Here is a 56863-nt window from a genome sequence, read left to right on the forward strand (position 1 = left end):
GTGCGCCCCCGCCCCAGTCGAGCGCACCGGGACAGCGCACGCGCCAGCAGGCCACATCGGAGGGCGGGGCGCGTACGAGCCCGACGGTGAACCACTTGGAACGTACGAACCGCATCATCGCCGCCTCGACGGATGCGGCCGACATGCGCCACAGGATGGGCGCAGCCGCGCTCGAGCTCGATGCCGCGTCGGGCGGCGCGTGGTCTGCGCGATGGCGTGAGATCGTCGCCCGCCGACTGCCCAGCGACCGTTGGCCGGAACGAAGGATCCTCATCACGGCGGTCGACGCTCGCACCGGCGATGGCGTCGCGTTCGACCGCGAAAGCGGCGTCGAGCTGGTGGATGCCGTCGCCGCGAGCACGTCCAGCGGCGATCCGTACCGCATCGGCAACGACCTCTACATCGACGGCGGCTACCGGCGGAACGAGAACGCCGACCTCGCGACCGGGTACGCACGTGTACTCGTTCTCTCACCGTTCGGCGGCCGGACGCGGCACCCGCTGGAATGGCGGATGCAGCTGGCCGCGCAGGTCGAGGAGCTGCGAGCGGCGGGCAGCCACGTCGAGACAATCCTCCCCGATGCCGCCTCACTCGAGGCGTTCGGCGACGACATGATGGATGTGTCGCGCCGCCCGGCATCCGCTCGTGCCGGCTACGAGCAGGGCAAAGCGCGGGCCGCCGAACTCTCCGGGTTCTGGCGCTGACCCCTCTCGCCGAGTCACCCGGAAAGCGTCGAGCCACCCGGAAAGCGTCGAACCACCCGCATATTCGCGACTATTTGCGGGTGGCTCGGCGATTTGCGGGTGGCTGGAGGAATCGGGGCGCTACGCCGTCAGCGCGTCGAGCTTCGCCTGCAGCTCGGGGTCGGTCGGCTCCACGAAGTGCGTGCCGTCGGGAAACACGACCACGGGAATGTTCGTGCGGCCGCTGATCGCATGCGCCTTGTCGGCCTGCTCCGGGTGCGCCTCGAGGTCGATGTATTCATAGTCCGCGCCGACTCGGTCGAGCAGCGCCTTCGAGCGGCGGCAGTCGCCGCACCAGGCCGCGCCGTACATCGTGACGCGGTCGACGGGAGCTTCGGTGAGGTTCTGAGGCATGCATCCAGATTAGGGCGGATGCCTGAACGCCGATTCGGCTCGCAAGTAGCGACCTCCGGCCTGTGGGTATTCGACGTCGAGGAGGATCCGAGGACGAGCGCCATTCGGGCCGCCTCAGGAACGATCGGGCCACCTCACCGCTCGGATCCAACGACCGGCATGGTGCCAATCGTGACTCTGTCCTCACCTTGGCCGGTCAATTGTCGTCCGGCTGGTTGAGGGTGGTCGAGGGGTCCACAAATCGTTCCAGGAGTTCGGTGAGTTGTACGAGTTCGGGTTCGCTGAACGGGTGGAAGAGGTCGCGTCCGACGGTTGCTGCCCGGGTGAGCGCATCCTGCGTGATGGTGTACCCGGCTTCGGTGAGGGTGAGGCGGTTCACGCGTCGGTCGGTTGGCGAAACTTCCCGGGAGACCAGTCCAGCGTCGACGAGAGCATCGATCGTTCGCGCCATACTCGCCTTGTCGCTGCCCATCAGCGTTAGCAGCTCCTTATGTGTGGATTCGCCGCGACGCGACAGATGCAGCAGCACGCCGAAGTGCTTCCCGGTCAACGACAACGGTTCGAGCGCGATATTCAGGGCGGCGGCGGCTTTGCTGTGCGCTTGCCGCAGTAGCACCCCGAGCTTCAATCGGTCAGGCGTGGACATCGTCTTCCCATCGTCGCAGCTTGCGGGGCAGCGCTAGAGGCATTAGATTCACGTGGAACTGTTTCTACTGAAACTATCACGGGGATTGAGGATTCGATGAGCAGTGACGCACTGGACGGGCGGTCGTCCTCGACCCGGGGGCCGGCTTGGCCACGGTGGGTGCTCCGGGTCACGAGCATGGTGGCGGCGATCATGCTGTTCGATCAGGCGATCTTCGCCGGTCAGTTCCTCTCCGGGGTGTATCCGATGCTCCACACTCACCGCGAGAATGCGACGTATGCCGGCATCAGTGTGCTCCTAGCGGCAGCTGCTGCGGTCCTCTTCCGGTGGCCGGGTCGGGGACCGTGGTGGCCGATCGTGGCATACCTGGGTCTATTCGGGGTGGTCGCGCTTCAGATCGTGCTCGGGTTCTCCCAGGCCCTGGCGATCCACATCCCGTTGGGCGTGACGATCATTCTCGCCGCTGTCATTCTGGCGGTGCTGATGTGGACGCGGCGATGAGCGAGCTGAATCGACGGTCCTTCCTCGCCGGTGGTGTAGGCGTCGCCGGAGGCGTCGGGGCAGCGGTCCTGCTCGGTGTGGGATTGCCCTATGCGTTAGGTCCTAGCAGCGCGTCCTCCGACGGCGCGGTCCTGGTCAGCCGGCTCCGACGACCGCGACCCTTCACGCAACCGCTGCGTGTGCCGCCGGTGTTGTCGCCGACGCATTCAACGGCCGACAGCGACTACTACGCGATCACCGCCCGGCAAGCCGCGGTGTCGATCGTCCCCGGTACGACAACGAGGATCTTCGGATTCAATGGCATCTTCCCGGGCCCTACGATCATCAGTCGTCGCGACCGCACCACAACGGTGCTGCATCGCAACGAGCTGCCGATCCCGATCGTTGTTCATCTACACGGTGGGCACACACCCGTGGAGAGCGACGGCTACCCGATCGACCTGGTCTACCCGGTCGACATGCGTTACCTGAACGCACACCGGATGGCGATGGGCGGGTCCATGAAGGGCATGCCGGGGATAGGATCCGACGACGCCGGAGATGTCAGCCACGGCCAGCGCGTCTACACATACCCGATGCATCAACGCGCCGCCACCCTGTGGTACCACGATCACCGCATGGGCTTCACCGGCCCGAGCGTGTGGCGCGGCCTTGCCGGGTTCCACCTCGTCCGCGACGAGGAGGAAGACGCCCTGCACCTTCCAAGCGGGCGGTACGAGTTGCCGCTGTTCCTCGCCGATCGCAGCTTCGAGGCCGACGGGTCCTTCCGTTACCCGAGCACCGACCCGACAATGGTCAACACGCCCGGGGTGACGACCTCGTTCATCGCGGGGGTGCTCGGCGACGTCATGCTCGTCAACGGCGTCCCCTGGCCCAACGCCGCAGTGGACCGTGCCAGTTATCGGTTACGGATCCTGAACGGGTGCAACGCCCGACGCCTCAAGTTGCGGCTCGACCCGCCCCCTGAGGGCGGCATCGTCCAGATCGGCACCGAAGGCGGGCTCCTGGCCGCCCCACTCGCCCACGACGATTTCGAACTCGCCGAAGCCCAGCGACTCGACGCGATCATCGATTTCAGCCGGTACCGGCCGGGAACAGAAGTCACGCTCTATAACGACTTCGGCGAAGGCGAGATGGGCCGCATCATGCGGTTCACCATCCGACCCGACTCAGGCCACCGTTACAACGTGCCCGACCGGCTCTCCGACCTGCAGCCAGTGGATGCATCGAGAGCGGCGATCACTCGCAGCTTCCGATTCCAGGCAGGTGGCCCGGGCTGGGTCGTCAACGCGCAACCCTTCAGCCCCGACGTCGCGCTCGCACGTCCCCAACTCGGCCAACTCGAGATCTGGGAACTCTTCGCCGACTCGTACCACCCCGTGCACGCCCACCTCGACCCATTCCAGATCATCGCCCGCGGCATCACGGGTCCTGGCCCCTACGACGCCGGCTGGAAAGACACCATCGACCTCAAACCAGCCGAACAAGCCCGCATCGCCGTGCAATTCAACGACTACGCCGGCCGATTCGTCTTCCACTGCCACAACCTCGAACACGAAGACATGGCAATGATGGCCAACTTCATCACCAGCTGAACCGCGGCCGCTGATCGGATACCGCCCAAGCCTGGATCATCGAACTCGACTGGGCCACCCAACATGACATCCGGATCGCGGCGAATGCCTGCATCTCCCGCGCGTACTCGTCTGCTGGCTGAGCCGGAACCGACCTGCTGGAACTCGCGACACGAGGATACCTTCGGCCGGCACGCGGCGAACGACGTGATCGTCGGCACGCAGGTCGTGGTGCGCGGGTCGGTCGCGCCGCCACACCCGTAAAAGCGCTCATCACCGCCGCTGCGTGTCGACGACGGGCTGGACCAACCCGGCCTTCGACAGCGCGGACTGCACCGCGGCGGCGATCACGAGCTGGCCGGCGGCGGTGGGATGCACGTCGCCGCCCTGCATGAGGTCGGGCCTGTCTTTCAGGGGGTTGCCGATATCGAGGTAGGTTCCGCCGACGGCTGACACCGCGGCCTTCAGGTCCGTTCCCATCTGGTCGAGCTGCGGCGGCGGGTCGTTCTGATTCCAGATCGCGCTGAAGCCGATGATCTCGGCCTTCGGCAGCGCCGCGTGCAACTCGTCGACGGCCTCGACCATGGCGGACCTCACCTCAGGTTCGGGCACGCCCAGGTCGTTGCTGCTCGCCGAAACGATCACGATCGACGGATGCGACGTGATCGCCTCGCGCACCTGCTGCAGGAAGGTCGTCCCGTCGTCGCCGACCGTGACGAAACCGTCTCCGTCGGCCGACAGGTTCGTGAGCGACCAGTCGTCGTCGTGCGCGATGATCACCGGCCACGCCTGATCGGGCCGCAGATTGTGGCCGTCCATGATGGAGTCCCCGATCGCGACGGCCGTTGAACGTCCCGCCGTCGCCGCAGCGGCCGGGGCCCCGACCGTGAGGTATCCGGCGACGGCCAACGCCACGGACGCCATGGCCAGCGCCGGCGCGATCGGCCGCTTGAACTTCATAACGATCAGGTTACGAACCCAGCTGTTGCCGCCGGCCAGAGCTGGCGATGAGGTTCCTATGAGGTGCCAGGCCAGCGTGGCCTCCACGCCATGGCCTGTGACGCGTCGCGCGTTCCACCGGAAAACGACGCCTGAGCCGCAAAGGCAGCGACACCGCTTCCGGCGGACCCTTCGGTTTCCGCTGCATCGTGCGAAGTCTCGTCACACGACGTGGGTTGCACGCATCCGCGCCTCGACGGCGGCGGCGATGACGAGCTGGCCGTCGGAGGTCGGATGCACGTCATCGGACTGCATGTAGCCCGGCTTTCCGAGCAGCGGCGTTCCGATGTCGAGGTAGGTACCTCCGACGTGCTTGACGGCGGCCTCCATGTCGTCGTTGATCTCGTCGAGCTGCTTCGGATGCTCGTTCTCGTTCCACACCGGGCTCACGGCGACGATGCGGGTGTGCGGAAGATCGTGCCGCAGCATGTTCATGGCGCTGATCATCGACGCCTGCACATCAGACTCGGGCACGCCGAGGTCATTGCTGCTGCCCGAGATGATCACCATCGACGGGTCGAGCTGAACGGCCTCCTTCACCTGGTCGGCGAAGATCGAGCCGTTGTTGCCCTTGGCGACGAAGCCCGCCCCGTTGGTCGCGAGGTTGACCAGGTGCCAGCCGTTGTAGCCGGCGATCACCTTCGGCCAGGCCTGATCGGGATCCAGCCCGTTCCCGTCCATGATCGAGTCGCCGATGGCGACGACGGTGGTGGCATCGGCCGGCTGGTCAGCGACGATCGGATGACTGCGCAAATTCGCCGAAAAAGTCGTAGCGACCACGAGTGCGGCGACGCCGAGCACGACTGCTGCGGCGCTCACGCCCAGCGCCACGGCAGCGACGGGCGTCCGTGTCATGACATCGACGCTACGACTCGAAGCTTTTGCACGCACTGCACGCTGTCATCACCGGTCGAGCGGCCGCCAGACGACCACCTGGTTGCTGCGCCGCACCCGGGTTCCGGCGCGCAGCGAGACGACCTCGCCCTCGGAGCCGGCGGCGAACACCCGGCGACCTGGCCGGTTCAGCATCTCGTCGGCGAGCGCGGTCTCCAGCTCGCGCACCCGTGCGCCGAGCCGGTTCACCTGGTTCTCGAGCTCGAGGATGCGCCGAATGCCCTCCAGGCTGACGCCCTCCGAACCGAGTCGTGCAACCTCCCGTAGCTGCACCACATCGCGCATCGAGTAGCGACGCGACCGCCCGGCCGTGCGGCGCGGGCTCACCAGTCCGAGCCGGTCGTATTGCCTCAGCGTCTGTGGATGCATGCCGGCCAGCTCGGCGGCCGCGGTGATCGCGAAGACGGGCGTCGTCTCATCCAACTCGACCATCACCGCTCACCTCCGCTCTCTTCAGAAGTCTTCCGCATTCGCTGGTTTCGACGCGCTCGACCGGCGGTGTCGACTCGAGGTCACCGCGCCGCTGCGCGCGCCTTCGCGAGCAGCTCCTCGCGCGGATTCTCGTCGGGCAGCGTGGCGTCGAACGCTTTCAGCGCATCCTCACCCTGCTTGCTCAGGTGCGATGGCACGACCACCTGCACCTCTGCGAGCAGGTCGCCCGTCGCCTTCTTGGAGGCGACGCCTCTGCCCTTCACGCGCAGCACCCTGCCGCTCGGCGTTCCGGGCGCCACCTTGAGCCGTACCGTTCCACCGTCGAGCGTCGGAACCTCGATCGTGGCGCCGAGCGTCGCCTCCGCGAACGTCACCGGCACCATGACGCGCAGGTTCAGACCCTCGCGTTCGAACACCGGATGCCTGCGCACCGTAACGGTGAGGTAGAGATCGCCGCGTTCGCCGCCATCCGGGGAAGGACGTCCCTTACCTGGCACACGGATGCGCTGCTTGTCGCTCACCCCTGCCGGAATGCGCACCTTCACGGTCTCGCCGTCCACGGTCAGGTGCACGGTCTCGCCGGTGACAGCGGTCTGGAAGTCGATGGTGGTGGATGCCGAGACATCCTGTCCACGGGTTGGGCCGCCGTAGCCCCGGAATCCGCCCGTCGACTGGCCGAAGCGCCCGTTGCCGAAGAGGCCGCCAAGCAGGTCGTCGTAGCCGGCGCCGCCCTGCTGGAATGTGTAGGACTGCCCACGGCCGCCCTGGCCGAACATGCCGCCGAAGACATCCTCGAATCCACCGGCGTTCGCGCCTCCGCCGGGTGCCGTGAACCGGGCACCGGAGCCCATGGCCCGAATCTGGTCGTACTCCTTGCGCTGCTCGTCGTCGGAGAGCACGGAGTACGCCTCGCTGATCTCCTTGAACTTCGCCTCGGCCTTGGCGTCGCCCGGGTTGGAGTCCGGGTGGTACTGGCGCGCGAGCTTGCGGTAGGTCTTCTTCAGCTCGGACTGCGAAACGTCTTTGGAGACGCCGAGCACCTTGTAGAAGTCCTTGTCGAACCAGTCCTGACTGGCCACCCGGCACCTCCTTTCTGTGTGTTCTGTTCTTGCGTGTTCGGTTGTGAACGGCGGCGTGTCATCGTTTCAGGTCGCAGTTTTCGTCATCATGTGGGCTCGAAAGCGACGAAAACTGCGACCTGAATGGAATGCGGACGCTACTGCGGGACCGCGACGACCACCTTGGCCGCCCGCACCAGCGTAGAGCCGAGCGTGTAACCCACCTCGACGACGTCGAGGACGGTCGGCTCGGTCACATCGGGCGACGGCTGCTGGAAGATCGCCTCGTGCACGTTGTGGTCGAACGCCTCGCCCGCGGCACCGAACGGCTGCAGCCCTAGCTTCTCGGAAGCCGCAGCGCGCAGCTTGCCCGCGATCGTCGCGAATGCCGTCTCGCCCTCGAGATCGCCGTGCTTCTCGGCACGGTCGATGTCGTCGAGCACGGGCAGGATCGCCTTCGCCGCGTCAGCGACGGCTCGTTCCCGCTCGACCTCTCGGTTGGCCTCGGTGCGCTTGCGGTAGTTCGCGTACTCGGCTGTCACCCGCTGCAGGTCGGCGAGCCGCTCGGCGGCCAGTTGCTCGGCGCTGGACTGGCCCGACAAGAAGTCGAGATCCGCGTCGGAGAGGGATGTCTCGACATCCGGACCCTCATAGCCCTCGCCGGTGTCGACCACCTGCTCGTGCTCGAGATCGGGATCGGAGTCACCAGATCCGGGCCGCGCGGCGGAGTCCTTCGACTCCGCCGCGTCGCCGTCCGGCCGACGAACCTCGCCCGTCTCGGGGTCGATGCGTCGCTTGTCGCGGACGACCGGCTCCTCGTGCTCGTTTGATTCGTCGTTCTTCGCCATGACTACTTCTTCTCGTCCTCGTCGTCCACGACCTCGGCGTCGACCACGTCCTCCTCGGGGTTCGGCACTTCGCCGTTGCCCGGGTCGGCCACGTTCGGGTCGCCCTGCTCGCCCTGCGCCTGAGCGGACTGGTAGATCGCCTCGCCCAGCTTCTGCTGGCTCGCGATGAGCTTGTCGTGCGCGGCCTTCACCGCGTCGTCGTCGTCACCTGCGAGAGCGGACTTGAGGGCATCCACGTCGCCCTGCACGTCGGTCTTCACGTCCGCCGGCAGCTTGTCGTCGTTGTCCTTGATGAGCTTCTCGATGGAGTAGACCATCTGCTCGGCGCTGTTGCGCACCTCGGCGGACTCGCGACGCTTCTTGTCTTCTGCGGCGTGCTCCTCGGCCTCGCGCACCATGCGCTCGATGTCGTCCTTCGGCAGCGAGGAGCCACCGGTGATCGTCATCGACTGCTCCTTGCCGGTGCCCTTGTCCTTCGCGGACACGTGAACGATTCCGTTCGCGTCGATGTCGAAGGTGACCTCGACCTGCGGGATGCCCCGCGGCGCCGGCGCGATGCCGGTCAGCTCGAACGTGCCCAGCGGCTTGTTGTCGCGGGTGAACTCGCGCTCGCCCTGGAACACCTGGATCGCGACCGAGGGCTGGTTGTCGTCGGCGGTCGTGAACGTCTCGCTGCGCTTGGTCGGAATGGCCGTGTTGCGCTCGATCAGCTTCGTCATGATGCCGCCCTTGGTCTCAATGCCGAGGCTCAGCGGGGTGACGTCGATGAGCAGAACGTCCTTGCGCTCGCCCTTCAGCACGCCGGCCTGCAATGCGGCACCGACGGCGACAACCTCATCGGGGTTGACGCCCTTGTTGGGCTCCTTGCCGCCGGTCTCCTGCTTCACGAGATCCGACACGGCGGGCATGCGGGTCGATCCGCCGACCAGCACCACGTGCGCGATGTCGGAGACCTTGATGCCGGCCTCCTTGATGACATCCTGGAACGGCTTCTTAGTGCGGTCCAGAAGGTCGGAGGTCATCTGCTCGAACTGGGCCCGGGTGAGGGTCTCGTCGAGGTTCGCCGGTCCGTTCTCCGTCAGCGACAGGTAGGGGAGCTGGATGCTCGTCGACATCGAGCTGGAGAGCTCCTTCTTCGCCTGCTCCGCGGCCTCCTTGAGGCGCTGCAGCGCGATCTTGTCGCCGGAGACATCCACGCCGGTGGTGTCCTTGAACTTCTTGATCAGCCAGTCGACGACGCGCTGGTCCCAGTCGTCACCACCGAGGCGGTTGTCACCCGCCGTGGAACGAACCTGGATCGTGGAGAAGTCGTCGTCCTTGCCCACCTCGAGCAGCGACACGTCGAATGTTCCGCCACCGAGGTCGAAGACGAGGATGAGCTCGTCTTCCTTGCCCTTGTCGAGGCCGTACGCCAGCGCGGCAGCGGTCGGCTCGTTGATGATGCGCAGCACGTTGAGGCCCGCGATCTCACCGGCCTCCTTCGTGGCCTGGCGCTCGGCGTCGTTGAAGTACGCGGGAACGGTGATGACGGCATCCGAGACCGAGTCGCCGAGGTACTGCTCGGCGTCGCGCTTCAGCTTCTGCAGAATGCGCGCGGAGATCTCCTGCGGCGTGTAGTTCTTGCCGTCGATCTCCTTCTTCCAGTCGGTGCCCATGTGACGCTTGACCGACGTGATCGTGCGGTCGACGTTGGTGACGGCCTGGCGCTTGGCGGTCTCGCCGACCAGCACCTCGCCGTCTTTGGTGAATGCCACCACCGACGGGGTGGTGCGGAATCCCTCCGCGTTGGCGATGACGACGGGCTCGCCGCCCTCGAGCACGGAGACGACGGAGTTCGTCGTTCCGAGGTCGATACCTACTGCACGTGACATGTGTTGTGTTTCCCTTCCTCGGGCGCACACGACGTGCACCCTTGTGGTCTAAGCGCCTTCTGCGCTCGCGACCGAAGCCAGTGGAGCGATCCTCGTTCGCGCCGGTACCGTCCTGTCGTTCGGCGTTGCCGAGCCGATCATGGCGAACCGATACACGAGAGTTGAGTCTCGCAGGCTCAACTTATGTCAGAGCTGGATGTCGTGTCAAGCTGAGTTCCGAAAAGTTGAGCGCACTTGTATCAACTTCCGCCGACTGCCGTCTATTCCGATTTCGGCTCATCCGCTGCATGACAACTGCAGCGACGACGGCCAGGGGTGCCAGTGACAGGAGCTTGCGCCGTGCGGACATCCCTCCAGTCCACTCGGCCACGGCGGCGCGTGAACCGGCTGACAAGGATCCCGCTGCTCGGCGACCGCTCATCGTCTGACGCGTGCGACCGCCGGACGGCGTGCCAGCCGCTCGTCGCAGGCGCCTGAGACAATGGGGGGCGTGACCCACGACGATCTCCTCGACCGCCTCACCGCGCTCGAAGCGTCGGATGCGCGAGAGGCATACCTGCGATTCGTGGGGGTGAACGGCGACGCGGCACTCCGACGCGAGGGCGGCCCTGAGCACGTGACCGCGTCGTGCTTCGTGTTCTCGCCAGATCTCGAGCGCACGCTGCTGTGCTTTCACCGTAAGGGCGGCTTCTGGGTGCAGTTCGGCGGCCACGTCGAGCCGCAGGACGACTCGATCGCAGACGTGGCAGTGCGGGAGGCACGGGAGGAGTCGGGCATCCAGGAGCTCGAGCTGCTGACCGAGGCGATCGTCGACCTGCACCGGCATGAGCTCGGCAGCGGTTTCGCGTGCTCCGCGCACTGGGACATCGGGTTCGTGGCCGTCGTCGATCCGGCAGCTCCTGTCGTGGTCAGCGACGAGAGCTGAGGACGTGCGCTGGTTCCCGGTCGACGACCTGCCGGCGCTCTCTGCCGACGGTCTCGGCGAGCGCATGAGGCAGGCGCTGGATGCGGCTGGGTCCGCCCTCGGGAGTCGCGCGCCCGGGAATTGGTGACGCTTTTCGCGCATCCAGCTGCATGACGGGTGCACAATTCGCGGCCCACCCGTCAGGGCAGGCGCGGCCGCGCTAGAGCAGCCCGCGAGAGGGATACCGCGTCGTCGCGGTCGCGGCGTTCGCGAGCGACTCGGTGCCGGCATCCAGGTATCCGAACGTGGTCACGTGCTCGCTGTACTTCTTGGCCAGCTCGTTCATGTTGGTCAGGTTGGCGTAGGCGGCCGAGGTGGGGTCGTTGTTCCAGTTCGAGTGCTTGATCGGTTCGTGGGCGGTGACCGGCAGTTTGCCGCTGGATCCCTCCACGTGCAGAATCGTCGCCCCGAAGGACGGCGCCCGTGGATCCCTCCGCGTCAACCGTCCCCACTGGGCCTGGGTGTCGCCGGTCGCCTCGCCGGCGTACACGTACTCGCAGTGCAGGGCACGGGCATCCCTGATGTTCTCCTCGATGCCCGCGGAGCCGAGCATCACGAACGCGAAGACGCCGAGCCGGGCGGATGCCAGAGCGTTCGCCGCCGTCGTCGTGCCGTAGGAATGCGCGATGACGCTGAGGTCGACGCCCACCGCACCGTCGCGGCTGACCTTGAAGCCGCGCAGCGCGGCCACCAGATGCGGCGCCCCACGTGCGGCATACGCGCCGAGTGCCGCGTCGATGCCCGGTGGCGGGGTCACGTAGCCGATCCACGCGATCACGGAACGATTCGCCGGTGCACCGGCCTTGCCCTGCTCGTCGTAGACGTTCTGCGCGGCCTGCGTCCAGAGCTGCATGTCGTCGGCGTACGTGCCCATGCCCGGCACGTCGAACGTGACCTGCATCGCGGTGTCGGGGTTGCCGACCGCCACCGCCGCGAGCGGGCGTGCCGCTGGAGTCAGTTCGACGAGGTAACGGCGAGGGTTCCGCGCACCGCTGAGTGTCGCCTTCACGGCCTTCAGGGCGCGCAGCCGGAACTGCGCCGTCTCATCCTGCGGAGCGGATGCCACCCGCTTCGTCGTCGACTTCAGTGACTTGGCGAGGTAGATGCGGTTCGCCTTGTCGCGGTCCGTGTAGTCGACGCCCTCGAGGTTGCCGATCAGTTGCGGCGCGTTCCTGAGCGCAGCCTTGCGCTCCTTCGCTGACGCCTTGTTCCACAGGTCGTCGACGTATCGCCCGTCGGCGTTGGCAAGGTCGACCCCGATCGCCGGGTTCTTCAGCAGATACGCCTGCGCCTGCTTCGGCGACATGCTCCACAGCGCCTGCAGACCGTCGTCGACCAGCTGCTTGCCGGCCGGCGGCGCCATCAGGATGCCCGCGACCGCCACCGCTGCCATGGCCAGAACGCCGGTCGCCCGCGCCCAGCCGATCATGAGCCGAGTCTAGGTCTGTATGCACGTGCGCCGATGCCCCGAAATGGGGTACGTCCCATGAAGCATTACAGCCCGCGCTCTCGCGGCGAGAACAGCGGCAAAGTTGCTGTTCTCGCCGCGTTCTGCTGTTCTGCAAGAACCGCCAACCACCACAAAGGAGCCCTTCATGTCCAACCCCTCCGTTCAGCTGTACTCGGTGCGCGACGCCATCGACGCCGATCTCGACGCCGCCGTCGCTCGCGTTGCCGAGATCGGCTTCCGCCAGGTCGAGCCGTACGCGTTCCACCTGCGCACGGCCGACTACAAGCGTGCTTTCGCGGCATCCGGGGTGACGGCGCCGTCCGGTCACGCGCCCGTCATCGATTCGGATGCTCCCGGCTCGATCTTCGACGCCGCCGCCGAGCTCGGCATGAACACGGTTATCGACCCGTTCATCCCGACCGACCGGTGGCAGACATCCGATGACGTGCACCGCCTCGCGGACCGGGTCAACGAGCTGACCGCCGAGGCCACGTCGCGGGGGCTCGAGTTCGGCTACCACAACCACCAGTGGGAGTTCACGAACAAGGTCGATGCGCGTCCCGTCTACGACCTGTTCGTCGAGTTGCTCGGTCCGGACACGGTGCTCGAGGTCGACACGTTCTGGGCGACGGTCGGCGGTGCGGACGCCCCCGCGGTGCTGCGTTCGCTCGGCGACCGGGTGCGGGCGCTGCACATCAAGGACGGCAAGATCGACGACGACATCAAGAACGTGCTGCCCAGCAGTGAGAGCGCGCTGATCGTGCCCGAGGCGCTGAAGGCCGCGTTCGAGAACCAGACGCCGGCCGGCCAGGGAGATGTCGACGTGCGAGCCATCCTGCAGGCCGCACCGAACGCGCTGCGTGTCGTGGAGTTCGACGCCTACCGCGGCGACGTCTTCGAGGGGATCGCGCAGTCGCTGGCCTGGCTGAAGGAGAACGACGCCTGAGGTAGCGTGAGCCGGATGCCGTGTGGCCGCCGTCGGCGGCCACACGCGTTCCTCTCTCGCCCCTCCCCCCGAAAACAGGCAGGAAACCGCATTCCTCCCGAGAACAGGACAATTTGGCCTGTTCTCGGGAGGAATGCCTGTTTTCGGGCACGGTTCCGCACCGTCGCACCGGAGCTGGCAGAGCCTTCCCGAACGGGCGCATCCGCGGACCCGTGAACCGTTGCCGCGCGGTAAAGCGATCAAAGGCGTCCACGATTCCCGGGGCGTCGACGCTCCGCGCCCACCCAGTCGCTCGCCGGCCTCTGCCATGCCATGATCGCGCCTGACGCCGCTCAACTGACTCCATCGGCTCGGCAATGCGAGCAAGCTCGCATTGCTCTCGCCTCAGTCGCCAGTAGGGTGTGCGCATGAGCGACGTGGCCGGCGCCGGCAGAGATGCGGCATCCCCTGTCATCCCACCCGACGGCGCGCCGATCCTCCCCACGCGCACCGGCTTCGGCCGGGTACTCGCCTGGGGTGCATGGGACTGGGGATCCTCCGCCTTCAACGCCGTCGCCACGACGTTCGTGTTCACGGTCTACCTGACGAGCAAGTCGTTCGGCGACAACACCCAGCTCTCGCAGCTGCTCAGCTGGACCATCACGGCGGCCGGCATCATCGTGCTGCTGCTCGCCCCAGTGCTCGGGCAGCGCACCGACACTTCCGGCCGGCGCAAGCTCTGGCTCGGGGTGAACACCGGCGTCGTCGTGGTCTGCCTCGCGCTGATGTTCTTCGTGCAGGCCGCACCCGCGTATGTGTGGCTCGGCCTCGCGCTGCTCGCGATCGGCACCGTGTTCTTCGAGATCGCCGGCGTCAACTACAACGGGATGCTCCGCCAGATCTCCACACCGAAGACCATCGGCAAGGTGAGCGGCCTGGGCTGGGGCATGGGGTACGTGGGCGGCATCGCGCTGCTCTTGATCGTCTATTTCGGCTTCATCCACCCGAGTGTCGGCCTGTTCGGGGTGACCAGCGCGAACGGTCTGTCGGTTCGTGTCTCGATGCTCATCGCGGCGCTCTGGTTCGCGGTATTCGCGCTTCCCGTGCTGTTCGCCGTTCCGGAGAACCGCGCGCTCGCCGACTTCGGACGACCGCGCGTCGGCTTCTTCCGCTCCTACGCGGTGCTCGGCCGAGACATCGCCCGCCTCTGGAAGACCAGCCGCCACACCGTCTACTTCCTGCTCGCCAGCGCGATCTTCCGCGACGGCCTCACCGGCGTCTTCACGTTCGGCGGCGTGCTCGCAGCCGGATCGTTCGGCTTCTCCTCCGGCGAGGTCATCATCTTCGCGATCGCCGCGAACGTCGTCGCCGGCATCGCCACCATCGCGGTCGGCACGCTCGACGACCTGCTCGGACCGAAGCCGGTCATCCTGACATCCCTCATCGGACTCGTCGTCTGCGGCTCGCTCGTCTTCGTGCTGCACGGCGGCGGCCAGATCGTGTTCTGGACGCTCGGCCTCGCCCTGTGCCTCTTCGTCGGGCCGGCGCAGTCGGCCAGCCGCACGTTCCTCGGCCGCCTCATCCCGCCTGGCCGCGAGGGCGAGGTCTACGGCCTGTATGCCACGACCGGCCGGGCCGCTACCTTCATCGCACCGCTGGCGTTCGGCCTCTTCGTCACCATGGGCGGCAAGCAGTACTGGGGCATCCTCGGCATCGTGCTCGTGCTCGCCATCGGACTGGCCGTGATGATCCCGGTGAAGGCGAAGCAGGACCAGCTCAGCTGACCGGCATCCAAGCACCGCCGGCGCGCAAGGAGTCGCGGGCGGCGAGCGCGGTGCGGAGTGCGACGATGGCGTCCTCGACCGGCGCGATGGTCGACGGGGTTCCGGATGCCACGCACTCCAGAAAGTGCGCCGCCTGCCTCGCGTAGGGGTTGAGCGGTCGGACCGGCTCGATATGTTCCGCATCGACCGACCCCCGCACGGTGAACTCCTCCGTGGGTCGCTCTCCGCCGATGAAACGAGTCGTGATGACACCGGCGTCCCCGGTTACTTGCAGGGCGGTCGCGAACGAGGTGGCCGCGGGCATCCGTGCGTGGCTCATCACCTGGGCGAGCGCGCCGTCGTCGTATCGCACCGTCGTCTCCACGGGGCCGAGCGGGTGCGTCGCAGCCGCCCTGACGCCGATCGGCTGCCCGAGCAACAGGTTGGCCTGGTCGAGGTCGTGTATGCCGAGGTCGACCGCGACACCTCCGGACTGCTCCTCGTCGAACCACCACGGGGTGTTCGGCGGAGCGATCATCCGCTCCGCCCGCACATGGAACGGATGCCCCACCGCACCCGCTTCGACGAGCTCACGTACGCGCACGTAGGCGTCGAAGAACCGCACGACGTGTCCGACCATGAGCACGCCAGCGGAGTCTCGTGCCGCCTTGACGATCGCGTCCGCGTCGTCCACGGCGAGCGCCATCGGCTTCTCCAGCAGCACGTTCCTGCCGGCTCGCAGGGATGCCACGGCGAACTCCCGGTGCGTGGGGGTCGGCGTGCAGATGGTCACGATGTCGACGGACGGATCGCCGAGCACGACCTCGAGGTCGGTCACGGTGCGGGCGTCCGGGGCGTCCTGCAGCGAGGCATCCGCCCGGCGCGAGACGAGGTACGACACCTCGGCACCCACCTCGCGCCAGGCGGCCGCGTGGGCGGCGCCGATGGTTCCGGGCCCGATGATGGCGACGGTCATGGGGTCATCCTCCCAGGAGCCGATCGTCCGACGGGCAGTTCAGGCAATCGCTACAGGTATCGGCATGTGCTACAGATCATTTGTGTGGCGGATGCCGATAGGTGTAGCGCGGCGGCAGCGCGTCCAGGCGCACCGTTGCACTTCTCCTTCTCGCACGATCAGCCGGTGATCGAACGATGCGCCGGAACGGATGCCGCTGCCCTTCCGGCCGATCGTGCTATTGCCGGTGGGTCGTGCGACGCCTCGCCGGCCCAGGAGCTGGGCATCACCCCAGCGTCATGGTCTCCATCTTCAGGTACGTGCGCGCCGCCCACGACACGGGATCCGCCGCGAAGTGTGCCCGCATCGCGCCGTCGTTCAACGCGTTGTCCAGAGCGATCATGATCATCGACTGGTCGAGCACGAGCCAGCGGTGCCCCACCGCGCCCGTCGTCGGGTTCACCGCGTCGTAGAACCCGCCGTCCGAGCTGTAGACATCCGGATACGTGGAGCGCAGCTTCTGGATGTTCGCGTAGGCATCCTGCGGAAGCACGTTCAGCGCGATGAACGACGCGTGCGGCGTGACGACGTCTTCGGTGCCGCACGTGGTGCACTGCGACAGCCGTTCGCCGACCGGGAACTGCAGCCCCTCGACCCCGTACGTCGCGTAGCCGCCGGAGTCGTCAGCCGTGCTCGACGGCGAGAGACCCCACACCGGGTAGTGGAGCGCCTCGGTGGCGTACTTCTCCTGCACCTGGGCGGTGCGAACATCCGCGAGGCCGAATCCGCTCGTTCCCCACGTGGTCTCCGGCACCATCTGGTCGACCATCTCGGCCTCGAACATGCCGCCGCCCCAGGTCGGGAGGAAGCTCAGCGACGTGCCCGGGTAGGTGTAGTGACCCTCCCAGACGTCGAACGCCTTGCCGGACTGCGGATCCGTGTATTGCTGCCAATCGCCGCCCGGCTCCTGGCCTTGCCACGAGAAGTCGGGATCGGTCGAGCACCGCTGCGGAGGGAGCGTGCGCCACGAGCGCCACCAGACATCCCCCGGCATCTGGTGCAGACCCATTCCGATGTACATCGCGATGCGCGGATCACTGTAGATGGCGCCGTTGTGGTATCCGGCAGGGCCCTGGCCGACGTAGTAGCCGCCGTACATCTGCCCGGTGGGCTGGTTGCCGGGGATGGCCGGATTGGTGTTGCAGTCGGTCTGGGCGCGGTCGTCGTAGAAGATCGAGAAGTCCATGTCACCGATCAGCGCATTGGCCTGCTTGCGCAGCGACGGCACGGCCGATCGCACCGTGACCAACCCGGTCGCGAAGATGCCGTTGTCGACCGCCGAGAGGAACGAGCAGTTGTCCTGCGCCGGCGTCGTCTCGGTGCTGCACGCCGGCCCGCCTGGGTTCAGGATCGGCTGCGCCGTCGTGGTGTCGTACCACTGGTACAGGAAGCCATGCGAGCGCTGCATGCCGCTGACGGTGTGCAATGTCGCGGCGAGCAGGTTCCGCTCACGGCCTGGCGTGATCAGCCCGAGATCCTTCGCAGCGATCACTGCCTGCAGATAGATGCCGATGTTGGCCGCGGAGGTATAGCGACCCTGAGTCGTGCCGGGGCCGAGGTTGTCCATGGGGAGGTGCGTGCTGGCATCGACGTCGTTCTCGAAGAACCGCCACGTGTCCCGGCCGATGCCGAGCAGCGTCGCACGCTGCGCATCCGTGAGCGGCGTCTGCCCGGGGGCGGTGATGCCGCCCATGCCTTGGTTATCGATCGTCTCTTGAGCGCTGGCGGCGGGCGCGAGCCCGATGGATGCCGCGAGCGCGGCCGCGAGAACGCCCGCGGCCAGTCCCGCCCGGCTCGTGCGGGCCCTTCGGTGTTTCGTGATCATCGTCATCGACTCCTCGGTTTCACCTTCTTGCCGTGCCCCGGCTCGACGAGCCAGGGACGTCTAATGCGCAGGGCGCCCTTCGTCGGAGAGCCCGTTGCGCCGCGCCACGGCGCCGAGCCATGCCAGCGACGGCTTCGGCGTGCGTCGGAACGTCTGCCGGTCCACCGCAATCAGCCCGAACGTCGGGCGGAATCCGCTTGCCCACTCGTAGTTGTCCAGGGCGCTCCAGTGCAGGTACCCGCGCACGTCGATGCCGTCCGCGATGGCGGCGTGCAGGTGCCGCAGCGAGGCATCCGTGTAGTCGATGCGGCGGGTGTCATCGCCGGTCGCGATACCGTTCTCCGTCACCATCACCGGCGTGTGACCGCTCTTCTCCCACGCCGAACGCACCCCGTCTGCCGCTGCCTGCGGAAAGTACTCCCACCCGGTCAGCGTCGTCTCGACACCCTCGGCGACCGGCAGCGGCCCCTGCGGCCCCACGAACGTTCGCGTGTACGCCTGCACTCCGACGAAGTCGTCGCCCGTAGACTGCTCGAGGTACCAGTCGTCGCGCGGGTATCCGTACTCGCGCAGCTTCTCCTCCGAGCCCGGCTCGCCCGTCGGCATGAAGTCCTGTGTTGCGACGGTCCATCCCGAGCGGATGCCGCGGGCGCCTGCCAGCACCTCCCGCGACGCCCGGTGCGCTGCCAGGAGCGTGTCGGCAACGCCGAGATCCGGATCGGGCAATCCGTTCGCCACCAGGTTCTCCGCCTTCTCGCCTCCGGCGAGCATGGCGGCGATGTTCGGCTCATTGATCGTGCACACGTAGCGCACTCCGTCGAGGATGGGCAGCACCGTCTCGGTGTAGCGCGCGAACAGCTGCGGGGCATCCGGGTTGCGCCAGAAGCCGGCGTCGTGCATCCAGCGCGGCACCGTGAAGTGCATGAGCGTGACCACCGGCTCCAGGCCGAGCTCGAGGCCGGTGACGATCATTCGCCGGTAGTGGTCGAGGGATGCCCGCGACACGAACCCGCGCTCCGGCTCGATGCGCGCCCACTCGACCGAGAACCGGTAGCTGTTCAAACCCGCCTCGGCCAGAAGTCGCATGTCTTCGCGATACCGGTGGTAACTGTCGGCGGCGTCGCCGCTCGGTTCCACGATCGGCGTTCCGGCCGTGTGCTCCTTGACCCACCAGTCGCTGTTCACGTTGTTGCCCTCGACCTGGTGGGCGGCCGTCGCGGCGCCCCAGAGAAAACCGTCGGGGAATGCGAGCACGTGGTTCTCCTTCGTTTTGGCGGACATGCGACAGGTAGCCGGTCAGCCCCGCGACGGGTTCGGGACGGCGTCGAGCAGCCGAACGGTGTAGTCGTCGCTCGGGTGCCGAAGCACGTCGGCGGTGTCGCCGCGCTCCACCACGACGCCCTTGTTGAGCACCATGATGCGGTCGGTCACGAGGCGTGCACTGAGCAAGTCGTGCGTGATGTAGAGCATGCTGACGCCCCACTGCTCGCGCAGGTCCTCCAGCAGGGCGAGGACGCCGGCTCGCAGCGAGACGTCGAGCATCGAGACCGGCTCGTCGGCGATGATGACCTGTGGATCGCTGGCCAGTGCACGGGCGATCACCACGCGCTGGCGCTGACCGCCGGAGAGCTGGTGCGGGAGCTTCGCCGCGAACTGCTCGACCGGCGTTAGCCCGACCGTCTCCAGCAGCTCCAGCACTCTGCGTCTGGCATCTGACCCGCGCAGGCCGGTGTAGTTCACCACGGGCCGGATGAGTGTGTACTCCACCGTGTGCAGCGGATTGAGCGCGGCATACGGGTCTTGGAAGACCATCTGCACGTCCCGGTGCAGGCGGCGCAGGTCGCCGCGCCGGCGAATCGTGTCGACCCTGGTCTCGCCGAACCTGATCGTGCCGGAGGTCGGGCGCTCCACACCGGTGATCATCTTCGCGATGGTCGACTTTCCGCTTCCGCTCGCGCCGACCAGGGCCAGGGACATGCCGGGCTCGAGCGTGAACGAGACGTCGTCCACCGCACGCACCGCGGTCTCGCCGCGACGCCGCTGTTTGTACACCTTCGTCACGCCCTCGACGACGATGGCGTCGCGGGCGGATCGTTCCTTGCGCGTGTGCACGGAAGGCGCCCCCGCTTCGGCGGCAGGCTCGGCGGTGGCGGGCTCGGCGTCGGACATCGCAGCGCCCGTTCCCGCGACCGCGGTCCCCACCACCGCACTGTCCACGTCCCTGCTCGCGCCACGCACCTGCAGCCCGGGCACGTTGACGGTCTCCGCCCGCGGATCGCCGTAGTGGCTTAGGAGCATACGGGTGTAATCGTGCTGCGGCGCGTTCAGGATCCGCTCGCTCGGGGCATCCTCCACGATCACGCCGTCGTGCATGACGAGCACCCGTTCGGTGGCTTCGAGCACGATGCCGAGATCGTGACTGATCAGCACGGCGGTGAAGTTCTCGGATGCCTGCAGCTGCCTGATCGTGCCCATCACCGCGTGCTGCACGAGAACGTCGAGCGCGGTGGTCGGCTCGTCGAACACCATCATGCGCGGCTCGAGCGACAGGGCGATCGCGATCGACACCCGCTGCCGCATGCCGCCGGAGAGCTCGCCCGGATATCGCGACAGCGTCTCCTGCGGCAGCTCGACCTTCTCGATCAGTTCCCGCGCTCGTGCCTCGCGACGCGCCTGCGGCACGTGCCCGTGTGCGGCGAACACATCCATGAAGTGGTTCCGCACGGTGCGCACCGGGTTCAGGGCGTTCATGCCGGACTGCAGCACCATGGCGAATCCGCCCTGCCGCTGCGCCCGCACCTGCTCGGTGGACAGGTGCGCGATGTCGGTGCCGTCGAAAAGGATGCGCCCGCCCGCGATACGCGCAGGCGGCTTCGACAGCCGGGTGAGCGCGAACCCGAGCGTGGACTTGCCCGACCCGGACTCGCCGACCAGGCCCACGAACTCACCCTGGGCCAGCTCGAAGCTGACGTGCTTGACCGCCTCGAACGGATGCCCGTCGCCGGTGTCGTACACGACCGTCAGGTCTTCGACCTTCAGCAGGCTCATCGCGTGGCCCCTCCCTCGCGCAGTCGCGGATTGCTCAGGCCGTCCACGCCGAAGTTGATGAACGACATCGACACGGCGAACAGCGCGATCATGAGGCCTGGTGCGAAAAGCAGGATCCACTGGCCCGTCAGCAGCACGTTGCTGTTCTGGGCCCAGAAGAGCATGGTGCCCCAGCTGACCGTGCTGGAGTCGCCGAGCCCGAGGAATTCCAGGCCTGCCTCGGCGAGGATGGCCGCGGTCGCCGCACCGAAGAAGCTCGCGATGATGAGCGAGGTCATGTTCGGCAGGATCTCGCGGAACACGATGCGCGTCGCGCTCTCGCCGCTGAACGTCGCCGCGGTCACGAAATCGCGGGAGCGCAGCGACTGCGTCTGCGAGCGCAGCACGCGAGCTCCCCACGCCCATCCGGTCACGACGACCACCAGGATGATCACGCCGAGGCCGCCGTTCTGCAGGTAGGCGGCGATCACGATCATCAACGGAAGCGCCGGAATGACGAGGAACAGGTTCACGATGAACCCGACCCCCTCACCCCAGAACGTGCGAACGTAGCCCCAGCTCAGCCCGACGGCCACCGCGATGATCGTGGAGAGCAGGCCGGCGATGAGCGCGACCGACACCGAGACCTGCGCTCCGCAGATGAGCTGCGAGAAGACATCCTGACCGGCGGCCGTCGTGCCGAGCCAGTGCGCGGCGCTGGCGTCCTGGCTCCTGCCGAATGAGGTGTCGTGCGGGTCGTACGGGGCGATCAGCGGCGCGAAGATTGCCAGTAGCACGAAGAACGCGAACAGCACGAGGCCGAAGCGCGCCTTCGGAACCGCCCATACCGTGCGGATGCCTCGCCCGAGTACACGCAGCGGGTTCGGCCGGTCGAGTCGCTCCCTCGTGCCGTCGGCGGGACTGGCATCCATCGTCGTCCTTCTGCTGGTCGTCGTCATCGCCTCGTCCTCGGGTCGAGAACGCCGTACAGCACATCGACGATGAAGTTGGCGATGAGCACGCTCACCGTGATCATCAGGAAGAGCGCCTGCATGAGTGGGTAGTCCTGGTTGGTCACCGCGTGGAACAGCAGCAGGCCCACGCCGGGGTAGTTGAACACGGTCTCCACCAGCAGCGAACCGCCGACGACGCCGCCGAGCACGAGGCCGAACGACGTGAGGTTCGGCAGGATCGCGTTGCGAGCCGCGTACCGCAGTGCGACCGTGCGCGGGCGAAGGCCGTTCGCCTCGGCGAACGTGACGTAGTCCTCGCCGAGCGTGTTCACCATGGTGTTGCGCATGCCGAGGATCCAGCCGCCCAGCGACGTGAGCAGGATCGTGACACCGGGCAGGATGGCGTGGTCCAGCGCGTCGCCGAAGAACGCGAAACTCCAGTTCGGTGTCGCCGCCTGCGAGTAGGAGCCGGATGTCGGGAACAGCCCCGCAACGTAACCCAGGAAGAAGACCAGCAGCAACGCCGTCCAGAAGTACGGGAATGCGGAGAGGAACTGGCCGCCGACTGTCGGGACGGTGTCGAGCGGGGTGCCGCGCTTCCACGCCGCCAGCACCCCCAGCAACGTGCCGCATACGAACGCGATGATCGTTACCGTGCCGACGAGCACGAGCGTCCAGGGCAGCGCATCCCCGATCAGGCTCGACACGGGCTGCGGAAAGTAGCTGTACGAGACTCCGAAGTCGAAGTGCACGACCTGGTTCAGGTACTCCACGTACTGGTTCCACAGACTGCCGTTCGGCACGCCGAGCTGCGCCTCGACCGCTGCACGCATGGCCGGAGTGACCGGCCCGTTCTGCCCGAGCTTCGCGATCGCGGCATCGGCCGGCGATCCCGGCATCAGCCTGGGCAGAATGAAGTTCACCGTGACGGCGGCCCACAGCGTGAGCACGAAGAGGCCGATCCGGCCGAGCAGGTAGCGCACGCGCCCTCCTTCCGGGTTGTCGTGGCGGATGCTTCGCCGGTCGTGGTCCCCTCACCGCGACCGGCGAAGATCAGGACGCCTTCTTGAGGTGCGTGAACACCAGCAGCGGGGTCTCGGTCCACGTGCTCGGCGGTGCGTACGGGTCGCTGGCGCTCGGCCATCCGGTGAAGTGCTTCGTGCTGAACAGGCCCCAGAGACCGCCGTAGAAGAGACCGATCGCCGGCACCTGGTTGTAGACGACCTCCTGCAGCTGGTCGACGATCTTCTTCTGGTCCGACTCCTGGGTCGCGGCCTGCAGCTGCGTCAGCAACGCGTCGGTCTTCGGGTCCTTGAATCGCTCGAAGTTCGCCGTCGTCGCCTGGCCTACCGGAGTCGCGAACTGGCTGTTCAGCAGGTTGTTGTAGTCCTGGAACACGCTGCCGGTTCCGCCGAACGATCCCATCGCCAGGTCGAAGTCGCCGTTGTTCAGCGCCTGTGTGTACGCGGCGGGCTGTGGCTGGTTGATCTTCACGGCGATCCCGAGCTTGCCCAACTGCGACTGCACGGTCTGCACGCCGCGCAGCCAGTCGGTGTAGCCGTTCGCGGTGGTTATCGTGACCTGCAGTTGGGTACCGTTCTTGTCCACGAGCTTGCCGCCGGACTGCGTGTAACCGGCCTTCGCGAAGTAGCTCAGCGCCTTCGAGGTGTCCTGCGTGATCAGCCCGTTGTCGGGGATGGAGCCGTTCAGCCAGTCCTGCTGGTTCGGCAGCAGAAGACCGGTCTGCCCGGCAGGCTTCACATAGCCCTGCTCCGCGTCGTTCGCCACCGTCGTGCGGTCCAGCGCGTAGCTGAGTCCGAGGCGGAAGTTCACGTCGTTGAACGGCGCTTTGGTGAGGTTGGGGAACAGCGACACCGTCCCGCCGGGCGGGAACCAGTAGGTGTTGTGCTGCTTGTCGGCTCCCACCCACGTCTTCTTGACATCCGTGATGAAGGCGTATGCCCAGTCGTAGCCGTTCTTCACGATGTCGAGTTGCTTGTTGGATGCCGGCAGCACGATCTTCTGCGCCGCCACCTTGTCGGCCTGCCAGTACTTCGTGTTCTTGTCGAGCACGTACTGGTTACCGGCGAACTTGCCGAGCACGTACGGGCCCGTCGCTACCGGGTTCGGGTTCGTCCAGCTGACCGGGTTCTTCACGCTCTGCCAGATGTGCTTCGGAACGATGACCTGCTGGTCGATGATGTACGCGGCCGGCACGTCCGGAGTCTTCAGGTGGAACGTCACCGTGTTGCCGGATGTGCTGATCGTATCGATGTGCTGCCATTCGCCCAGCGTGTCGAGCTCGGGGTGCTTCTTGATCAGATCGAACGTGAACACCACGTCGTCGATCGAGAACGGCTTGCCGTCCGACCACTTCACCCCCTGCCGGATCGGGTACTGGATGGTCTTCGGGTCGACGATCTTGTCGCCGGTCGCCAGGAACGGAGTGGCCTTGCCGTCGATCGAGTTGACGACCTGCAGCGGCTCGTACATGTAGTGCGCGCCGATGCGAGTGTTGGCGGCGAACGGGTTGAAGTTGCGCGCGAACGTCGGTGAGCCGCTGTCGGCGGCGAGCAGCAGGGAGCCGTCTCCGGCGCCTCCCGAACTGCTGGATGAGGTGTGAACACTGCAGGCGCTGGTCGCCAGCACGGTGGCTGCGGCGACGACGGCGACGAGCGCACGAAGCGATCGCGGCCCTGGCTTTCGCGCTCGGGTCTTGGACATGTCGAGGAACCTTTCTGTCATCGATGACGAGGCTCTGGCGGGGACACCAGCGGGGATCGTCCGCCCGGTATCCGAGATTGTAAGCGCATACAAGCGACGACGGCAACCCACTTGACTTTCCCGTGTAGAACGTTGATCCCGTGCCAGAATGGTGGTCGGATCCACGGCGCCGGCCGAGGGGACGGAGGATGTCGATGGCCAAGAACCCCACGGTCTACGACGTGGCCGACCTCGCCGGTGTCTCCATTGCGACCGTCTCGCGAGTGCTGCGCAGGCCCGACGATGTACGCGCATCCACTCGTGAAGTCGTGATGGATGCCGTCCGCGAGCTCGGCTACGTGCCGAGCGGGAACGCGCGAGGCCTCGCGGCACGCAAGACCGGCGTGCTCGGCCTGTTCCTGCCGGGGTTCGACGCGGTCGAGGAGCTCGACGATGCGGACTTCACAGCGCCGCACCGCGTCGAGGTGCGGGTGGACCCGCCGGGAGCCGCAGAGCATCCGTCGGCGCCCCTCTATTTCGACGAAGTACTACGCGGGTGCGAGCTCGAGGCGTGGCGGCAGGGCTTCTCGCTCATGGTCGGTGTCGGCCGGGGCAGGTCGCCCGAGGAGGTCGAGGCGGTCATCAGCGACATGGCCGGCCGGGTCGACGGAATGGCCGTTCTCGCGCAGAGCGCACACGACGATGCGCTCAAGCGAGTGAGCAATCGGGTCCCAGTGGTGCTCCTCGCGGGGCCGCGACGCGACGACGACTTCGACCACGTGTCGGTCAGCAACCGGGAAGGGATGCGCGCCCTCACCGAGCACCTCGTCGACGCGCACGGCGTGCGCGATCCGGTGTACCTCGCCGGCCCGTTCGACTCGCCGGACGACGCCGAGCGCTACAACGGGTTCGCCGAAGCTCTCGAGGGGCGCGGTATCAACCCGACGGCGCTGCCGGTGCTGCACGGCGAATTCTCCCGTCAGCGAGCCCGCGCTGTCGCCGCCGATCTCGCGCTGCGCGACGCCGTGCCCCGCGCGATCGTGTGCGCGAACGACCAGATGGCCCTCGGCATCCTGGATGTCTTCGCCGAGCGAGGCATCCGCGTTCCCGACGACGTCATCGTCTCCGGCTTCGACGGGTTGGATGCGGCCGCCGAGTCGGCACCGCGGCTCACCACGGTCAATCAACCGATGGAGCACCTGGGGCGCGCGGCGGTGCAGGCGATGGTCAGCCGTCTGGCGCGTCCCGACCAGGAGCCGATCGCGATGCGCCTGCCGGTCAAGGTTCTGCTCCGCGAGAGCTGCGAGGGCCCGCTCAGTCCAGCCGCTCGCCGTCGAGGTGCTCGACGAGCTTCCACGTGACGCCGCCGTCGTCACTCACCCAGCCGTCGAACGCATAGCTCTGGGCCGAGACCGCGCTGAAGTTCCAGCGGATGGGCCGCTCGTCGTTCTGCGTGCCGTCCTGCCGGATGCCGTCGCGCCAGCCCTGCGCCACGAGGTTCGCGTACTGGTTGAGCGCGGGTGAGAAGTAGCTCACGCGCACGATGCCCGCCGTGGGGTCGTAGACCCGCACGGCGACCGCGATGGTCTGCCGGCGGCCATCCTTCTCGACGACCTCGAGGTCTTCGATCGCGCGACCGTCCATCACCCACGAGACCAGCCAGGTGAAGTCGCGATCGCGCCACTCACCGGTCGGCTCGTCGAGCCGTCGACCGCGCACGTGCCACGAACCGACGAGCTGGCCGAACCGGGTCATCCGCTTCGGATGCTCGGGCGACGGCCCCGCGCTGACCAGGGCATCCGTGAACATGCCGCGCGCCTCAGCGCTCATCGGATCCGCGCTGCGTTCGTCGTCCATCGGCTCGCCCTCCTGCGTGTTTCGAGTGGTCAGCTCCCGGTCGGTGCGGTGTGGCGTTCCGGAGCATCGGAGTCCGTGCCGATCTCGGTGCCGCTCACATCCGTGCGGTGGAAGCCCAGGAACGAGCGGGATGCCGTCGGCCCGCGCTGGCCCTGGTACCGGGAGCTGTACGCGGCGGAGCCGTAGGGCTGCTCGGCCGGCGACGACAGCTGGAAGAAGCACATCTGCCCGATCTTCATGCCCGGCCAGAGCTTGATCGGAAGGGTGGCCACGTTGCTGAGCTCGAGCGTCACGTGCCCGGTGAAGCCGGGGTCGATGAAGCCGGCCGTCGAGTGCGTCAGCAGGCCGAGGCGACCGAGCGAGCTCTTGCCCTCCAGGCGCGCCGCCACGTTGTCGGGCAGGGTCACGCGCTCGAACGTCGACCCGAGCGCGAACTCGCCGGGGTGCAGGATGAACGGCTGGTCGCCATCCACCTCCACGAGGTGAGTCAGCTCGGGCTGATCCTCGGACGGATCGATGAACGCGTACTTGTGGTTGTCGAACAGCCGGAAGAAGCGGTCGAGGCGCACATCGATGCTCGACGGCTGGATCATCGCCGGATCGTAGGGCTCCAGAGCGATGCGTCCCGCGTCGAGCTCGGCCGTGATGTCGCGATCGGAGAGCAGCACGTGTCCAGGCTAGCGGCGATTGGGCTGAGAGCCGAGGGCGCGACCTCCGGATGCCGTCGGCTACGATGATGGATGCCGCCGCCGCGCGGCACGCGGATGTAGTTCAATGGCAGAACCTCAGCTTCCCAAGCTGATAGCGCGGGTTCGATTCCCGTCATCCGCTCTCATGCGTTATGCCGGTCGCCGCAAGGTGGCCGGCATAACGCATTCGTGTGTGCAGTGAATCGGACCCTTGGGTGGGCCCACGCCGCCGGAGGCTCCGAGCGCCGCGGAGCGGCGGTTGGAGGGGCGGTGGGGACGATTCCCGTCATCCGCTCTCATGCGTTATGCCGGTCGCCGCAAGGTGGCCGGCATAACGCATTTGTGTGTGCAGTGAATCGAACCCTTGGGTGGGCCCACGCCGCCAGAGGCTCCGAGCGCCGCGGAGCGGCGGTTGGAGGGGCGGTGGGGACGATTCCCGTCATCCGCTCTCATGCGTTATGCCGGTCGCCCGGCCCGGCGATTCGATGCTCCGTCATCCTGCGGACGACATCGAGGAAGCTCGGGGCGTATCGCCCCCAGGAATCGGCGATGTTCGCCACATCCAGCTTGCCGGTGTGCACCTGTTCGCACAGTCGCAGCCATCCCTCGCCGGTGGCGACCGTGACCGCGAAGGCGACCCCCGCGTTGATGACGCTCCCCGCACCGGGGATCAACTTGAGAAAGCTGCGCGCCAGCGCCTGACCGGTGAACTGCACGCCCAGCTGGGCGAGGGCTCCTGCGGACAGCATCGTCTTGAGCTCGAGGTCGTAGATGGCCGCGATCCGGCCCATCATCGTCAACTGGATCGGTGCCAGAATCGCCGCGTCAGCGATCGGAACAGGGACAGCGGCAGCTGCTGCGGCCGCCCCCGCAGCAGCTCTGATGACCGGGCGAGCCAGCTCGCGCTTCCAAGGGAGGTTGAGTCGTTGAGCAATGCGAAACGCATCCTTCTCGCTCTCCGGTGAAAGTGCGAGGGTTTCCGTGACGAGTTCACCGAGGCCGTGCCCCTTGCCCTTTCCGTGCTTGTCCCGCACTGACGTCAGGATCACTCGCTGAATCGGGATGTCGATCGGATGCCCGTTCTCGTCGACGGGATCCTCCAGCCACTGCTGAAACTCGTTGGCGTCCGACGAAGCGGAGCGCTTGCCGGTGATGGCGCTCTTCGTCCAGTCGACCTTGGTCAGAACGACGATGACCGGGAGACCGGCGGCATCGAGTTCGCGGATCATGCCGATGTCAGAAGAAGTCAGGCGGTCGGCGTGAGAGAGCACGCAGTACCAGACGACGGAGATCTGCTCGATGGCCGGCCGCTCCGAGATCGTCTTGAGGTGCTCTCGGAGAATGTCGCTCGGGGCATCCTGCGATCCGATCTCGAAGCCTTCGAGATCCCAGATCCCGAGCGAATCGTCGTGGTAGTAATGCACGCCTCTGGTCACCGGCAGTCCCTTGCCGACCTTCGCCAGGTCGCGCCCGAACACCGCGTTGACGAGCGAGGACTTGCCAACGCCCGTGGCCCCGACGATGGCAAGGTTGAAGCGGCCGTACCGCGATTTCGCTTGAGAGTTCGCCTCGATGAACGGCTGTTCGTCGAACTCGGGCGTCCCCTCGCCGGAGCCTTCTGGTTCTGTCGTCATACCTCGGCCGCCCTTCTCGTGGCTGCCGCTTGATGCCGATCCCCATGGCGCGCCGGCAGCGGATGCCACCACTTCAGCATCGCGGATCGGCACGCTCGATCGACAGGCGTTGCGGAAGGCGCCGTTCGTGTGGTGTGGCGCGGGAGGGACCGTGCCCGGTCGTGGGCCCGGCCCCGACCGTGGGCTCAGGCCCGGTCGTGAAGCGTGACGCGGTAGCCATCCGGATCGGCAAAGGTGAACGTGCGACCGAAGGGCCCGTCGATCGGGGCCGCGACGATCGTGTGACCGTCGGCGACGAGAGCGTCGTGGATGCTCTGCACGTCGGTCGCGTGGAGCCAGATCGCCGCGCCGATGCCCGGCTGGGACACGGAGCCGAGGTCTGTGCCGGGCACGACGTCTCGCAGCGCGAACGCGATCGGCTTCGTCTCGAAGACGACGGCGTGCGGAGGGCCGGCCTGCGAGCGGACCAGACCGAGGTACTGCTCGTAGAACGCCCGCGACGCGTCGAGGTCGCGAACCTGGAGGGAGATGAAGTCGGGACCGGTAACAGGCATGGTGATTCTCCTCGCTTCGCCTGATCGAGTTGTGTCAGTTTTCTGACACGTCCAACTCTATGTCAGAATACTGACATGAGTCAAGACGGTGTCGATCTGGAGACGTCGTTGGGCTACCTGCTGAAGGAAGCCTCCAGCGCGCTCCGCGTTGCGATGGAGGCCGTGCTGAGGCCACTCGGGATGACCGTGACGCACTACTCGTGCCTCGAACTGCTCGCCCAGCGTCCCGGGCTGTCGAACTCCGAACTCGCACGAGGGGCGTTTGTGACACGGCAATCGATGAACGTGCTGCTGCAGACCCTCGAGCGTGACGGCTACGTGACCAGACCGGCGGAGGCTCCCGTCGGGAAGGCTCTGCCCACTCGATTGACACCGCGTGGCAGGCGGAGCCTCGAGAAGGCATCCGCCGCCGTCCGATCGGTCGAGCTCAGAATGGTCAGCGACCTGACTCAGGACGAACAGGCCGTGGCGCTACGGATCCTGCGGAGCATGATCCAGGGCCTGCGCGACGACTCATAGCAGCAGGAACCAGTTCTCGCCGACCCATGTAGCCGCGCCCAGGATCGTCGACGCTGACGTCAGCCGTCGATGCCATGGGCGAATGGGGGACTGCTCCACGCAAAGTGCTCCATTATGCTCGCATCGGGCGGCGCTGATGCCGCTGAGCGTGCCTCGATCCGCCAGAGTGTCGAGGGGGGAGACGATGACCGACACGGCCGACGCGACGCTCGGCCTGACGTCGGCCGAGGTCGCCGAACGGGTGGCAGCCGGGCGTACGAACGCGTACACGGATGCCACCAGCCGCTCCGCGTGGAGCATCGTGCGCGCCAACGTGTTCACCCTGTTCAACGGCATCATCGTGGCCTGCTTCGCCGTGCTGCTCATCCTCGGGCGATGGCAGGATGCCCTGTTCGGCCTGAGTGCGATCGCCAACACGATCATCGGTTCCGTTCAGGAGTTCCGCGCCAAGGCCGCCCTCGACAAGCTCGCGTTGCTGCACGCTCCGACCGCCCGGGTGATACGCGACGGGGAGCTGCGCGAGGTGACGCTGGCCGAGGTGGTGCTGGACGACATCCTCGTGCTCCGGGCAGGCGACCAGATCGCCGCGGACGGCGCGGTCGTCGACTCGTCGCGGCTGCAGGCCGACGAGTCGATGCTGACCGGGGAGTCGGATGCGGTCGACAAGCAGCCAGGCGGAGAAGACGGAACAGGCGAGGTGCTGAGCGGGTCGATCGTGGTCGGCGGCGAGGGCACCGTGCGCGTGACCCGGGTGGGCGCCGACTCGTTCGCCAACAAGCTCGCCAGCGAGGCGAAGCGGTTCTCGCTGGTCGCGAGCGAGCTGCGGCGGTCGGTGGACAAGGTGCTCAAGTTCCAAGCCTGGATCATCGGCCCGGTCGCCCTGCTCGTGCTCAACGCACAGATCTTCGTGTTCGGCGGTTGGCCAGAGGCGATCCGCAGCGGCGACTGGCGGCAGGCCGCGGTGAACGCGATCGCCTCGGTGATCGCGATGATCCCGCTCGGCCTCGTGCTCATGACGAGCATCGCGTTCGCGGTCGGGGCGGTGAAACTCGCCGCGCGGCAGGTGCTCGTGCAGGAGCTTCCGGCGGTGGAGGGCCTGGCCCGCGTCGACGTGATCTGCCTCGACAAGACCGGCACGCTCACCGAGGGCGAGATCGTGTTCGACCAGGCGCACCCGGTGTCCCGGTCCGTTTCAGGACCGCTCTCCGCCGTGGAAGCACAGGCCGTTCCGGACGCGGGGTTCATGCCGCGCGGATGGGAGCAGGTGCTGGCCTGGTACGGCGCCGAACCCGATGCGAACGCCACCGCGCGATGCCTCGCCGCCGTCTACCCGACGGAGGGCGACCTGGAACCGGATGCGCGCATCCCGTTCTCCTCCGCCCGCAAGTGGAGCGCGGTGTCGTTCACCGGCTCCGCCGAAGGCACCTGGGTGCTCGGCGGGCCCGAGATGGTGTTCCAGGGTGCCGCACACGAGGAGCTGCGAGGCAGGTCGGCCGAGCTGGCGGCATCCGGACGACGCACGCTCGTGCTCGGGCACTGCGCCGCGACGCTCACGCCCGAGCACGTCGACGCCGAAACGCTTCCCGCCGGGCTGAAGCCGGTCACGCTGCTGACGTTCCGCGAGAGCGTCCGCTCGGACGCCCTCGAGACCCTCGGCTACTTCGCATCGCAGGGCGTGGCCGTGAAGATCATCTCCGGCGACAACCCGCAGACCGTCGCTGCGATCGCCCGGGAGGTGGGGCTGGATGCCCCGAGCGGCTTCGACGCCCGCGAACTGCCCGACGACCAGGATGCCCTCGCCGCCGAGCTCGAACGCCACACGGTTTTCGGCAGGGTCACCCCGACCCAGAAGAAGGGCATCGTGCAGGCGCTGCAGGCTGCCGGGCACACCGTCGCGATGACCGGGGACGGGGTGAACGACGCGCTGGCCATCAAGGAGGCCGACATCGGCATCGCGATGGAGTCCGGCTCGGCCGCGACCAAGGCGGTCGCGCGCATCGTGCTGCTGGACGGCAAGTTCGAGCACCTGCCCGGCGTCGTCGCCGAAGGACGTCAGGTGATCGCGAACATCGAGCGCGTCTCGATGCTGTTCCTCACCAAGACGGCGTGGGCCACGGTGCTGGCCATCGTGTTCGGAATCAGCATCATGCAGTTCCCCTTCCTGCCGCGCCAGCTCTCCGTGGTCGACGGCCTGACGATCGGGATCCCCGCGTTCTTCCTGGCGCTCATGCCGAACACGCGGCGCTACATTCCCGGGTTCCTGCGCCGCTCGCTCAGCTTCGCGGTGCCCGCCGGACTGGTCGTCGGCCTGGTCGTGTGGTGGTACGCGTGGGCGGCCGGCGGTGCGGGCATCCAGCAAGACGAACTGCGCACCGGGTCAACGCTCATCCTCACGATCATCGGGTTGTGGATTCTCGTGGTGCTCTCCCGACCCATCGACGGATGGAAGATCGTCATCATCGGCGCCATGATGATCGGCCTCATCGTCGTGTACGCGGTGCCGCTGGCACGCACGTTCCTCGGGTTCGCGGACCCCTCGCTCATCACGACGCTGCTCGTGATCGGGCTGTCCATCGTCGCGATCGCGGGCGTCGAGGTGGTGCGCTTCATCCACCGCCGCTACGTGCGACGTCATGGCGGGTCGGGCGATTACTGACGCCACCGCCGGTCGAGCTCTTCGGAACCTACAGCCCGGTCTGCCGGCGCGCGGCATCCTGCGCGCTGATATGCGCGAAGTAGCGCCCGCCGCGCCCCACCCAGAGCACGACCGTGGTGAGCACCGCGACGGCCATGAGCGCGATCTCGAACCAGTACGACGTCGCGTCGACGACGAGTGCGACGATCGCCAGCGCGAACTCCGCCGCCATCGCGATCGTGGTCAGCACCCGCGCGTAGTGCTTGCCCCTGGTCAGGGCCGACGCCATCGCGATGATGAAGAGCCCGAGAAGGATGACCACGGCTCCGATCAGCGTGACACCGAACGACCCGCCGAACATGCCGTTGTCGACCACGTAGCGCAGCAGGATGAACAGGATGCCCACCCCGATCGCGAGGAACCCCGCGATGTAGGTGAGCACGACGACGGCGATCAGCTCTGCAGGCGGGCGGTGCCGCACCGGCGGGTGCGGCGAGCGCCCCGGCTCCTGGGCCGGCTGGTCGGGCTGGGCGGGCGGATCCGGCGAGAGACGCGACGGATCGTTCGCGGGCGTTCCCGTGGTCATGCTCTCACCCTATGTTTCGCCCTCCAAGGGATCACCCATCGATCGGCGCCTCACGGCTCGCCGTGCGCCCCAGTTCGAGTGACCCGACGGGCCGGATAACGCTCGCGTCTCGATTCGCCGGGCGTCTTATCAGGCTCATGGCGATCTGTCATCCGGCACGCCTACCGTGTATCTCCTCGGTGCGGCCGGATCGGATCCGTCCGCGACGAAGAGGAGGTCTTCCGTGTCGGATGCCCGTGCACTGCGCGTCCCGCGCACGCCTCGCGCTCCATTGCGTGTCGGCGTGCTCACGCGCACCCATCTGAGGCGACTGGCGAAACGGGATGCCCGTGCCGGCGTCCCGCGAGCCGCCTACGAAGCCGAGCCGGTCGGCGATCCCACTCCGACTATCGCCGCTCTGCAGGCGCACGCCGCCACGTACGCTCAGCGTGAGGGGCAGCGGTTCTTCACGGATGTTCGGTCCCAGTGGATGGAGCACGAGGCCCTTGCTGACACGATCGTGCGCGAGCAGCGCGAGTATGCCGAACGATCCAGCGCACTCGAACGGACGGCGACCGAAGCGCTGCACGATGCGATCGCCAGTGCCACGGCGCACCCCGACCTGACGAGTCCCGCCCACGAGGATCTGCGGAGACTCGAGCGGCGCATCCAGCGCGATCACCGCAGGTCGGCGCACCTCAAGGCGATCATCCACACGAGGTTCACGGTGGCGCGACTGCGCGCCCGCCGGTACTTCGACTACTCGGACGAGAAGACGGCCATCTACTGGGGCACGCTGCGGCGCGTGCATCCTGCCGCCGAGAACATCAGCGACCGGCCGCCGACACTGGCACGCCCCGCGTGGCTCACGGTCGATGACAGCCATCGAGCGCTGGATCTGTGGCACGGCACCGACCTGTTCGGTGGTGCGATCGCGGCCGCGCACACAGGCAACGGCAGGGCGGACGCCGCAGGCTGAGCCTGGACCGCACGACACAGGAGCGCCCGGCCGCGCAGTCGAGGAGGGGAACGATGTCGAAACGGAACCGATTGGGGGCCGTCGTCGCCGTGGTGGACACGCACGACGCGTTCGGGCTCGAGACGGTCGAATACCGCCTGCCCAAGACGAAGCGGTTGTCGCGAAGGCTGCGCTGGCGCCTGTGGCGCATGAGACGCTCGCTCGACGTGGAGACACTGGATGTCTTCGAGCACGAGATCTCCGCGTTCGAGAACGCCGGTCTCGCCGACCTGGCCAGGCAGCGTACACGCCACGAGTCCACGTGCGAGGCGCTGCAGACCATCGCACGCAGCCGCATCGAGCTCGTCGACGGCGCGCTGCGCTCCGTGCACGCGGACCTCGGCAAGGCCGAGGCGGAGGCGGGCATGCTCGAGCGCAAACTGGCCGCCCGCGATCCGCAGTTCCACAGCTACGCCTGAGTTCACGGCTTCAAGGGGGATGACATGGCTCGCGACATCGTGATGAAACCGCCGCGGAGTGGTCCTCGGCTCGGACGCCTCTCGCCGCTTGCCCACGTGATGGTCTACGTGCTGTTGCTGGGCATGATGGCGGTGGACTACTACCTGCTGTCGCAGACGCTCACGCTGCTGTTGCGCAACGACAGCCAGTATGGATCGATCGGCGCGCTGATGTACATCATCACCGCCGGAATCTCGGCCGCGATCGTCACCATCCCGCACCTGATCGCCGTGCTCATCCGACGCATTGAGAGCGGCATCAGCACCCGCGGCTGGGTGGCCGTTGTGCTCGGACTCGGAGTGCTGTGGGCGGCCATCCTCATCGTCGTCACGCTCGCCAGGATCAAGGCGGGTATCGACGCGCAGGCGGCGGGCGGGCTCTCCGGCCTCGTCGGCACGGGACAGACCACGCCCGCGGCAGGCTTCTCGTGGACGGCGCCCGACACGATCATGGCGTTCTTGATGCTGGGCGTTCTCACGACCTCCGGCGCGCTGAGCTTCGTCACCGCGTGGCTCACGACGCGGCCGCTGGTCACCGCCGTCGAACGCGGATGGCGTCGGGTCGCCCGCTTGCGCCAGTATCACGATCGCCTGCTAGCCGAGCAGTTGAAGGCCGCCGAGGCGGTCGCCCAGCAGGCCGCGCAGGATGCCGCCGATCGCCGGCGCTACGAGCTCGCTCAGGACACACTGCGCTCGCAGCTCGAACAGGTGCGCGCCCAGCTCGCGACGCGGCTCGCGCAGCGGCAGCGGGACCCGCAGGGAACGAGCCAGATCATCCACGAGCTGCAGCTGAGAAGGGAGCCGCAGTGAGACATCCGCTCCGCCTCATCGCCCCTGCCGTCGCGGCCTGCCTCGTCGCCGTCGCGCTCACGGCCTGCTCGTCGGCCGCTGCATCGACGGGACCCTGCAGTCAGGCGAACAAACGGAACCTCGGTGTCGTCGCGGGAAGCACCGCGAACGAACCGGCGATGCAGCTGCCGGCATCCGCGACCCAGCAGCTGAAGGCCACAGGGCAGAGCAACGGCAGCGTCACCATCGTGGTGCCGTCGGGCAAGCCGGAGGCGCGCGGAACGACGCTGCTCGGTTCGAGTGCCAACGACGACATCGTCTGCAAGAGCGACCAGCGCAACAAGCTCGCGCAGGTGACGAGCTACATCCAATCGCTGAAGGCATCCAGCCCGGAGGTCGACTTTCTCGACGCCATCGACCAGGCGGCGCGCAACCTCGGCACGAACTCGATGGGCGTGCTCGTGATCGGGAACGGGCTGCAGACGGTCGACCCGCTGAACTTCGCCGTGCAGGGCCTGCTCACGGCGGACGCCACGCAGGTGGTCGACGACCTGAAGTCGAAGGGCGAGCTGCCGACGGATCTGAAGGGCGTCACCGTCTACTGGTCCGGCCTCGGCGACGTGGCCGGCACGCAGCAGCCGCTCACCATTACGGCGCGCAGCAACCTGCAGGCGATCTGGGCGGCGATCGTCAAGGCATCCGGCGGCACGCTCTCGGTGCTGCCAGAGCCGGCGTCCGGGGCGGCGGCATCCGGGCTGCCCGCTGTCACCGCGGTGCCGGTTCCATCGACGGCCACGAAGACGGACTGGTCGCAGCCGATCGTCGTGCGCGACAGCGATCTGCTCTTCGTGAAGAACACCGCCAGGTTCTCCGACCCGTCAGCGGCCCAGAAGGTGCTCGCCGACCTGGTTCCGTCCATCGAGCAGAACGGTCAGGTGGTCACCATCACCGGCACGGCTTCGAAGGACCAGGCGACCAGCAACACGGCCGATCTCGCGTTGTCGAAACAGCGAGCGGATGCCGTCAAGCAGGCACTCGTGACCCTCGGTGTGCCGTCATCCCTGCTGGCGACGGCCGGAGTGGGTCACTCCTGGTGCGGGTTCAAACCCGAGACGGATGCCACGGGCACGTACTCCGACGCCCTCGCCGAGCAGAACCGCACGGTCATCCTCACGTCGCCCGGGGTCCCGCTCTGCGCGTGACCTGCTAGCTCGGGCGCACATCCCACAGGTGGTGCACCGGGTCGTGGATGAAATACCTGGCCAGCGACTCGACGGTGAAGACGCTCCCGTCGCTGCGGCGGCCGCTCCGGGCCAGAGCGGAGTCGGGAACCGCCTCCCAGGCATCCGCGATCGCTTCCGCAGCCTCACGGAGTTCGCCGCTGACGACGGCAGGATCCTGTTCCCCGTAGCGTTCGGCGACCGCGGTGGCGTCCTGATCCCAGTTCTCGAACTCGGGGTCGTCCTGCGTCAGCAGCAGCTGCAGCCGGCGACCCATCACCCGGTAGACGTCGCGCACGTGCGCCGCGTACTCCAGTGGCGACCACGTGCTCTCGTCGGGACGCACGCGTACGTCGTCCCGCTCGAGCACGGGCATCCACCCCGCGGCGTTCTCCCTCGTCAGACGCGGGATGTCGCGGAACCCGACCGTGCTGGCGTCGAATCCGCATTCCGGGCACGCGCGCTCGAGCACCCAGGTCCAGTTCTTCGTGTCGGGGACGATAGCCATGCCTCGAGGCTATCGGCGATTGAGGGGAGAGCCGTGGGAGCTTGCTTCCATGGCCGACCCGATTGAGCCGGTGAGTGGCGCAGCCACGATATCGGCGATTGAGGGGAGAGCCGTGGGAGCTTGCTTCCATGGCCGACCCGATTGAGCCGGTGAGTGGCGCAGCCACGATATCGGCGATTGAGGGGAGAGCCGTGGGAGCTTGCTCCTACGGCCGACCCGACCCCGGCGGTGAGCGGAGCAGCCGCGATATCGGCGATTGAGCGTCAGTTGGGGGGCAGCGGCTGATACGCCGCTGTCGTCGCCGCCGCCGGTGTCGGAGCCGGGGGTGAGCCGGCCGGCCGGCAGACCGCGAGCTGGTCGAGGGTCGCCTTGGCGTCATCCGCCTTCCACGGCAGCGAGATCGTGGGAGCCTTGCGTCCGTCCGCCGGCTTGAATCCGGCCGCGATGGCGCTCAACTCCATCGCGAGCGACTGCGCATAGGCGGCGCCTGACGTCGAGTTGTTCAGCATGACCACGACCGTGAGCCCGGACTGCGGGTCGCTCAGCATCGCCGTGATGAACCCCGGTACCGCCCCGTCGTGCCCGCGCATCGGGCCCAACTGGATGCCGCCCATTCCGTAGCGCTGCCAGGCCGCGACCTTCGCACCGAGCGGCACGGACTTCCACGCGGCCTTCTTCGCGTCCCCCTGCAGAAGGGACGCCGTTGCGAACGACTGTGCGAACGTCTTCAGGTCGCCGAGAGTGGAGACCACACCCTTCGCCGTCCAGGTGGCACTCGGAGCGAGGTCGGTGTCGTCCATCACGGTGCCGCACTGCGGGGCGCCGCTGACGGGATCCAGCGACGTGGCGTAGCCGTGAAGACCGGATCCCTGGAGGTTCGCCGAACTCGGCAGGCTCGACGACGACATGCCGAGCGGGTTGAACACCTCGTCCCGGTAGAGGGTCGACCAGTCCTTGCCGGTGGCAGCCTGGAGGGCCATGCCGAGCAGGATGTAACCGGCGTTGGAGTACGACCACTGCTGCCCCGGTGTGCCGGTGCGCGGCTCGCCCAAGCCGCTCGAGACGAGCTCGAGTGGCACGTAGGTGCGTAGCGGGTTGTCCACGAACTGGGGGGCGAGCGCTGCGGAGTAGTCGCCGAGGCCCGACGTGTTCTGACACAGCTGCCCCAGCTTCAGATCGTCGATGCCGACCAGCCGTGGCAAATACTTCGACACCGGATCGTCGAGCGACACCTCACCCTTCTGCACGAGCGACAGCAGCACCGTGCAGGTCATGGGTTTGGTCACCGAGCCGATGCGCCACGCCATGTCGGGCGTCACCGGGTTCTTGCCCTTCGTGGTCGTCGTGCCCAGCCCCGCGGTGTAGCTTCCCGCCCACGGCGCCCACACGCCCACGATCGCGCCGGATGCTCCCGCCAGCTTCATGGCATCCGTCACGGCGGTTTTCACGGCGTTCGCCTCATCGGACGGCAGCGTGACGGATGCCTGCGACGGCACCGGTGCGGCCGTCCCGTTCCCGGTGCATCCGGCCAGCGCGAGCGAGGCGGCCATGACCGCGGCTACTCCGGTTGCGAGCAGCGCGTAACGCCGGTTGCGCCCCTCACGCCTTGGCATAGCTCTCCCTCAGGTTCCCCCCGGCCACTAGACGTGTGTCTGGGCCGACCTGTCTTCCAGCCTAAGCCGACAGCCGTCGGAGAGGAGACAGCGAGGGGTAACGAGACGACAACGGACGGACGGAAATCATCCCTTCGGATGAGGCACTTCCGAGTGTGGTCGGACCACAGAGCCGGCAGCCGGGGTCGCGGCTCCGCCGCTCATGAAGCGGTCGACGTCGCGGTCGACCATGATGTCGCCCGGGCGCAGGGGACGGGTGAGGTAGAGCCCTTCCAGCGAGGTGAGGCGGCTCAGCGCCACGTATGTCTGGCCTGGACTGAACGCCCTCGCACCGAGGTCGACGATGGCGCTGTCGTACGTCTTGCCCTGCGACTTGTGGATCGTGACGGCCCACGCGAGTCGCAGCGGGAACTGCGTGAACTCGGCGGCGACATCCTTCGTCAGCTTCTTCGTGAGCGGGTTGTATGTGTACTTGTACCGTTCCCAGACCGCGGGCTCCACCTCGTGCACGTCGCCGTCGACATCCACCCACACGTTGGTGTCGATGCGCACCACGGTGCCGATGGTGCCGTTGACCCAGCGGGGAGGGTCACCGCCCTGGCCGGTGTCGTTGCGCAGGAACATCACCTGCGCGCCGACCTTCAGCTCGAGCGTCTCGTCGGCCGGGAAGTTGCGCTGCCCGAAGTCGCCGGAGATCTCCGCCTTGGCCGTCAGCACGCGGCCGGGCAGCTTCCGCAGGGCAGTCGCGTTGATGCGGTTGACCGTGTCGTTGCGGGTGGCGAGCGTGATCGTGCCGTCCTCCGGCTGCGGCCGCGCGCCCATGGCATTGAGCCGATCCGCGATCTCTTTCGTGACGCGTCCGTGGCGCACGGCGTTGAGCATGAGCTTGAAGTCGAGCTCGTGCTGCCGGTGGATCTCGCTCAGCTCGAACCGGCGAAGGGACGCCTCCTCCCACACCTTCGCGTCGAAGAACCACATCGACCGGTAGTGGTCGGCGAAATACGCGCGCTCCTCGGCGTCGCCGGGAACCGGCGCGAGCTGGTACGGGTCGCCGAACAGCACGATCTGCACACCACCGAACGGCTCGAGCTTGCGCTGGCGAGCCTGACGGAGCGCTCGGTCGACGGCATCCATCAGGTCCGCGTTGACCATCGAGATCTCGTCGATGACGAGGGTGTCGATGCTGTTCAGCAGCCTGATGAGCTCGCTCGGCTGGTCGAGGTCGTTGTCGGCGATGACACCGATCGGCAGCCGCATCAGGGAGTGGATCGTCTGACCCCCCACATTCAGCGCCGCGACCCCGGTCGGCGCGCTGATGACGAGTTGCTTCTCGGTGTTCCCGGCCAGGTGGTTCAGCAGAGTGGACTTGCCGGTTCCGGCGCGTCCCGTGACGAAGACGTGGTCGCGGGTGTGCTCGATCGCGTCGAACACCGCAGCCTGTTCGCTCGTCAGAGTGACGGCATCCGCTGTCACCGTGCTCAACGCTGGGGCTCCTTCGCTGCACGCGTCTGTGCTGCCTCGTCGTGCCGCACCGCGGCGCCCGCCCCTGGATCGGGATCGTCGGACGCCATGCGCTGCAGCATCGCATTGTAGGCGACGAGATCGGCGTCGCCGCTTCGATCCGCCTGCCGGTCGCGGCGTTTCGTCTCCTTGGCGTCGCTGCGGCTCCACTGGATCGCGACGGTGATCGCGAGCGCGACGGTCGGGATCTCGCCGATGCTCCACGCGATGCCGCCGGCCAGTTGCTGATCGGCCAGTGGCGTCACGCCCCAGGTGCGGCCCATGGCGCCGTACCAGTCGGCGAGGAACAATCCGTCAGTGGTCATGATCGACAGGCCGAAGAACGCATGGAACGCCATCGTGGCCAGCAGCAGCACCAGCCGCATGGGGTACGGGAACCGGTACGGGACCGGGTCGATGCCGATCAGCGACTGCACGAACAGGTAGCCGGTGATGAGGAAGTGGATGATCATCCACTCGTGTCCGATGTGGTCGGTCGTCGCCCAGCTGAACAGAGGTGAGTAGTAGAACACCCAGAGCGAACCGGCGAACAGTACGGCGGCGGTGATCGGATGCGTGAGGAACGCCGCGATCTTCGAGTGCACGACCAGCAGGATCCACTCGCGCCCGCCACGCGACCCGTCGGTGCGTTTCCTGATGGCTCGCACCGCGAGCGTCACGGGGGCGCCGGGCACGAGGAGCACCGGCACGGCCATCGTGAGCAGCATGTGCGCGAGCATGTGGCTGGAGAAGAGGTACTTCTCGTAGACGTTGATGCCGCCGTTGGTCACCCAGAGCAGCGCCAGAACGCCCGCAATCCAGGCGATCGTGCGTCCGATGGGCCAGCTGTCGCCACGACGACGCAGCCGGATGACGGCCGCGAGGTAGAAGAAGATCGCGAAGCAGCATCCGATCAGCCAGAGCGGATCGATGTTCACGCCGAACAGGTAGCGGGCGAGTGTGACCGGTGGCGGTAGCGGCTCGCCCGTGAGCACCTCGGCCGGGGTGGGCTGCGAGACCGGCACTTGCGCGACGGGTGTGGCCGTGCGGGCGAGCGCGGCGGCGACACCGGAGGCGACGCCCATGAACGCGAGCTCTGCGGTGACGATCCACCAGAACGGTCCCCGGCTGCCGACCCGCTTCAACCGGTCGATCATGTAGCGGCGCCAGAACAAGCCGAACAAGCCGAGCACGGCGAGCGCGAACACCTTGACCAGCACGAGCACGCCGTAGGCGGTGAGCAGGTTCTCCAACGTGCCGACGCGCAGATCGGCGTTGATGATGCCCGAGAAGGCGACGACGACGAAGCAGATGATCGCGAGCGTGGAGAACCGCTCGAGCACCGTGACGAGGCGGTCCTTGTCCAGTGTCTTGCGGATCAGCACGATCGTGACCAGGCCGCCGATCCAGATGGCGGCGAACACGAGGTGCAGTCCGAGCGACGTGATGGCCTGGTCGTGGCCGGCCGTTCCAGCCGCGTGGCCGCTCAGCGCCATCGGGATGAGCGTGCACAGCGACACGATGGTCACGAACGCGATGGCCGTGTGGTTGCGCACCGCGAAGCAGAGCACCGTGGTGGTCGCGGCGATCAGCGTGATGGCCAGCCACACTTGCCCGATGGCGATCTGGGTGGCGAACTGGCTGATTCCGTCGCTGAACGACTGGTCGAATGCGAGCGCCGAACCGGTCACGTCGAGGTAGGTGAGCACACCGGTGATGGCGCTGACGACGGTCATGATGGCAGCAGAGCCGGCCGCGACATCCAGAGCTTTGTCGTACTCCGGTTTGCCGGGGCTGAGCGCGAAGCACGCCATGAACAACGAGCCGATCATGGCGGCAGCGCTCAGGTTCACGAAGAGGTTCGCGATGGGCAGCCCCCAGCGCACGACCGGCCCTGGGTCGAGCAGCGCCGGTGCCGACGCCGCGCCCCCGTACGCGAGCGCCACGAGAATGGCCGCCAGTGCCGCCACGACGAGTGCGACGGGGCCCGCGACGCGCTGCACTCTTCTCACCCGACAAGCGTAGGCGTTGCAACCTTGACGCCGGGCGAGACCGGATGCTCGTGTGCACTCGCGCACGTCAGCGCGAGCCTGTGGAGGGAAGGCTTCGCACCCGCCCCCTGGCGCCGACCACCCTCATATTGCCGAACCACCCGCAGATGCGCGGAAAAGCGAGGGTGGGCCGGCGACATGCGGGCGGGTCGGCGACATGCGGGCGGGTCGGCGACATGCGGGTGGCTCGGCATGCGGGTGGCTCGCGCAGCGTGTCAGGGAGTTGCGACGGGCATGCGAAAGGGGATGCCGGCGAACCGACATCCCCTTGTCGAGTACGGCTACTTGACGGAAGCCTTGAGCTTGCTGCCCGCGGTCAGCTTGACGCGGTGGCCGGCCGGGATCTTGATCTCGGCGCCGGTCTGCGGGTTGCGGCCCGTACGCGCGGCCGTCGACGTGCGCTCTGCGGCGAGCCAGCCCGGGATGGTGACCTTGCCCCCGCCTGCGACGGTCTCGGCGATGGTCGCGAAGAAAGCGTCGACCACAGCCCCCACGGCGGCCTGGCTCTGACCGGTCGACGCGGCGACCGCCGCCACGAGCTCGGTCTTGTTCAGCGACTTGTCAGCCATTGAGTGTCCTCCTCGGACGTTCTGCTGCTGGGCAGCGTTTTGTTGATGAAGTTCACGGCGATGAGCCGCATGGTGTGGTTCTCGCGAACCGCCCTCAAGGTACCAACAAACCGCGTAATTCCGCGGATTTCCGGGGATTCTGAGGCCAGAACCGGGTGTTTCGGGGCATCCTGCCGCCTCCAGCAAGGGTTATGCACAGAATTCGCCGAGTTATGCACAGGCGACTGAGGCGAGAGCCGGGCGAGCTTGCTCGCTTGGCCGAGCCGATGGAGCCTGTTGAGCGGCGCCAGCCGCGAGCACAGGCGACTGAGGCGAGGCAAGCGAGCTTGCTCGCTTGGCCGAGCCGACTGAGCCTGTTGAGCGGCGCCAGCCGCGAGCACAGGCGATGCGACGGTCCCCCGAAAACAGGCATGATCGCGCTCTCCTCGTGAAGACAGGCAAATTTTGCCTGTTTCCGGGAGATCTGCCTGTTTTCGCAAGGCGGGACTGTTCTCCGGCTCGGTTTGCACATGCAAAAGGGGCGCCGTCCCGAAGGACGACGCCCCTGAGCGCTGCTGGTGCCTACCAGCTGGACTTCGTGATACCGGGCAGCTCGCCACGGTGGGCCATGTCGCGGAAGCGCACGCGCGAGATGCCGAACTTGGTCAGCACGCCACGCGGACGTCCGTCGACGGCGTCGCGGCTGCGCAGACGCACCGGCGACGCGTTGCGCGGAAGCTTCTGCAGGCCGACGCGGGCGGCCTCGCGCTCCTCGTCGCTGGAGTTCGGGTTGATGAGGGCCTTCTTCAGCTCCGCACGCTTCGCGGCGTAACGGTCGACGACCTCCTGGCGCTGCTTGTTGCGCGCGATCTTGCTCTTCTTAGCCATGCTCTACCGCTCCTCGCGGAATTCGACGTGCTTGCGCACGATGGGGTCGTACTTCTTGAGCACGAGACGGTCGGGGTCGTTGCGGCGGTTCTTCTTGGTCACATAGGTGTAACCGGTACCGGCCGTCGAACGAAGCTTGATGATCGGGCGGATGTCCTGCTGCTTGGCCATCAGATCTTCTCCCCACGGGCCAGGATGTCTTTGACGACAGCCTCGATTCCACGAGCGTCGATCACCTTGATGCCCTTAGCGCTGACGTTCAGCGTGACGTTACGGCGCAGGGACGGCACGTAGTACGTCTTCTTCTGCACGTTCGGGTCGAAGCGACGCTTCGTGCGTCGGTGCGAGTGCGAGATGTTGTGTCCGAAACCGGGCACAGCTCCCGTCACCTGGCAGACAGCTGCCATGATTTCCTCCATCAGTACCGAAGGGCCGATGCCCTTCCCAAGATCTCTTGTCGGCGCACACAACGACTCATCGCTTTCGCGAAGAGGGGATTGTGTGTGCGAACTGCGCAGAGGAGCCCGCGCAGACGAAGGACTAGTCTACGCGACACGCCGCATCCACCCAAATCGCGTGCCCCGGGACCAGGCCCCGGTGGATCGACATGACACTCGCGGCGCGAGAGCGCAATCTGTCATGTTGACGGTTCGGATGGCCGCCTGGATGCCTGCGAGCACGTAGCGCAGAGACCGAAGACGTCGACGACGTGGCGGGCATCCGTGAAGCCGTGTTCGGAGGCTACGGACTGCGCCCACTGCTCGACGTCGTCCGCGGCGATCTCGACGGTCAGGCCGCAACGGCGGCAGATCAGGTGGTGGTGGTGACCTGTCGTGGAGCACGCGCGGTAGAGCGCCTCGCCCTCCGGAGACTGCAGCGAGTCCGCATCGCCCTCTGTCGCCAGGTCGGCCAGCGCACGGTAGACGGTCGCCAGGCCGATCGACGATCCGTGGTCGCGCAGCTCGTTGTGCAGGTTCTGCGCGCTGACGAATCCCTCGTTGGAGGCCAGCGCTTCACGCACGGCCTCGCGCTGCCAGGTATTGCGCTTCATGGTCGAACCTCCTCACGCAACCGGATCATCCAGCCGCCTCCGCGGGAACGGGCGCGCGATTCGCCACGCCGGCCGACGGCATCCGTCTGCCGCTGACGCCCCGGCGCTTGCGCGACCACGGGACCCGGCACACCAGGTAGATGAGGAACGAGATCGTGGTGACGTAGGGGCTGATCGGCACGGATCCACCGAGCGCGAGCATGATCCCGCCCACCATCGACACAACGCCGAACGCCACGCTGAGCAGCGGGACCACCAGTGGCGACGACGACACCTTGAGCGCGGCCGCGGCGGGCGTCACCAGGATCGACAGCACCAGCAGGGCGCCGACTATCTGCACCGAGACCGCCACTGCGAGCCCGAGCAGCAGCATGAAGACGATGGAGAGCGTACGGGTCGGCACTCCGCGGGCTGCCGCCACGTCGGCATCCAGGCTGGCGAACGTGAGCGGACGCCACACCACGAGAAGCCCGGCGAGCACGACGATCGAGATCACCAGCAGAGCGCCGATCTGCGGGTTGTCGATCGCGACGATCTGCCCGGTGAGCAGCCCGAACTTGTTGGCCGAGCGTCCCGGATAGAGAGCCAGGCACAGGATGCCCAACCCCAGCCCGAACGGCATCAGCACGGCCGTGATGGAGTTGCGTTCGCGGGCTCGGGACCCGAGCACCCCGATCAGGAGCGCGGCGATCAGCGATCCGACCAGGGATCCTTGCACCACACCGACGCCGAGCAGCAGACCGGCGGATGCCCCGGCGAATGAGAGCTCGCTGATTCCGTGCACCGCGAACGCCATGTCGCGCGACATCACGAACACGCCGATCAGCCCGCCGACGAGGCCCAGCACGGCGCCCGCCAGGATCGAGTTGTGCAGCAGCACGACCAGTTGCCCGTAGTCGGTGAAGTTGAAGATCTGGCTCCACCAACCGGCGGCATCCGCGTGGATCATCGCCCCGCCTCCTCGTACACGTCGTGGTCGTGATCGTCGTGGTGCGGATCGTGATGCTCGTCGTGGTGGGCGTGCGATCCGTCGGGGTGCGCGCCGGGAGCATCCGATGTGCCGACCACGACGATGCGGCCGCGGGTGCGGATGACGTCTACCGGGGAGTCGTACAGCTCGCTGAGCACCTCGCTGCGCAGCACCTGGTCGGGCGTGCCGATGCGGAACTTGCCGCCAGCGAGGTACAGCACGCGATCGACGAGGTCGAGCACCGGGTTCACGTCGTGCGTCACGAAGAGCACGCCGAGCTGGCGCTCCCGCCTGTGCCGGTCGATCAACTCGCTCACCGCGCGCTGATGCGCGATGTCGAGCGAGAGCAGCGGCTCGTCGCAGAGGAGCATCCGCGGGTCGCCTGCGAGGGCCTGCCCCACGCGCAACCTCTGCTGCTCGCCGCCGGAGAGCGTTGCGATCGGCACCTTCGCGTACGCGGCCGCGCCGACGGCATGCAGCAACCCGTCGATGCGTTCGCGCCTGTGTCTCGACGGCCAGGGGACGCCCCATCGGTGGCCGTCCACGCCGAGCCCGATCAGGTCGCGGGCGCGCAGCGGGGTGCCCTCGTCTGCCATCCGCTGCTGCGGAATGTAGCCGATGCGCCGGTTACCGCGGGTCACGGGTTCGCCGAGGAACTCGATCGATCCTGACACGAGCCTCTGCTGCCCGAGGATGACCTTGAGCAGGCTGGTCTTGCCCGATCCGTTCGCGCCGAGCACGGCGATGAACTCGCCGGCGTGCACGTCGAGGTCGAGGCCTGACCACAGCGTGCGCTCGCCGAATCCGAGTGTCGCGTCGCGCAGGCTGAGGACCGTCTCGAGAGATGCGGATGGCGCGGGTTCGTTATCTGCCCGCGCCTCGGCGGCCAGTTCAGAGATGCTCACGATGATGCCTTTCCGAGTGCGGTGCCGATCGCGTCGAGGTTGGCGCGCATCCAGGTGAGATAGGTCTTACCCGCCGGCAGCGTCTCGGCGACGGGCACGAGCGGCACGTCGTTCGCCTTCGCCGCGTCCACCACCTTCTGGGTCTGCGCACCGGCCGTCTGATCGTTGTACGCCAGGAGTGCGACGGAGCGCGAGGAGAAGAGGTCGAGCGTCTGCTGCAGAACGGACGGCGCGACATCCGTGTCGTTCTCGATCGCCTCGCTGAACTTCTCCGGCGTCTTGTTCACGAGCCCGATCGCGTTCAGCATGTACAGCGGCACCGGCTCGGTGATGGCGGCGCCCCTGCCCGCGTACTGGCGCTTCAGCTGCGCCTCCGTGCCTTTCAGCGCCGAGACAGATGCCTCGAATCTCTTCTCGTTCGCCTCGAACGTCGACCGGTCGGCGGGGCGCGCCTTCGCGTAGGCGGTCGCAAGTCGCTGCGCCACCTTGTCGACGGTGGGGAAGTCGTACCAGAGGTGCTCGTTGAACTCGCCGTCGGAGGGATGCTGGTCGTAGCCGGAGAGATCGGCCGCGTTCAGCACGACGGGCTTCGTGCGCAGCGAGGCGAGCATCTCGTCGACGAAGTCGTCGTATCCGCCACCGTTCACGACCACGATCTCGGCTTTCGACAGGGCGAGCTGGTTCTGGCCGCTGGCTTGGTACTCGTGCGGATCCTTGTCGGGGTCGTCGATGATCGACGTCACCTCGACCTTGTCGCCGCCGATCTGCTTCGCGACATCTCCCCACACGTCGGTGGAGGCGACGACGTCGATGCGACCGGATGTGGAACCAGACGCGGGGTCGCCGGATGCCGCTTGCGAGCATCCGGTCAGGGTGCCGGTCGTCAGCGCGGCCACGGCGAGTGTGGCCGCGGCCAGCGTGGTGGATCGGGCAGAGATGAAGGCAAGGCGCTTCATGGAGGTGGGATACCTGTCTAAGTCGCTGTTCCGGTGACGCGCGGAAGGATGTTCACCCACGCTGAGCGATCGATGTCGCGACTGCCGTCGACCGCTTATTGATAATGATACTCAAAAGCAGCAAGACTCGCACGCGATGGATGAACAGCAGAGTGCGCGTGCTCCGCGACGGCATGTGGTGACAGGATCGACACCATGACCGGCCGCCTCATGCTGCTCGACACCGCCTCGCTGTACTTCCGCGCGTTCTACGGAGTGCCGGAGAGCGTGAAGTCGCCCGACGGAATGCCGGTCAACGGCATCCGCGGACTGCTCGACATCATCGCCAAGCTCGTCACCGACTTCGAGCCGACCGCGCTGGTGGCGTGCTGGGACGACGACTGGCGCCCGCGCTGGCGTGTCGACCTCATCCCGTCGTACAAGGCGCACCGTGTCGCCCAGCTCGTGCCGGGCGGCGTCGACGTGGAGGAGACCCCCGCGGGACTCGCGCCGCAGATCCCGGTCATCCGCGACCTGCTCGGCGAACTGGGCATCGCCGTGGTCGGCGCTGCCCAGGCCGAAGCCGACGACGTCATCGGATGCCTCGCCCGCCGTGCGCAGCAACCCGTCGACGTGGTCACGGGCGACCGCGACCTGTTCCAGCTCGTGGACGACGCGAACGGCGTGCGCATCATCTACACGGCGCGCGGCATGAGCAAGCTCGAGCTGGTGACGGATGCCGTCGTCGAGGCGAAGTACGGCATCTCGCCCGGGCAGTACGCGGCGTTCGCTGCCATGCGCGGCGACCCATCCGACGGGCTGCCGGGCGTCGCCGGGATCGGCGAGAAGTCCGCGGCAGGGCTCCTGCGCGAGTTCGGGGATCTCGAGGGCATCCTCGCTGCGGCGAACGACCCGGCTACGCCGATGGGTGCCGGCGTGCGTGCGAAGCTGACGGCATCCACCGAGTATCTCGAGAGGGCCGTCCCCGCCATCGCGGTGGGCGAGCGGGTGGACCTGCCCGTGGTGGACGGCACGCTACGGGCATTGGATGCCGCGCAGCTGGCATCCGTGCACTCCATCGGCGAGCGCTACGGGCTGGGCAGCGCGCTCGACCGCGCGCTGAAGGCGCTGGGCGCCGCGGCCGAGGCCAGCGGGCGCTAGTCGCGAGACCTGCCCCCTGCCTCGTCGCGAAACTAGCTGAACAGGACGAGACCGGGCGCAGTGCGCCTAGTACAAGAGCAAACAGCTAGTCTCACTGACCGGGCCGTTCACGCCCCGGACGCGCCGCCCGCCCTCGCTGAGCCCGTCGTGCGCACCTCGCCGAGCACGGATGTCGGCATGGCGGTCGCCGTGCCGGGCAGCAGCGGGAAGTGGCACGCCACCATGTGCGGCACCGCACCCGGCGGGGCAGGTGTCGGCTCCTGCGAGCTGCCACCGCCGACGCCCAGCAACGGTTCCACCTGGGCGCAGATCTCCTGCGCCATCGGGCAGCGAGTGCGGAACCGGCATCCACTCGGCGGATCGATGGCCGATGGGATCTCGCCACGCACGCCGAGCTCCGCCTTCGCCTTCTCGACGACCGGGTCCGCGATCGGGATGGTGTCGATGAGCCCGCGCGTGTAGTGATGCTGCGGCGACGAGTAGACCGACGCCGCGGGGCCGATCTCGACCAGCTTGCCGAGGTACATCACGGCGATCACGTCGGAGAGGTAGCGCACGACGGAGAGATCGTGGCTGATGAAGAGGTAGGTGAGGCTGCGCTCTTCCTGCAACTCCTTCATGAGGTTCAGCACCTGCGCCTGGATCGAGACGTCGAGTGCCGACACCGGCTCGTCGGCGACGATCAGCCCCGGCTCCAGCGCGAGAGCCCGCGCGAGCCCGATGCGCTGGCGCTGCCCGCCGGAGAACTCGTGCGGGTAGCGCTCGCCGGCGCGGGCAGGCAGACCGACGTCGGCGAGCAGTTCATCCACGCGGCGGTCGCGATCGCGCGACGTGCCGACGTGCTGGATCTCCAGGGGCTCGCGCAGGATCGAGCGAACGCGCATCCGTGGATCCAGAGACGCGTACGAGTCCTGGAACATGAACTGCACGTTGCGCCGCGCCTCTTGCCGGTCGCGGCCGCGCCGCCGGTCGAGTCGCCGCCCGCGGAACAGGATCTCGCCACCGGACGGCGTCTCCAGCCCGACGACAAGGCGACCCAGCGTGGTCTTGCCGCACCCGGACTCCCCGACCAGCCCGACTGTGTGGCCCCGCGGGATCGTGAAGCTGACGTTCGCCACGGCGCTGACCGCACCCACCTTCCTGCGTAGCACGGCGCCCGCTGTGACCGGAAAGTCCTTCACGAGGCCCTTCGCCTGCAACAGAGGCACCCCGTCTTCGGGTATGAAGCGTGTCGGCGCGACCCAGGTGCGGGCATCCGTGTCGGCGGGCTGCAGCGCCGCCGCATGCCTCGCCATGAGCTCGTCGGGCGACGGCAGCGGCTCGGTGCGCGGCACGAAGCATGCGTACTGCTGGATGCCGTCGTCGTGCCTGATGCGGTCGAAGTGCGGCACCTCTGTGCGGCACCGGTCGACGGCGAAACGGCAGCGCGGCGCGAACCGGCACGCGGGCGGCGGGTCGACGAGGTCCGGCGGCAGTCCGGGGATCGAGTAGAGGCGGGCATCCGCTCCCGCGGCGCGCTCTGGCAGCGACTCGAACAGCGCCTCGGTGTAGCGGTGCCGCGGCTCGCGGAACAGCGTGCGAGTACCAGCCGCCTCCGCCACCTTGCCCGCGTACATCACGACGACGCGGTCGGCGCGACCCGCGATCACGCCGAGGTCGTGCGTGACCAGGATGACCGCCATGCCGAAGTCCCGCCGCAACCCGTCGATCAATTCGAGGATCTGCTTCTGCACCGTGACATCGAGCGCCGTCGTCGGCTCGTCCGCGATCAGCAGCTTCGGCCGGCAGATCAGCGCCATCGCTATCATCACGCGCTGCCGCTGTCCTCCGGAGAGCTGGTGCGGGTAGCTCTTCATGCGCCGTTCCGCGTTCGGGATGCCCACCATGCGCAGCATCTCCAGCACCGGTTCGCGCGCCTCGGCTCGCGACATCCCACGGTGCAGCAGCAGCGGTTCGGCCACCTGGTCGCCAATGGTCTGCACCGGGTTGAGGCTCGTCATCGGGTCTTGGAAGATCATGCCGATGTCACCGCCGCGAATCTCCCGCATCGTCGACTCCGGCGCCTTGACGAGCTCGAGCCCGTCGAACAGGATGCTGCCGCCCACGATGTGACCGCCCGGCGGCAACAGTCGCTCGATAGACATCGCGGTCATGGTCTTGCCGCATCCGGACTCGCCGACGAGCCCGACGGTCTGCCCGGCGCCCACGCTGAACGTGACGTCGTCGAGCGCGTGCACGACCGACTTGCTGAGCCGGATGTCCGTGCTCAGCCCGTTGATCTCCAGCAGCGCCATCGGCGCCTCCCCTCTACTCGGCGCGGGTCAACGCCGCTGCAACCGCACCTCGACCGAGTCCCGCAGCCCGTCGCCGACCAGGTTGACCGCCACAACCACGAGGATGATCGCGATGCCGGGCGGGTAGATCAGCCACCAGTAGTTCAGGAAGACGAACTGCGTGCCCTTGCTGAGCATCCCGCCCCAGTCGGTCGCCGGCGGCGAGATGCCGAGGCCGAGGAAGCCGAGGTAGGCGACGAGCAGGATGGCGTCGGCCACCTGGAACGTCGCGTTCACGATGACCGTGCCCACCACGTTCGGCATGATGTGCCTGGTCACGGAGCGCCAGCTCGAGCCGCCCATCACACGCACCGCCTGCACGTACTCCCTCACGCGCAGGGTCAGCGACTCGCCGCGTACGAGTCGCGCGGGAACCAGCCAGGCGGTGAGCCCGATTACCACGATCATCACCGGCAGCGACGGCGTCACGATGGTGACGAGGAACAGCAGCAGGAACAGGATCGGGATGGCGAGGATCGCGTCGACGATGCGCATCATGACGGCATCCACGATTCCGCCGAAGAATCCGGCGATCGCGCCCCAGATGGTGCCGACGATGGTGGCGACGGCTGCGGCAGCGAAGCCCACGATCAGCGAGACCTGGCCGCCGACCATGAGCCGGCCGAGCACGTCGTAGCCCGAGCTGTCGGTGCCGAGCGGATGCCCGGGCCCCGGCGGCAGGTTCGCGTTCAGCAGGTGCACGGTCACCTGGTCTGTCGGGTAGACCAGTGGCCCGACGAAGCAGAACAGTACGGCGAGTGCCACGACGACGATTCCGGCGACGGCGAGGCGGTTCTGCACGAACACCTCGAGGCCGAGGCGGAACATGCTCTTCGGCTTTGTCGAGGTGATCGCGCCGAGCGTCGGCTCCCCGGGAGGCGTAGGGCCGACGTCGGTCTCCAAAGCGAGCGGTCGGGTCATAGTTTCACTCTCGGGTCAACGGCCAGCAGCAGCAGGTCGGCGATGAGGTTGCCGATCACCGTCGCGAAGGCTGTGACGATGACGACGCCGAGCTCCACCGGGTAGTCGGACTGCTGCGCGGCGTTCCAGAACAGCAGCCCCATGCCGGGGAAGTTGAAGATGGACTCCGTGATCAGCGCGCCGGCGAACAACGCGGGCAGTGACAGCCCGAGCAGCGTGATGATCGGGATGAGCGCGTTGCGCAGCACGTGTCCCCACAGCACCCTGGTGCCCGAAGCCCCCTTGGCACGCGCCGTGCGCACGTAGTCCTGATTGATGTTGTCGAGCACGGATGACCGCATGTAGCGGGAGAAGCCCGCGATTCCCAGGAGCGCGAGCGTGACGATGGGCAGGATCATCGCGTCGAACTGCTGGAAGATGGGCCCGACCCCGTCGGACTGCGGCGCCTCGGGCGGGAACCACCCGAGTGTCGATGAGAACACCTCGATCATGATCAGCCCGAGGAAGAACGTCGGCGCCGCATAGAACACGAACGACGCTCCGGTGAGCACGTAGTCGAGGAACCTGTTGCGCCGAACGGCCTGGTAGATGCCGATCGGCACGGCGACGAGCACCGTGAGCGCCAGGGCGAACGCGGCGAGGATGATCGTCTTCGGCAACCGCTCGGCCAGGAGCGACCCCACCGATTGGTTCAGCTTGTACGAGAAGCCGAAATTGCCGGTCAGCCATCCGCCCAGGGTCGTGAAATACTGCACGACGAGCGGCTGGTCCAGACCGTTCTGCTTGTTGAACAGAGCGATCTGGGCCGCCGTCGCGCGTGGCCCCAGGATCGCGCGCGCTGCGCCGCCCGGCAGCGAGTGCAGCAGGATGAACACGATGACGGTCACCACGAACACCACGAGGACGGCCTGGGCTAGACGCCTGAGGGTGTATCCGATCATGATCGTTCACCGCGTCCCGCTAGACCGCCCCCTCCTTCGTGGTGCGGATCAGTAGTGCCATGTCTCCGGCTTGATCGACCCGTACGGGTTGTTCTGGAATCCCTTCAGCCCGCCGGCCACCTCGACGAGCGAGTAGGTGTAGTTGGGCTGGTAGATCACCGGAACGTTCTTCGCCATGAAGTCCTCGTACGCGTGCAGCACGGCATCCCCGCTCTGCACGTTCGTGGCCTCGATCAGCTTGTCCAGCGTGGAGTTGGAGTAGCTGCCCGAGTTCGACCCGGCGCCGGTGGCGAACAGCAGTTCGCCGGTCGGGTAGTAGTCGGGCGCGTACACCCAGCCGCCGCCCCAGTTGCCCATCTGCCAGGTGCAGGTCGGTCCGGAGCACGGCACCGCGGTGGAGGTCACCGAGTTGAACGGCTCCGACTTGAGGTTGAGCGTGATGCCCACCTGGGCTGCGTTGGATTTCAGCGACGCCATGGCCGTGTCGATGGTCGCGTTGCCGCTGGCGTACGGCAGGTTGAACGTGAGTGCCGCGCCGGCGGGGATGCCCGCGCCGCAGTCACCCTTCGCGGTGCCCGGCTTTGTGCAGGTGGTCTTGCCGTTCTTCACGACGTTCCAGCCGTTGTCGGTGAGGTATTTCTTCGCGCTGGGGATGCTGAACGGGTACGGGTTGGACTTCTCCGTGGAGGAGACCAGCGAACTCGACGGGAACAACGGCACCGGACCGTAGGTCGGAAGGCCGTAGCCCTTGGCCGTGGACTTGATGATGCCTTCCTGGTCGACCAGGGACTGGAACGCCTGACGGAAGTAGAGCTGCTTGAAGATCGGGCCCACCGTCGGGTTGTTGTAGTTGATCGGGAAGTAGTTGAACCCGTAGAGGAACCACGGCACAAGGTTGTAGTTCTTGCTCAGCGGGTTCGGGCCGCCCACGTTGGGTGCGGTGTTCGCCGGCTTCACCTGACTGATGTCCTGCGTCGGGATGTAGCCGACGTCGAGGGTGCTTCCGGACCGCAGCACGCTGAACTCGGACGAGTCAGTGGTGAACGGCACCATCTTGAACTGCTTCACCTGCGCCTTGACCGGGCCGGAGTACTTCGGGTTCGGCACGAACGTGACGTGACCGTCCGAGTTGAAGCTGGAAAGCTTCCACGGGCCGTCCACGACAGACCAGATCGGACTACTGGCGTACGTCGGCAGATCCTTGCTCTGCGCGGTCAGGTAGGCGAAGACCGCCGCGCATCCGCTCTCGTTCGTCGAGCAGTCGCCCTTCGCCGTGGCACTCGTCATGTCCCATGCCTCGGGCATGGGCGTGATCTGGCTGAGCTGGTTCAGCAGGAACCACTGCTGGCTGTACGCCTTGTCGGTCGTGAGCACGACCGTCGAGCTGTCCGGCGTGGTCGCCGACACGATGTTGTCGGGGAACTGGCCAGGAGCGTAACCGGCGTAGTTCGCCTTCTCCGCCTTGGCCATGTTGATCCAGAACATCACGTCCTGAGCCGTCACGCTCTCGCCGTTGGACCACTTGTACGGGTTCAGCTTGATGGTGATCGTCTTGCCGCCGTTGCTGTAGACCGGCTTCTTGGCCAGGCTCAGCGAGTAGTCGACACCCGTCTTTCCGTTGTCTCCGTACCAGTACAGCGTTCGGTACATCATCAACTGCATCTCGGAGTTCGTCACGGAGAAGTCCGCGATCGGTGAGAACGGCCAGATCCAGTTCGGAACGGTCGCGGGAGGCAGCGCCCACGAGATCGTGTCCGATGACTTGCCCGGCGCGTTCCCGCTCGCCGACTTCGGCGACGACGAGCCGGACGAGCATCCGACCAGGATCATGGAGACGGCTGACATCAGAACTCCTGCGAATAGAAGTCGGCGCCGCGCGCCCGATTGTCGAAGATTCATTGCTATGGCCTCCCGCCAATGCGTGCGCGATCCGCGTCTTTGCTCTTATTCGCGCAACTTCTCTTCTCAGAGTGCGAACCGGAACGTGGGAATCGGCTGGAAGGCAGATTTCATTTCAGGGCATGTGTCTGCACGCGTGCTCAGGCGCGCGGCCGGGCCGCCGCTGACCCGCCGCTGACTCGCCGTCGGCCCGCCGCCGGCCCGCGACACTAGCTGTTTGCGACGACACTAGGTGCATGGCGGCCAGTGTCAGCGCAAACACCTAGTGTCGGTGCCCGGGCTGGGCGTGGGCCGGCTCCGTCAATCCGGGCCGAGGCTCAATCGAGAAGGAGCGCCGGCTCCTCGATGATCGCGGCGACATCCGCGAGGAAGCGGCTGGCGACATCCCCGTCGACGACCCGGTGATCGAAGGATGCTCCCAGTGTGGTGACGAAGCGCGGGCGCACCTCGCCGTCGACCACCCACGGCTTCTGCTTGATCGTTCCGAGCGCCACGATCGCCACCTCGCCCGGGTTGAGGATGGGCGTTCCGGTGTCCATGCCGAAGACCCCGATGTTCGTGACGGTGATGGTGCCGCCGGCCATCTCGGCGGGCTGCGTCTTGCCGTCGCGGGCCGTGATGGTGAGCTGCTCAAGCGCGCCGGCCAGCTCGAGAAGGCTCATCGACTGCACCTCTTTCACGTTCGGCACAATGAGGCCGCGCGGGGTCGCCGCGGCCACGCCGAGGTTGACGAAGTGGTGCACGATGATCTCTTCATCGGTCCACGTCGAGTTCACGGTCGGGTTGCGGCGCACCGCCCAGATGATCGCCTTCGCCATGATCAAGAGCGGTGACACCTTCACACCGGCGAAGTCGGGCGACTTCTTCAGCCGCTGCACGAACTCCATGGTGCGCGTGGCATCCACGTCGACGAAGAGGCTCACGTGCGGAGCCGTGAACGCGCTGGCGACCATCGCTCCGGCGATCGCCTTGCGCACGCCCTTGACCGGAATGCGGTCCTCGCGGGCATCCGGCCACTCCGGGGTCTGGATGTTGCGGAACACGCTCGCCTGGCTGGCCTGCCTGATGACGTCGTCGCGCGTGATCTCGCCGGCGATTCCGGTGCCGGCGACCTGGGCGAGGTCGACGCCGAGGTCTTTGGCGAGCTTGCGGATCGGCGGCTTCGCGACGACGGGGACAGCGCGGGCTGCCGGTACGAGATCTTCCGCGGCAGGAACGTGGCGACCCTCGGGCACCGGACGCTGGCTGCGTCGCCGGCTCGCACCGTGGCCCGCCGACCCGTATCCGACGAGCACGGCGCCGGGCTTCGGTTCGTCGCCGTCGCGCTCGATGAGTGCCGACGCATCGGCGCCGGCAGCGGCATCCTGCTCCAGCTCGCTCTCGTCCACCTCGATGACGTTGTCGAGGCCTTCGGCGCTCTCCACCACGCCAGAGACGGTGCCGCCCGTCATGCCCGCGCCGACGATGATGATCGGCGCGCCGACCTCGACGGTGTCGCCCTCGTTGACGAGCAGGCGGTCGACGACGCCCTCGAACGGCGAGGGCAGTTCGACGAGCGACTTCGCGGTCTCGATCTCGCACAGCACGTCGTTGACGTGCACGGTGTCACCCGCGGCGACCTTCCACGACACGATCTCGGCCTCGGTCAGGCCCTCACCGACGTCCGGCAGCAGGAACTCGGACTCACTCATGGATTCTCCTTGTGCGGATGTTTCGAGGCGTCGGCTTCGCGTGAGCGCAGCGGATGCCGGTCAGTACGCGAGTGCGCGGTCGACGGCCTCGAGCACACGGTCGGCGTCGGGCAGGTAGGAGTCTTCAAGCTTGGCGGGCGGGAACGGCGTGTCGAAGCCGGAGACGCGGAGCACCGGAGCCTCGAGCGAGTAGAACGCCTTCTCGGCCACGGTCGCGGCGATCTCGCTGCCGAGGCTGGCGAAACCGGGGGCCTCCTGCGCCACGACGAGACGGCCGGTCTTGCGCACGGAGCCGAGCAGCGGACCGAAGTCGATCGGGGAGAGCGAGCGAAGGTCGACGACCTCCACGCTCGTTCCCTCGTCTGCGGCGATCTCGGCCGCACGGAGCAGCACGCTGACCATCGCGCCGTGGCCCACGAGCGTGACATCCGTTCCGGTGCGAACCACGCGGCTGGCGTGCAGCGG

At 67.3% G+C, this 56863-nt stretch carries 53 protein-coding genes and 1 tRNA gene (2 of these 54 running past the window's edge); 15 read left to right on the forward strand and 39 right to left on the reverse strand.

The features are described 5' to 3' along the window. Positions 1 to 704: the 3' portion of a patatin-like phospholipase family protein gene (locus ACYVI5_RS17570; RefSeq protein WP_460581383.1), read on the forward strand. It extends 265 nt beyond the left edge of the window; only the last 704 of its 969 coding nucleotides appear in the window; its start codon lies beyond the left edge, outside the window; its stop codon occupies positions 702 to 704. 120 nt (positions 705 to 824) lie between these two features. Here the strand turns inward: ACYVI5_RS17570 and ACYVI5_RS17575 are convergent, their stop codons facing one another. Further along, positions 825 to 1097: a glutaredoxin family protein gene (locus ACYVI5_RS17575; protein WP_460535564.1), complete on the reverse strand. Its 273-nt coding sequence runs from the start codon at positions 1095 to 1097 to the stop codon at positions 825 to 827. Positions 1098 to 1293: 196 nt separating this feature from the next. Then, a complete protein-coding gene (locus tag ACYVI5_RS17580) occupies positions 1294 to 1743 on the reverse strand; it encodes a MarR family winged helix-turn-helix transcriptional regulator (RefSeq protein WP_460581384.1) in 450 nt (149 codons plus the stop codon). A 96-nt stretch (positions 1744 to 1839) separates the two neighbouring features. Here ACYVI5_RS17580 and ACYVI5_RS17585 point away from each other — a divergent pair, with 96 nt between their 5' ends. Both ACYVI5_RS17585 and ACYVI5_RS17590 read left to right on the forward strand, forming a co-directional pair. Further along, positions 1840 to 2244: a hypothetical protein gene (locus ACYVI5_RS17585; RefSeq protein WP_460581385.1), complete on the forward strand. Its 405-nt coding sequence runs from the start codon at positions 1840 to 1842 to the stop codon at positions 2242 to 2244. After that, positions 2241 to 3839, forward strand: a complete 1599-nt coding sequence (locus ACYVI5_RS17590) for a multicopper oxidase family protein (protein WP_460581386.1) — start codon at positions 2241 to 2243, stop codon at positions 3837 to 3839. The genes ACYVI5_RS17585 and ACYVI5_RS17590 overlap by 4 nt, the downstream gene beginning before the upstream one ends. Positions 3840 to 4091: 252 nt before the next feature. Here the strand turns inward: ACYVI5_RS17590 and ACYVI5_RS17595 are convergent, their stop codons facing one another. The 6 genes from ACYVI5_RS17595 to dnaK form a co-directional block, all read right to left on the reverse strand. After that, positions 4092 to 4778: an SGNH/GDSL hydrolase family protein gene (locus ACYVI5_RS17595; RefSeq protein ID WP_460581387.1), complete on the reverse strand. Its 687-nt coding sequence runs from the start codon at positions 4776 to 4778 to the stop codon at positions 4092 to 4094. A 201-nt stretch (positions 4779 to 4979) separates the two neighbouring features. Next, positions 4980 to 5672 carry an SGNH/GDSL hydrolase family protein gene (locus ACYVI5_RS17600; RefSeq protein WP_460581388.1) on the reverse strand — a complete coding sequence of 231 codons (693 nt, stop codon included), beginning with the start codon at positions 5670 to 5672 and terminating at the stop codon, positions 4980 to 4982. A 48-nt stretch (positions 5673 to 5720) separates the two neighbouring features. After that, positions 5721 to 6143 carry a heat shock protein transcriptional repressor HspR gene (locus tag ACYVI5_RS17605; RefSeq protein WP_460535591.1) on the reverse strand — a complete coding sequence of 141 codons (423 nt, stop codon included), beginning with the start codon at positions 6141 to 6143 and terminating at the stop codon, positions 5721 to 5723. An 80-nt stretch (positions 6144 to 6223) separates the two neighbouring features. Continuing rightward, positions 6224 to 7222: a molecular chaperone DnaJ gene (locus ACYVI5_RS17610; protein WP_460581389.1), complete on the reverse strand. Its 999-nt coding sequence runs from the start codon at positions 7220 to 7222 to the stop codon at positions 6224 to 6226. A gap of 137 nt (positions 7223 to 7359) precedes the next feature. Then, on the reverse strand, positions 7360 to 8049 hold the full coding sequence (locus ACYVI5_RS17615; protein ID WP_460581390.1) for a nucleotide exchange factor GrpE: 690 nt from the start codon (positions 8047 to 8049) through the stop codon (positions 7360 to 7362). Between the two features lie 2 nt (positions 8050 to 8051). Next, complete coding sequence (dnaK, locus tag ACYVI5_RS17620) at positions 8052 to 9920, reverse strand: molecular chaperone DnaK (RefSeq protein WP_460535598.1); 1869 nt, start codon at positions 9918 to 9920, stop codon at positions 8052 to 8054. A gap of 490 nt (positions 9921 to 10410) precedes the next feature. On the opposite strand from dnaK, the gene ACYVI5_RS17625 reads away from it, so the two are divergent. Continuing rightward, positions 10411 to 10845 carry an NUDIX hydrolase gene (locus tag ACYVI5_RS17625; RefSeq protein WP_460581391.1) on the forward strand — a complete coding sequence of 145 codons (435 nt, stop codon included), beginning with the start codon at positions 10411 to 10413 and terminating at the stop codon, positions 10843 to 10845. Positions 10846 to 11044: 199 nt separating this feature from the next. Here ACYVI5_RS17625 and ACYVI5_RS17630 read toward each other — a convergent pair whose 3' ends face one another. After that, positions 11045 to 12313: an alpha/beta hydrolase family protein gene (locus tag ACYVI5_RS17630; RefSeq protein WP_460581392.1), complete on the reverse strand. Its 1269-nt coding sequence runs from the start codon at positions 12311 to 12313 to the stop codon at positions 11045 to 11047. A 166-nt stretch (positions 12314 to 12479) separates the two neighbouring features. Between ACYVI5_RS17630 and ACYVI5_RS17635 the strand changes: the two genes are divergently transcribed. Further along, the gene (locus ACYVI5_RS17635) at positions 12480 to 13280 is read left to right on the forward strand and encodes a sugar phosphate isomerase/epimerase family protein (protein WP_460581393.1); all 801 of its coding nucleotides are present in this window, start codon (positions 12480 to 12482) and stop codon (positions 13278 to 13280) included. A 407-nt stretch (positions 13281 to 13687) separates the two neighbouring features. Next, positions 13688 to 15043 carry an MFS transporter gene (locus tag ACYVI5_RS17640; protein ID WP_460535606.1) on the forward strand — a complete coding sequence of 452 codons (1356 nt, stop codon included), beginning with the start codon at positions 13688 to 13690 and terminating at the stop codon, positions 15041 to 15043. Here ACYVI5_RS17640 and ACYVI5_RS17645 read toward each other — a convergent pair. The 7 genes from ACYVI5_RS17645 to ACYVI5_RS17675 form a co-directional block, all read right to left on the reverse strand. Beyond that, positions 15036 to 15998 (reverse strand): Gfo/Idh/MocA family protein, encoded by a 963-nt coding sequence (locus ACYVI5_RS17645; RefSeq protein ID WP_460581394.1) that lies wholly within the window; start codon positions 15996 to 15998, stop codon positions 15036 to 15038. The two genes, ACYVI5_RS17640 and ACYVI5_RS17645, sit on opposite strands and share 8 nt — an antisense overlap. A 265-nt stretch (positions 15999 to 16263) precedes the next feature. Next, a complete protein-coding gene (locus tag ACYVI5_RS17650; RefSeq protein WP_460581395.1) occupies positions 16264 to 17862 on the reverse strand; it encodes a glucoamylase family protein in 1599 nt (532 codons plus the stop codon). A gap of 60 nt (positions 17863 to 17922) precedes the next feature. After that, positions 17923 to 19116 (reverse strand): glycoside hydrolase family 1 protein, encoded by a 1194-nt coding sequence (locus ACYVI5_RS17655; RefSeq protein ID WP_460581396.1) that lies wholly within the window; start codon positions 19114 to 19116, stop codon positions 17923 to 17925. Positions 19117 to 19158: 42 nt separating this feature from the next. Then, a complete protein-coding gene (locus ACYVI5_RS17660) occupies positions 19159 to 20910 on the reverse strand; it encodes an ABC transporter ATP-binding protein (protein WP_460581397.1) in 1752 nt (583 codons plus the stop codon). Then, a complete protein-coding gene (locus ACYVI5_RS17665) occupies positions 20907 to 21848 on the reverse strand; it encodes an ABC transporter permease (RefSeq protein WP_460581398.1) in 942 nt (313 codons plus the stop codon). Before ACYVI5_RS17665 ends, ACYVI5_RS17660 begins: the two co-directional genes overlap by 4 nt. Beyond that, the gene (locus tag ACYVI5_RS17670) at positions 21845 to 22825 is read right to left on the reverse strand and encodes an ABC transporter permease (protein WP_460581399.1); all 981 of its coding nucleotides are present in this window, start codon (positions 22823 to 22825) and stop codon (positions 21845 to 21847) included. Before ACYVI5_RS17670 ends, ACYVI5_RS17665 begins: the two co-directional genes overlap by 4 nt. A gap of 70 nt (positions 22826 to 22895) precedes the next feature. Beyond that, positions 22896 to 24566, reverse strand: a complete 1671-nt coding sequence (locus tag ACYVI5_RS17675; protein ID WP_460581400.1) for an ABC transporter substrate-binding protein — start codon at positions 24564 to 24566, stop codon at positions 22896 to 22898. Between the two features lie 194 nt (positions 24567 to 24760). On the opposite strand from ACYVI5_RS17675, the gene ACYVI5_RS17680 reads away from it, so the two are divergent. After that, positions 24761 to 25906: a LacI family DNA-binding transcriptional regulator gene (locus ACYVI5_RS17680; RefSeq protein WP_460581401.1), complete on the forward strand. Its 1146-nt coding sequence runs from the start codon at positions 24761 to 24763 to the stop codon at positions 25904 to 25906. Here the strand turns inward: ACYVI5_RS17680 and ACYVI5_RS17685 are convergent. Then, on the reverse strand, positions 25860 to 26402 hold the full coding sequence (locus ACYVI5_RS17685) for a hypothetical protein (protein ID WP_460581402.1): 543 nt from the start codon (positions 26400 to 26402) through the stop codon (positions 25860 to 25862). The genes ACYVI5_RS17680 and ACYVI5_RS17685 overlap by 47 nt on opposite strands. 29 nt (positions 26403 to 26431) lie before the next feature. Beyond that, positions 26432 to 27070: a dCTP deaminase gene (gene dcd, locus ACYVI5_RS17690; RefSeq protein WP_460581403.1), complete on the reverse strand. Its 639-nt coding sequence runs from the start codon at positions 27068 to 27070 to the stop codon at positions 26432 to 26434. 92 nt (positions 27071 to 27162) lie between these two features. Between dcd and ACYVI5_RS17695 the strand changes: the two genes are divergently transcribed. Beyond that, positions 27163 to 27233, forward strand: a tRNA-Gly gene (locus ACYVI5_RS17695). Between the two features lie 307 nt (positions 27234 to 27540). Here ACYVI5_RS17695 and ACYVI5_RS17700 read toward each other — a convergent pair. Together ACYVI5_RS17700 and ACYVI5_RS17705 are read right to left on the reverse strand one after the other, a co-directional pair. After that, positions 27541 to 28818 carry a GTPase gene (locus tag ACYVI5_RS17700; RefSeq protein WP_460581404.1) on the reverse strand — a complete coding sequence of 426 codons (1278 nt, stop codon included), beginning with the start codon at positions 28816 to 28818 and terminating at the stop codon, positions 27541 to 27543. Between the two features lie 92 nt (positions 28819 to 28910). Then, positions 28911 to 29279, reverse strand: a complete 369-nt coding sequence (locus ACYVI5_RS17705; RefSeq protein ID WP_460581405.1) for a VOC family protein — start codon at positions 29277 to 29279, stop codon at positions 28911 to 28913. A 75-nt stretch (positions 29280 to 29354) separates the two neighbouring features. On the opposite strand from ACYVI5_RS17705, the gene ACYVI5_RS17710 reads away from it, so the two are divergent. Both ACYVI5_RS17710 and ACYVI5_RS17715 read left to right on the forward strand, forming a co-directional pair. After that, positions 29355 to 29798, forward strand: a complete 444-nt coding sequence (locus ACYVI5_RS17710) for a MarR family winged helix-turn-helix transcriptional regulator (RefSeq protein WP_460535620.1) — start codon at positions 29355 to 29357, stop codon at positions 29796 to 29798. 184 nt (positions 29799 to 29982) lie between these two features. Further along, positions 29983 to 32454 (forward strand): HAD family hydrolase, encoded by a 2472-nt coding sequence (locus ACYVI5_RS17715; protein WP_460581406.1) that lies wholly within the window; start codon positions 29983 to 29985, stop codon positions 32452 to 32454. A gap of 28 nt (positions 32455 to 32482) precedes the next feature. Here the strand turns inward: ACYVI5_RS17715 and ACYVI5_RS17720 are convergent, their stop codons facing one another. Beyond that, positions 32483 to 33019 (reverse strand): hypothetical protein, encoded by a 537-nt coding sequence (locus ACYVI5_RS17720; RefSeq protein ID WP_460581407.1) that lies wholly within the window; start codon positions 33017 to 33019, stop codon positions 32483 to 32485. A gap of 223 nt (positions 33020 to 33242) precedes the next feature. On the opposite strand from ACYVI5_RS17720, the gene ACYVI5_RS17725 reads away from it, so the two are divergent. The 4 genes from ACYVI5_RS17725 to ACYVI5_RS17740 are packed head-to-tail and all read left to right on the forward strand — an operon-like array spanning position 33243 to position 36465. Beyond that, entirely contained in the window at positions 33243 to 33977 is a 735-nt protein-coding gene (locus ACYVI5_RS17725) for a hypothetical protein (RefSeq protein ID WP_460581408.1), read from the forward strand. Positions 33978 to 34030: 53 nt separating this feature from the next. Continuing rightward, the gene (locus tag ACYVI5_RS17730) at positions 34031 to 34435 is read left to right on the forward strand and encodes a hypothetical protein (protein ID WP_460581409.1); all 405 of its coding nucleotides are present in this window, start codon (positions 34031 to 34033) and stop codon (positions 34433 to 34435) included. A 24-nt stretch (positions 34436 to 34459) separates the two neighbouring features. Further along, the gene (locus tag ACYVI5_RS17735; RefSeq protein ID WP_460581410.1) at positions 34460 to 35284 is read left to right on the forward strand and encodes a hypothetical protein; all 825 of its coding nucleotides are present in this window, start codon (positions 34460 to 34462) and stop codon (positions 35282 to 35284) included. After that, the gene (locus tag ACYVI5_RS17740; protein WP_460581411.1) at positions 35281 to 36465 is read left to right on the forward strand and encodes an OmpA family protein; all 1185 of its coding nucleotides are present in this window, start codon (positions 35281 to 35283) and stop codon (positions 36463 to 36465) included. Before ACYVI5_RS17735 ends, ACYVI5_RS17740 begins: the two co-directional genes overlap by 4 nt. A 4-nt stretch (positions 36466 to 36469) precedes the next feature. Here ACYVI5_RS17740 and ACYVI5_RS17745 read toward each other — a convergent pair whose 3' ends face one another. From ACYVI5_RS17745 to ACYVI5_RS17800, 12 genes are all read right to left on the reverse strand, one after another. Beyond that, positions 36470 to 36991: a DinB family protein gene (locus ACYVI5_RS17745; protein ID WP_460581412.1), complete on the reverse strand. Its 522-nt coding sequence runs from the start codon at positions 36989 to 36991 to the stop codon at positions 36470 to 36472. 263 nt (positions 36992 to 37254) lie between these two features. Beyond that, positions 37255 to 38604: a serine hydrolase domain-containing protein gene (locus ACYVI5_RS17750; protein ID WP_460581413.1), complete on the reverse strand. Its 1350-nt coding sequence runs from the start codon at positions 38602 to 38604 to the stop codon at positions 37255 to 37257. A 126-nt stretch (positions 38605 to 38730) separates the two neighbouring features. Then, entirely contained in the window at positions 38731 to 40086 is a 1356-nt protein-coding gene (locus ACYVI5_RS17755) for an ATP-dependent DNA helicase (RefSeq protein WP_460581414.1), read from the reverse strand. Continuing rightward, positions 40083 to 42116: a cytochrome c oxidase assembly protein gene (locus ACYVI5_RS17760; RefSeq protein ID WP_460535644.1), complete on the reverse strand. Its 2034-nt coding sequence runs from the start codon at positions 42114 to 42116 to the stop codon at positions 40083 to 40085. Before ACYVI5_RS17760 ends, ACYVI5_RS17755 begins: the two co-directional genes overlap by 4 nt. Before the next feature lie 320 nt (positions 42117 to 42436). After that, complete coding sequence (locus ACYVI5_RS17765) at positions 42437 to 42724, reverse strand: HU family DNA-binding protein (protein WP_146321257.1); 288 nt, start codon at positions 42722 to 42724, stop codon at positions 42437 to 42439. A gap of 561 nt (positions 42725 to 43285) precedes the next feature. Continuing rightward, positions 43286 to 43591, reverse strand: a complete 306-nt coding sequence (rpsN, locus tag ACYVI5_RS17770; protein ID WP_460581415.1) for an uS14 family ribosomal protein — start codon at positions 43589 to 43591, stop codon at positions 43286 to 43288. A gap of 3 nt (positions 43592 to 43594) precedes the next feature. Beyond that, a complete protein-coding gene (rpmG, locus tag ACYVI5_RS17775; RefSeq protein ID WP_146321261.1) occupies positions 43595 to 43762 on the reverse strand; it encodes a 50S ribosomal protein L33 in 168 nt (55 codons plus the stop codon). Beyond that, positions 43762 to 43998, reverse strand: a complete 237-nt coding sequence (gene rpmB / locus ACYVI5_RS17780; protein ID WP_210895839.1) for a 50S ribosomal protein L28 — start codon at positions 43996 to 43998, stop codon at positions 43762 to 43764. Before rpmB ends, rpmG begins: the two co-directional genes overlap by 1 nt. Before the next feature lie 230 nt (positions 43999 to 44228). Further along, positions 44229 to 44642: a Fur family transcriptional regulator gene (locus tag ACYVI5_RS17785; RefSeq protein ID WP_460581416.1), complete on the reverse strand. Its 414-nt coding sequence runs from the start codon at positions 44640 to 44642 to the stop codon at positions 44229 to 44231. A gap of 25 nt (positions 44643 to 44667) precedes the next feature. Beyond that, positions 44668 to 45591 (reverse strand): metal ABC transporter permease, encoded by a 924-nt coding sequence (locus ACYVI5_RS17790; protein WP_460581417.1) that lies wholly within the window; start codon positions 45589 to 45591, stop codon positions 44668 to 44670. After that, positions 45588 to 46502 (reverse strand): metal ABC transporter ATP-binding protein, encoded by a 915-nt coding sequence (locus tag ACYVI5_RS17795; protein ID WP_460581587.1) that lies wholly within the window; start codon positions 46500 to 46502, stop codon positions 45588 to 45590. The genes ACYVI5_RS17790 and ACYVI5_RS17795 overlap by 4 nt, the downstream gene beginning before the upstream one ends. 11 nt (positions 46503 to 46513) lie before the next feature. Next, entirely contained in the window at positions 46514 to 47473 is a 960-nt protein-coding gene (locus ACYVI5_RS17800; protein WP_460581418.1) for a TroA family protein, read from the reverse strand. Between the two features lie 195 nt (positions 47474 to 47668). Between ACYVI5_RS17800 and ACYVI5_RS17805 the strand changes: the two genes are divergently transcribed. Further along, entirely contained in the window at positions 47669 to 48613 is a 945-nt protein-coding gene (locus tag ACYVI5_RS17805) for a 5'-3' exonuclease (RefSeq protein WP_460581419.1), read from the forward strand. 107 nt (positions 48614 to 48720) lie between these two features. Here the strand turns inward: ACYVI5_RS17805 and ACYVI5_RS17810 are convergent, their stop codons facing one another. From ACYVI5_RS17810 to ACYVI5_RS17835, 6 genes are all read right to left on the reverse strand, one after another. Further along, positions 48721 to 50907: an ABC transporter ATP-binding protein gene (locus tag ACYVI5_RS17810; RefSeq protein ID WP_460581420.1), complete on the reverse strand. Its 2187-nt coding sequence runs from the start codon at positions 50905 to 50907 to the stop codon at positions 48721 to 48723. A 27-nt stretch (positions 50908 to 50934) separates the two neighbouring features. After that, a complete protein-coding gene (locus ACYVI5_RS17815; protein WP_460581421.1) occupies positions 50935 to 51867 on the reverse strand; it encodes an ABC transporter permease in 933 nt (310 codons plus the stop codon). Beyond that, a complete protein-coding gene (locus tag ACYVI5_RS17820) occupies positions 51864 to 52808 on the reverse strand; it encodes an ABC transporter permease (RefSeq protein WP_460581422.1) in 945 nt (314 codons plus the stop codon). The genes ACYVI5_RS17815 and ACYVI5_RS17820 overlap by 4 nt, the downstream gene beginning before the upstream one ends. Positions 52809 to 52856: 48 nt before the next feature. Then, complete coding sequence (locus tag ACYVI5_RS17825; RefSeq protein ID WP_460581423.1) at positions 52857 to 54653, reverse strand: periplasmic substrate-binding domain-containing protein; 1797 nt, start codon at positions 54651 to 54653, stop codon at positions 52857 to 52859. 371 nt (positions 54654 to 55024) lie between these two features. Next, positions 55025 to 56398 (reverse strand): dihydrolipoamide acetyltransferase family protein, encoded by a 1374-nt coding sequence (locus ACYVI5_RS17830; protein ID WP_460581424.1) that lies wholly within the window; start codon positions 56396 to 56398, stop codon positions 55025 to 55027. A 60-nt stretch (positions 56399 to 56458) separates the two neighbouring features. Further along, on the reverse strand, positions 56459 to 56863 hold the final stretch of the coding sequence (locus ACYVI5_RS17835) for an alpha-ketoacid dehydrogenase subunit beta (RefSeq protein ID WP_460581588.1). The gene runs 555 nt beyond the window's last position; only the last 405 of its 960 coding nucleotides appear in the window; the start codon falls outside the window, past its right edge — the gene reads right to left on this strand; it ends in the stop codon at positions 56459 to 56461.

This window comes from Humibacter ginsengisoli (assembly GCF_054780095.1).

Coding starts and splice junctions, on each gene's coding strand:
- ACYVI5_RS17575 (WP_460535564.1), bottom strand. CDS start 1,097: ATGCCTCAGAACCTCACCGAAGCTCCCGTCGACCGCGTCACGATGTAC.
- ACYVI5_RS17580 (WP_460581384.1), bottom strand. CDS start 1,743: ATGTCCACGCCTGACCGATTGAAGCTCGGGGTGCTACTGCGGCAAGCG.
- ACYVI5_RS17585 (WP_460581385.1), top strand. CDS start 1,840: ATGAGCAGTGACGCACTGGACGGGCGGTCGTCCTCGACCCGGGGGCCG.
- ACYVI5_RS17590 (WP_460581386.1), top strand. CDS start 2,241: ATGAGCGAGCTGAATCGACGGTCCTTCCTCGCCGGTGGTGTAGGCGTC.
- ACYVI5_RS17595 (WP_460581387.1), bottom strand. CDS start 4,778: ATGAAGTTCAAGCGGCCGATCGCGCCGGCGCTGGCCATGGCGTCCGTG.
- ACYVI5_RS17600 (WP_460581388.1), bottom strand. CDS start 5,672: ATGACACGGACGCCCGTCGCTGCCGTGGCGCTGGGCGTGAGCGCCGCA.
- ACYVI5_RS17605 (WP_460535591.1), bottom strand. CDS start 6,143: ATGGTCGAGTTGGATGAGACGACGCCCGTCTTCGCGATCACCGCGGCC.
- ACYVI5_RS17615 (WP_460581390.1), bottom strand. CDS start 8,049: ATGGCGAAGAACGACGAATCAAACGAGCACGAGGAGCCGGTCGTCCGC.
- dnaK (WP_460535598.1), bottom strand. CDS start 9,920: ATGTCACGTGCAGTAGGTATCGACCTCGGAACGACGAACTCCGTCGTC.
- ACYVI5_RS17630 (WP_460581392.1), bottom strand. CDS start 12,313: ATGATCGGCTGGGCGCGGGCGACCGGCGTTCTGGCCATGGCAGCGGTG.
- ACYVI5_RS17635 (WP_460581393.1), top strand. CDS start 12,480: ATGTCCAACCCCTCCGTTCAGCTGTACTCGGTGCGCGACGCCATCGAC.
- ACYVI5_RS17640 (WP_460535606.1), top strand. CDS start 13,688: ATGAGCGACGTGGCCGGCGCCGGCAGAGATGCGGCATCCCCTGTCATC.
- ACYVI5_RS17645 (WP_460581394.1), bottom strand. CDS start 15,998: ATGACCGTCGCCATCATCGGGCCCGGAACCATCGGCGCCGCCCACGCG.
- ACYVI5_RS17650 (WP_460581395.1), bottom strand. CDS start 17,862: ATGATCACGAAACACCGAAGGGCCCGCACGAGCCGGGCGGGACTGGCC.
- ACYVI5_RS17660 (WP_460581397.1), bottom strand. CDS start 20,910: ATGAGCCTGCTGAAGGTCGAAGACCTGACGGTCGTGTACGACACCGGC.
- ACYVI5_RS17665 (WP_460581398.1), bottom strand. CDS start 21,848: ATGACGACGACCAGCAGAAGGACGACGATGGATGCCAGTCCCGCCGAC.
- ACYVI5_RS17675 (WP_460581400.1), bottom strand. CDS start 24,566: ATGTCCAAGACCCGAGCGCGAAAGCCAGGGCCGCGATCGCTTCGTGCG.
- ACYVI5_RS17680 (WP_460581401.1), top strand. CDS start 24,761: ATGGCCAAGAACCCCACGGTCTACGACGTGGCCGACCTCGCCGGTGTC.
- ACYVI5_RS17685 (WP_460581402.1), bottom strand. CDS start 26,402: ATGGACGACGAACGCAGCGCGGATCCGATGAGCGCTGAGGCGCGCGGC.
- ACYVI5_RS17705 (WP_460581405.1), bottom strand. CDS start 29,279: ATGCCTGTTACCGGTCCCGACTTCATCTCCCTCCAGGTTCGCGACCTC.
- ACYVI5_RS17710 (WP_460535620.1), top strand. CDS start 29,355: ATGAGTCAAGACGGTGTCGATCTGGAGACGTCGTTGGGCTACCTGCTG.
- ACYVI5_RS17715 (WP_460581406.1), top strand. CDS start 29,983: ATGACCGACACGGCCGACGCGACGCTCGGCCTGACGTCGGCCGAGGTC.
- ACYVI5_RS17720 (WP_460581407.1), bottom strand. CDS start 33,019: ATGACCACGGGAACGCCCGCGAACGATCCGTCGCGTCTCTCGCCGGAT.
- ACYVI5_RS17730 (WP_460581409.1), top strand. CDS start 34,031: ATGTCGAAACGGAACCGATTGGGGGCCGTCGTCGCCGTGGTGGACACG.
- ACYVI5_RS17735 (WP_460581410.1), top strand. CDS start 34,460: ATGGCTCGCGACATCGTGATGAAACCGCCGCGGAGTGGTCCTCGGCTC.
- ACYVI5_RS17745 (WP_460581412.1), bottom strand. CDS start 36,991: ATGGCTATCGTCCCCGACACGAAGAACTGGACCTGGGTGCTCGAGCGC.
- ACYVI5_RS17750 (WP_460581413.1), bottom strand. CDS start 38,604: ATGCCAAGGCGTGAGGGGCGCAACCGGCGTTACGCGCTGCTCGCAACC.
- ACYVI5_RS17765 (WP_146321257.1), bottom strand. CDS start 42,724: ATGGCTGACAAGTCGCTGAACAAGACCGAGCTCGTGGCGGCGGTCGCC.
- rpsN (WP_460581415.1), bottom strand. CDS start 43,591: ATGGCTAAGAAGAGCAAGATCGCGCGCAACAAGCAGCGCCAGGAGGTC.
- rpmG (WP_146321261.1), bottom strand. CDS start 43,762: ATGGCCAAGCAGCAGGACATCCGCCCGATCATCAAGCTTCGTTCGACG.
- rpmB (WP_210895839.1), bottom strand. CDS start 43,998: ATGGCAGCTGTCTGCCAGGTGACGGGAGCTGTGCCCGGTTTCGGACAC.
- ACYVI5_RS17785 (WP_460581416.1), bottom strand. CDS start 44,642: ATGAAGCGCAATACCTGGCAGCGCGAGGCCGTGCGTGAAGCGCTGGCC.
- ACYVI5_RS17790 (WP_460581417.1), bottom strand. CDS start 45,591: ATGATCCACGCGGATGCCGCCGGTTGGTGGAGCCAGATCTTCAACTTC.
- ACYVI5_RS17800 (WP_460581418.1), bottom strand. CDS start 47,473: ATGAAGCGCCTTGCCTTCATCTCTGCCCGATCCACCACGCTGGCCGCG.
- ACYVI5_RS17805 (WP_460581419.1), top strand. CDS start 47,669: ATGACCGGCCGCCTCATGCTGCTCGACACCGCCTCGCTGTACTTCCGC.
- ACYVI5_RS17810 (WP_460581420.1), bottom strand. CDS start 50,907: ATGGCGCTGCTGGAGATCAACGGGCTGAGCACGGACATCCGGCTCAGC.
- ACYVI5_RS17815 (WP_460581421.1), bottom strand. CDS start 51,867: ATGACCCGACCGCTCGCTTTGGAGACCGACGTCGGCCCTACGCCTCCC.
- ACYVI5_RS17820 (WP_460581422.1), bottom strand. CDS start 52,808: ATGATCGGATACACCCTCAGGCGTCTAGCCCAGGCCGTCCTCGTGGTG.
- ACYVI5_RS17825 (WP_460581423.1), bottom strand. CDS start 54,653: ATGTCAGCCGTCTCCATGATCCTGGTCGGATGCTCGTCCGGCTCGTCG.
- ACYVI5_RS17830 (WP_460581424.1), bottom strand. CDS start 56,398: ATGAGTGAGTCCGAGTTCCTGCTGCCGGACGTCGGTGAGGGCCTGACC.